Below are 57,284 nucleotides of genomic sequence, written 5' to 3'. Positions count from 1 at the left end.
CCCAGCTCGTCACCTCCGGATGCTGTTTGAGCAGCGCACGACGCTGCCGCTCGGTCATGCCGCCCCACACGCCGAACTCGACACGGTTGTCCAGGGCATCCGCCCCGCACTCCATCAGGACCGGGCAGTGCCGGCAGATGGTGGCCGCTTTGCGCTGTGCTGCGCCACGCACGAACAGCTGGTCGGGATCCACTTCCTTGCATCGGGCCTGGGAAACCCAGGCGATTCTCGCTTCGGCCTGCTCCACGTCCAATCGAGCGATCGGGGTAGTCATGTGCATTTGGTGTGCCCCTTTGCAGTCCGAACACCGGGTCAGCGGCGCTCCAGAATCGCGAGTGCAGCGCGCAGTTACCCAACCCCACTGCGTTCTGCACCACATTCCACTTTGAGTGTTAGCTCTATCACACTGGGTTCTCAATCTAGGTAAAGGTGCATGGCCTGCGCAAGACCGTCCCGAGATTTTCTGGTACGTCCGTCCACGCATTCGTTGCATGGAACCGGACAGTCCGTCTCTTTTAGGACGTATGGACACCCCGGCGGGCGAACACCGAGTGTCCGCGAGGCCAATTAGGCTAGGGCTCGTGCCGATCACACGAACGCTCTGGAGACTGGCAGGCGCGTGCGTCTTGGCCGCGGTGCTGCTCGCCGGACTGCTGTTCCCGCTCGCCGGTGGCTTCGGGTTCATCTCCAACCGCGCCGCCGACGCCGTCGACAACGTCTCCGCCGAACTGGTCGAGGGCACCGTGCCCGCGGTCTCGACCATGGTGGACGCCAATGGGACGCCGTTCGCGTGGCTCTACGAGCAGCGGCGGTTCGAGGTCCCCAGCGAGAAGATCTCCAACGACATGAAGCTGTCGCTGGTCTCGGTGGAGGACAAGCGCTTCGCCGACCACCACGGTGTGGACTGGCAGGGCACCTTCCGCGCCTTCCTGACCAACACCTCGGGCGGCCAGGTGTCGCAGGGTGGTTCGACCATCGACCAGCAGTACGTGAAGAACTACCTGCTGCTGGTGGTCGCCAAGACCGATGCCGAGCGGCGCGCCGCGGTCGAGACCACCCCGGCTCGCAAGATTCGCGAGATCCGCATGGCGCTGACGCTGGACAAGCGGCTCACCAAGGACGAGATCCTCACCCGGTACCTGAACCTGGTGCCCTTCGGCAACGGCTCCTACGGCATCCAGGACGCCGCGCAGACCTACTTCGGAGTGGACGCCAAGGATCTGAACGTGCCGCAGTCGGCCATGCTGGCCGGCATGGTGCAGTCCAGCTCCAAGCTGAACCCCTACACCAACCCCACGGGCGTGCTGGAGCGGCGGAACACGGTGCTGGACACCCTCATCCAGAACGTGCCCAACCGCGCGGACGAGTACCGCAAGGCCAAGGAGACGGCGCTGGGCGTGCTGCCCGAGCCCAAGGGCCTCTCGCGCGGCTGCATCGCCGCCAACGACCGCGGCTTCTTCTGCGACTACGCGCTGCAGTACCTGAACAACGCGGGCATCAGCCGCGATCAGATCGAGAAGGGCGGCTACCTGATTCGCACCACCCTGGACCCGGCGGTCCAGGACCAGGTGCGCGATTCGCTGGCCGCCAACGCCAACCCGAATCTGGACGATATCGCCGAGGTCATGAATATCGTGGCCCCCGGCCAGGATTCGCATCCGCTGCTGGCCATGGGCTCGAGCCGCGTCTACGGCCTGGACTCGGGCGCACATCAGACCGTGCAGCCGCAGCCGTATTCGATGGTCGGTGACGGCGCGGGCTCGATCTTCAAGATCTTCACCACGGCCGCGGCCATGGAGAAGGGCCTGGGCATCAATGCCACGCTGGACGTTCCGGCGACCTTCTCGGCCAAGGGCATGGGTAACTCCGGGACCCCGGGCTGCCCGCCGGAGACCTACTGCGTGAAGAACGCGGGCGCCTACAAGGGCTCGATGTCGGTGACCGAGGCCCTGGCCACATCGCCGAACACCGCGTTCGTCAAGCTGATCCAGGCCGTGGGCGTGTCCCCGACGGTGGACATGGCCGTCCGGCTGGGCATGCGCTCGTACACCCAGCCCGGCACCTCCGGCCACGGCAACCAGAGCCTGGCCGACATGATCAAGGATCAGAACCTGGGCTCGTTCACCCTCGGTCCGGTGGCGATCAACCCGCTCGAGCTGTCGAATGTCGCCGCGACCCTGGCCTCCAGCGGCAAGTGGTGCCCGCCCACCCCCATCAAGGAGGTGGTGGACCGCAACGGCAAATCCGTGCCGCTGACCCAGCAGGCCTGCGAGCAGGTGGTGGATCCGGGTCTGGCCAATACCCTCGCGGTGGCGATGGGGCAGGACGTGGTGAGCGGTACCGGTGCCGCTTCGGCGCACGCGGTGGGCTGGAACATTCCGACCGCGGCCAAGACCGGAACCACCGAAAGCCACCGGTCCTCGGCCTTCCTCGCCTTCACGAACTCCTTTGCCGGAGCGAGCTACGTCTACGGTGACAGCCCGACCCCCGGCGAGATCTGCACCTCCCCGCTGCGCAGCTGCGGCAGCGGCAACCTCTACGGCGGTAACGAGCCCGCCAAGACGTATCTGGGCGCGATGAAGAACGTGCTCGACCGGTTCCCGCCCGCGGCACTGCCGCCGGTGGACGACAAATACGTTCGCGGCGCGAACAATTCGCAGATCCCGGACGTGATCGGCATGCAGCAGGCCGAGGCCACCTCGACGCTGGTGGCGGCGGGCTTCCAGGTGTCGGTGACGACCCAGCCGGGCGCGGCCAAGGGCACGGTCATGAACGTCTCGCCCAACGGGTCGGCGATTCCGGGCTCGGTGATCACGCTGTACGTGAGCGACGGCAGTCAGATACCCGCGCCCGCGCCCAACGCGCCGCCCGCGACGCCGGGGATACCGGCGATCACGATCCCGAACCTGCCGCCGATCCCGATCCCGATACCCATCCCGCGGTAGGCAGTAGACAAGGTAGGCAGTAGACAAGGTAGGCAGTAGACAAAAGGAAAGACCCGGAGCGATTCACTCGCTCCGGGTCTTTCCTTGTTCGCGGTAGCTCAGAGCCGTGCTTTGACCGCCGCCGAGATACGCGTCCCGTCGGCGCGCCCGGCGGCGAGCGCGGTGGCGCGCTTCATGACCTGCCCCATCTGCTTCATGCCCGGCCGCTCGCCGATCTCCTCGGCGACCTCCGCGATGGCGGTGTCGGCGATATCGCCGACCTCGGCCTCGGTCAGCTGGGTCGGCAGGTACTCGTCGATGATCTGTTCCTCGGCGCGCTCGTTGGCGGCCAGCTCGCCACGCCCGGCCTGCTCGTAGACGACGGCGGCCTCGTTGCGCTTCTTCGCCTCCTTCTGCAGGACGGCGATGACCTCGGGGTCGGAAAGCTCGCGCGCGGCGGGTCCGGCGACCTCGGCGTTCTGGATCGCGGACAGCAGCATGCGCAGGGTGCCCAGGCGCAGCGCGTCCTTGCTCTTCATCGCGGTGGTCATATCCGATCGCAGCTTGGTTTTGAGTTCCGACATGAGCGACACGGTACGAGGGACTTCTATCGTGGTCCAGCTCATTTGACTCGATGTTTCTCCGCCGGGTCGCCTATTCTGGGCAAATGCCCGTCTTCTCGACCACCGCCCTCAGCCGTGCCGCACTCGGAGCCGCCGGGGCCGCGGTCGCCGGAATCGGATACGCGACCCTGATCGAGCGCAATGCCTTCACGCTGCGGGAAGCGACGCTACCGGTGCTGGAACCGGGCAAACCCTCGCTACGCGTGCTGCACATCAGCGACCTGCACATGATGCCCGGGCAGCAGTTGAAACAGGCCTGGCTGCGCGAGCTGGACCGGCTGGAGCCGGACCTGGTGGTGAACACCGGGGACAATCTCTCGCATCAGAAGTCGGTGCCGGCGGTGGTGCAGTCGCTGGGCGGCTTGCTCGCGCGGCCCGGCATTTTCGTCTTCGGCTCGAATGACTATTTCGCGCCGGTGCCGAAGAACCCGCTCAAGTACTTCAAGAAGGACCACAAGCGCGTCTTCGGCGATCCGCTGCCGTGGCAGGACCTGCGGGCCGCGTTCACCGAGCGGGGCTGGCTGGATCTGACGCACGTGCGCCGCGATCTCGAGGTCTCCGGGGTGAAGATCTCGACGGCCGGCGTGGACGATCCGCATCTCAAGCGGGATCGCTACGACACCGTGGCGGGCGCGCCGAATCCCTTGGCGGACTTGAGCATCGGACTCACCCACTCCCCCGAGCCGCGGGTGCTGGACCGGTTCGCGGCCGACGGCTACGACCTGGTCATGGCGGGCCACACCCACGGCGGGCAGCTGTGCGTGCCGGGTTTCGGTGCGCTGGTGACCAATTGCGGCATCGACCGGGCCCGAGTGAAGGGCGCGTCGCGTTGGGGCGCGCACACCCGGCTGCACGTGTCGGCGGGCCTGGGCACCTCGCCGTGGGCTCCGTACCGGTTCTGCTGCCGCCCGGAGGCGACGCTGCTGACGCTGGTCGGCGCACCGCCGAAGAAGCCGGCCACCGAGACCGGGCGCGGACGCACCGCGTCATCGGAGGCTGTCGCGCGGTGAACGCCGGCCGCGATATACAACGCGGTATGTAGTCATCAGTCAGGGGGCAACCGTGACCAGTGAAAACGACCGGGGCGAGCAGAACCCGGATTGGTGGCAGGGGCCCGCGCAGCAGCCGGGTTCGCAGCAGCCGGGTTATGGCGCCCAGCAGCCGGGTTACGGTGCCCAACAGCCGGGTTACGGGGCCCCGCAACCGAATCAGCCCGGTTACGGCCAGAACTATCCCTCCGGCCCGTACCAGCCCGCTCAGCCTCAATACCCGCCGACGCAGGCGTTCGGCGGCCCACCGCCCGGCTACGGCGGCCAGCAGCCGCCCTATCCCCCGCCGCCCGGCGGCAAGGGCCGTGTCTGGCTGTTCGTCGGCCTGGGCGCACTGGTGGTCGCGATCATCGCGGCGGTCGTGGTCGTGGCGCTGGTGAACTCGAAATCCGATGAGCCGTCGGCGAAGTCGACCACCACGCCGTCGCTGATCAGCGCGCTCACCTCCACCACGGCGAAGCCGACGCAGTCCGGCCGGCCGAGCACCACCAAGACCACCGGCGCGAAGCCGACCACCACGCCCACCGCGGTGATTCCCGGCTTCCAGGTGGTGACGATCCCGGACAACGGCGCGGCCTACGACATTCCGTCCGGTTGGAAGATCGAGCCCAACGCGGCCGGCACCCTCGGCACCGGCACGGACGCCATCGACGTCGCCGGACTGGCCGACGACGGGGTCAACTACTGCGCGAACAGCGTGCGCACCAATGTCTTCCTGACCCAGTCGGAGGAGACGGATCCGGCCAAGGCGGCCGCCGACATCGGCGCCCGGGTGGGCCGGCTGGGCTGGACCTCCACCGGCTCGACGCCCGGCAGCCCGGAGGCGTTCCAGTCCTCGGACGGCCAGTTGCAGGGCGTCTACCTGGAGACCAAGGGCAATGCCACGGCCCCGGCCGCGGGCTGCGCCTCGACCTACTCCATCTACACCTTCGCGTTCCCCGGCGACAACGGCGCCTTCGTGTTCACCATCGCGGCCGACACGGGCGTAGCGCAGGCGGTGGACGCCACCCTGGCCAAGCAGATCCTCGCCAGTATCCGCCCGATCCAGTAGGGGATTCGGCAAGGGCCACAGCACAACTCGTCCGACAGGGGGTCCGACGATGAGCGATGGAACCGATGACCGGGGCATCGATCCGGAACAGACGACATCCAGCGGAGACTGGTGGCAGGGTCCGCCGAGCCGGCCGGATCCGCCACCGCGTCCATACCCGGCGCCGAGCCCGAATCCCTATGTGTCCGCGCCGAATCCGCGCCCGGCACCCAGCCCGTATCAGTCCGGACCGAACCCGTATCAGCCCTCGCCGTACATGTCGGGACCGAATCCGCTTCCGCCGGTGCAGAATCCCTACACCACCGGCCCGAACATGTTCCCGCCCAACCCACCCGGCGGCGGTCGCGGCCGAATATGGCTGCTGGCCGGAGTAGGCGCGCTCGTCGTGGCCATCGTGGCGGTCGTCGCGATCGTGGTGGTGATGCGCGACTCCGGCACCTCCGCCACGCCCACCAGCTCCGCCAAGCCCACCTCGACCACCCGCCCGACCAGCACCGCCCCGCGTACGACCACCACCGGCCCGGCGTCCACGCTCACACCCCAGATCCCCGGCTATCAGGTCGATGTGCCCAAGGACCTGAAGGCCGCCTGGGACATCCCCAAGGACTGGACCATAGATCAGAGCGCCACCGCCTACGGCCCCGGCAACGACAGCATCCCCGCCGTCGGCGTCGCGCAGGAGGGCGTGGACTACTGCCCGAACAATGTGCGCACCACCATGTTTCTGACCACCTCCGATATCGACGACGCCACCTCCGCCGCGGGCGATGTCGGCAGCCGTGCCGCCCGCATCGGCTACTCCACCAAGACCTCGGTCACCGCGGGCGGCCCCCAGCCCTTCGCCACCACCAGCGGCCCCCTCAACGGCACCTTCGTCGAAACCACCGGCACCTTCACCGCCCCCGCCGGCTGCGCCACCACCTTCTCGGTCTACACCCTCGCCATCGGCGTAGGCACCGGCAAGGGCTCACTGGTCCTCGTACTGCTCGCCGACACGGGCGTGGAACGCTCGGTAACCGCCGATTTCGCCCGTAGACTATTCGCCACTTTCCGCCTGCTTTAGACCACCTGACCAGCCGATTTAACGTCCAGACCACCCGTGCGCTAAGCTACTCCACGTTCGCTTCACGGGGTGTGGCGCAGCTTGGTAGCGCGCTTCGTTCGGGACGAAGAGGTCGCAGGTTCAAATCCTGTCACCCCGACTGTGTGGTTGAGACACAACTCGGCCCCCGGCTCTTTCGAGAGCCGGGGGTTTTGTGTTTTCCGGATCAATTCTTCTGTGGGGAGACTCGGCGGCGGTAGCCGCGGGCGGTCAAAGGTGAGCCGAGACCGTGGAGTACGACGCTGCCCAGCACGGTTATGACCATGGCTGCGAGGGCGAGTTCGGCGTTGTCGCCGCGGAGTTGGTTGAAGGCGAGTAGGCCGAAGACGATCGAGGTGGTGCCGCGGGGGCCCAGCCAGCCGATGAGGAAGTTCTCGACGAGGGTGAGGCGGTAGCCGGTCAGGGAGGCCATGACGGGGATGATGCGGATCACGGTCAGCACCGCTGCGGAGAAGAGGCACAGGCGCCAATCCGCGCCCTCCCACAGCACGAAGACCGCGACTGCGCCGAAGACGAACCACATGATGGCGGTGAGCAGGAAGCCGATGTCGTCGATGAGTTCGAGTTCGCGGGCGTGTTCCTCCGTGTGGCGGACGCGGTGGATCACGAAGCCGCAGACGAAGGCGGCGACGAAGCCGTTGCCGCCGATGCTGACCGACAGCGCGTAGGAACCGATCGGGGCGGCGACCATGATGAGGCGTTTGGACTGCAGGTTCATCAGCCGGGCGGCATCGGCGCGATTGGTCAGGAAGGCCAGTGCCGCACCGCATCCCGCGCCGACCAGGAGTGCCTTCAGTGCCGGGGGTCCCGCGGTGCCGAGCGCTTCCCACGGCGTCCGGTCCCTGCTCGCGCCGCCCGCGACGGTCAGGGCGAAGACGATGATCGGGGACACGATGCCGTCGTTGTAGCCGCTCTCGACATTCAGGATATTGCGCACCCGCACCGGAATTCGCTTGTCGCGCAGGATCGCCGCCGCGGGCGCGAAGTCGATCGGCACCACCACGCATGCGATCACCAGCAGCAGCGCCCATCCGGAACCGGGCAGCAACCACAGTCCGAGACCCACCGCCGCCGCCAAACTCAATGGCAGCGCGATGAACAGAAGCCGCACCGCCGCACCGGGATTACGACCGAACAGCCCGCCGCGCACCTCGGTGGCGTCGATGAACAGGAGCACGGCGAGCACAATTTCGGCCGCGTGCAGTGCCACTTCCGTATCGAGGGTCGCGCCGATGGAATCGCGCACCATCAGCCCGACCACGACGCCCGCGAAGACCGTCACCATGGGCGCGCTGATGCGCCACTGGTCGAATTTGGCGGCCAGCAGGGCCCACACGGTGAGCGAGATGGCAACCGCCAGCATGGTGGCAATCATTCAGCCATCTTGCCAGGGCTACCCCGCGACGGGTCGAAGGCGAGTGCCGCCCAGGCGATTCGCGTGCGAGGTGAGGACGGTGCGCAGGGCCGCCGCGGTCGCCTCGTCGGCGGGCGTGAGCACGGTCAGGCTGTGGTCCGCGCCGTCCGGACTGGTGAGATTGTCGTAGCAGACGGTCAGGTCGCCGACCTCGGGGTGGCGGATGCGTTTGGTGCCGTGGCTGCGGTCCTGCACGGTGTGGTCGTCCCACCAGACGGCGAATTCCGGGCTCTCCGTGCGCAATTCGGCGATCACCTGGCGCAGCCGGGCATCGTCCGGGTGCCGGGCCAGATTGCGGCGCAGGTTGCCGACGGTCTCGCGGGCCACCCGATCCCAGTCCAGCTGGGTGGCGCGGGTGGCCGGATCGAGCAGGGTCAATCGGGCCGTATTGATCCCCGGCCCGAAACTCGGTCCGAACAGCGCCGCCGCGGCGGTATTGCGGGCCAGCACATCCAGGCGGAAATCGCTCAGATAGGCCGGGTGCGAAGGCATGCCGTCGAGGATGGCCCGCAGCGACGCGGGCGGATCGGCGGGTTTCCGGCTCGGCGGCTGGGCACCGCGTGCGATGAGATGCAGATGCGCGCGTTCGGTATCGGTGAGCTGCAGCGCGGCGGCCAGCGCGTCCAGGATCGCCGCACCGGGCGTCCCGACCCGACCCTGTTCCAGCCGGATGTACCAGTCGATGCTGACCGCGGCCAGCTGCGCGACCTCCTGCCGCCGCAGCCCGGGCGTGCGCCGGGTGCCGAGGCTCGGGAGTCCGGCGTCCTCCGGCGTGAGCCGTTCCCGCATGGCACGCAGGAAAGCGCCCAGTTCATTGCCCGATCCCGTACCGTCCACGACACCAGCCTAGGCGGCGCCGCTGGGTGGTATGCCGCATACCAGGCTGCGGACGATCTCCCTGCCCGTCTCGAATTCCGGGATTCTCATCTTGCAATTCGAAACACCGAGGAGGACCGCCATGAACCGCACCGCCGCACGCCGCATCATGATCACGACTTTCGCTGCGACGAGCCTGGTCGGGCTGGTCGCCTGCGGCAACGACAAGGATTCGGCCACCGCCACGACCACCGCGACCACCCCGGCGTCGGCTTCGGTCCAGGTCCGCCCGGTCGTCCCGGCCAACGCCGCACAATTCACGGTGACGACCACCGACGCCACCGACGCCTTTCCCGCCGACTTCTACGCGGGCAGCTTCGGTTGCACCGCGGCCAACAGGGCCCCGCGGCTGGCCTGGTCGGGAGCTCCGGCGGCCGCGAAGAGCTTCGCGGTCACCATGTTCGATCCGGACGCCCCGACGGGCGCGGGTTTCTGGCACTGGATGAACTGGGACATCCCCTCCACCGCAAAGGATTTCACCGCGGGAGCGGCGGGCGTCGCCGGCGCCAACGACGCCGGGGTCTCCGGTTACCTGGGCCCCTGCCCGCCCGCCGGCGACAAGCCCCACCACTACCGGATCTCCGTACTGGCCCTGGACACCCCGAGCCTGGACCTGCCCGCGACCACCACGCCGACCGTCGCGTCGTTCAGCATGGGCGCGCACATCGTCGGTGTGGCGAAGCTGGAACTGACCGCACAGCGCTGAGCGGACGACGAAGGGTCCCGGCCGCACCGGCCGGGACCCTTTGTCGTACAGCACTTCTCAGCCCAGGTGCAGGCGACGCATCAAACGCAGCGTGACCAGCGTCGACTTCAGCTGCTTCTCGTACGGCATGGACGCGCGCGCGGCCATGATCTGCTTCTTCTGCACCCCGACATTGATGGTGTCGGTGTACTTGAGCAGACCGGCCGCGCCGTGCCGGGTGCCGACGCCGGACTGCTTGACGCCGCCCGACGGGGTGCCCTTGGCGGCGTAGCTGGTGACGAAGCCGTCGTTGATATTGATGGCCCCGGCCTCGACGCGCTCGGCCAATGCGACTGCGCGGTCGATGTTTCCGGTCCAGATGCTGGCATTGAGCCCGTAGCTGGTGTCATTGGCCAGCTCGACCGCCTCGTCCACCGAGCCGTACTTGTAGATGCTGACCACGGGCCCGAAGGTCTCCATGGTGGCGTGCGCCATGTCCTTGGTGACGCCGGTGAGCACGGTCGGCTCGAAGAACGCGGGGCCGATGTCGGGCCGCGGGTTGCCGCCGGTGACGACGGTCGCGCCCTTCTCGCGGGCCTCGTCCACGTGGGCGGCGACGCGCTTCATGTGATCCACCGAGACCAGCGACCCCATTTCGGGCTCGAAGTCGTAGCTGGCGCCCATCTTGGCGCCGAGTTCCTCTGCGGCGGCGACGAATCGGCGCAGGTACTCGTCGTAGATGCGCTCGTGCACATAGATGCGCTCGATGTGCATACAGGCCTGGCCGGTATTGCCGAACACCGCGAAGATGGCCGACGGAATGGCCTCGTCGAGGTTGACGTCGTCGAGCACGATCATCGGGTTCTTGCCGCCGAGTTCCAGGCTGCAGCCGATGAGATTGCGCCCGGCCTGCTCGCCGATGGTCCGGCCGGTATTGGTGGAGCCGGTGAACATGACGAAGTCGACATTGTCGATGAGGGTGGGGCCGACATCGGGGCCGCCGCCGCAGACCACTTGGACCAGCCCGCGCGGCAGGCCCGCCTTGTGCAGCAACTCGATGCCGTAGAGGGTGCACAGCGCGGTCTTGTTGTCCGGCTTCATGATCACGCCGTTGCCCGCGATGAGCGCCGGGGTGGAGTCGGACATGGAGATGGCGAAGGGGAAGTTCCACGGCGCGATGACCGCGACCACGCCCTTGGGCCGGTGCTCCTCGGTGGAGGAGGTGATGACCGGCATGGGTCCGCTGCGCTTCTTCGGCTTGAGCGTCTTGGCGGCGGTCTTGAGGTAGTGCGCGATGACCATCGGCGTATCGCACGCCTCCTCGATGGCCATCCGTCGCGCCTTGCCGCAACCGATCTGGATGAGATCGGCGAGCGTCTCGATCTCGGAGAGGATCAGCTCGTGCGCGCGCTCGAAGACCGCGAGCCGGTCGGCGAGCGGCCGGGCGGCCCATTCCTTCTGAGCGGCGCGGGCGATCTCCGCGGCGGCCTTCACATCCTCCGACGAGGACTGCGGCAGGTAGCCGACCACGTCGCCGGTGTAGACCTCGATCATCTCGAAGGGCTCGCGGGCCTCGCCGGCCTTGCCCGCGGTCACCATGGCGGTCAGCCGATTGATGAGGGATTCCGTGACGCGGGGCGGAAGCTTCGCCTTGCTCGTTGTGCTCATGGGACTCTCTCCACTACTTGCCGCCCGTGACGGCGGTCACCATGATCCAAACTAGAACACGTTATTGTTCAGGACAACGGCACGGGGTAGTTTCGTGCCGGAATCAGCCCGGAAAGTGGAAAGAAGGGTCGGCGATGACCGCAGCGACTGCAGAGACAGCCAGCAATACCGAACCGCACGCGCTGGTCGAGAAGCGCGGCGCCACGCTGATCGTCACCATGAACCGGCCGAAGTCCAAGAACGCCCTGACCGGCGAGATGCTGGCCATCATGACCGAGGCGTGGGACACCGTCGACAACGATCCGGAGATCCGCTCCTGCATCCTCACCGGGGCCGGCGGCGCGTTCTGCGCGGGCGCGGATCTCAAGGCCATGAACAAGCGCGGCGCCGCGGAAGGCATGAAGGAGGGCAGCGCGTTCGATCCGTCCCGTATGCCCGGCCTGCTCAAGGGCCGCCGCCTGACCAAGCCGCTGATCGCCGCTGTCGAGGGCCCGGCCATCGCGGGCGGCACCGAGATCCTGCAGGGCACCGACATCCGCATCGCGGGTGAGAGCGCCAAATTCGGTATCTCCGAGGCGAAGTGGAGCCTGTTCCCGATGGGTGGCTCGGCGGTCCGGCTGCCGCGGCAGATCCCGTACACCATTGCCGCCGAGCTGCTGCTGACCGGCCGCCACATCACCGCGACCGAGGCGCTGAACTTCGGGCTCATCGGGCACGTGGTGCCGGACGGCACCGCGCTGGACAAGGCGCTGGAGATCGCCGAGCTGATCAACAACAACGGTCCGCTGGCCGTGCAGGCGATCCTCAAGGTCATTCGTGACACCGAGGGCATGCACGAGGAAGAGGCGTTCCAGATCGACGCCAAGGTCGGCCTGCCGGTCTTCCGCAGCGAAGACGCGAAGGAAGGCCCTCGCGCCTTCGCCGAGAAGCGGAAGCCGAACTTCCAAGGGAAGTAAGGAGGTTGGGGGCGATGCCCCCAACCTCGCGTCAGCGGGCGGAGAGTTCTTCCGCCAGGAACCCGCCCGACTGATGCCGCCACAGTTGCGCGTACGTGCCCTCGGCCCGTAGCAGCTCCTCGTGGCTGCCCTGTTCGACGATCCGCCCGCGATCGAGCACGACCAGCCGGTCCATATCGGCCACCGTGCTCAGCCGGTGCGCGACCACCAGCGCCGTACGCCCTTCCATCAACTCCCAGAGCGCTTGCTGCACAAGGATTTCGCTCTCCGAGTCGAGGGCGCTGGTGGCCTCGTCCAGCAGCAGGATGGGTGCGTCGCGCAGGATGGCCCGGGCCAGCGCGACCCGCTGGCGTTGCCCGCCGGACAGTTTCACGCCGCGCTCGCCGATGAGCGTCTCCATACCCTCGGGCAGCCCGTCGGCGAATTCGGTGACGTGCGCGGCCTTGGCCGCGCGCCGCACTTCCTCGTCGGTGGCGCCAGGCCGCGCGAATCGGATGTTCTCGCTCAGCGTCCGGTGGAACATGGCCGGATCCTGCGGCACATAGGCCAGCATCGAGCGCAGATCGCTCTGCCGCAGCCGCGAGATATCCTGCCCGCCAATGCGAATCGCACCGCCGTCGATGTCCATCATGCGCAGCAGCAGCTGCGTGATCGTGCTCTTGCCGCCGCCCGAGCGCCCGACCAGACCGATCCGCGACCCGCTGGGCACATCCAGTTCCAGCCCGCGGAACAGCGGCGGCGCACCCGCGTGCGCGAAGTCCACCCGCTCGAACCGGATGCCGGAACCATTGGGCCGCAAGGGTTCCGGATCGACCGGATCCAGCACGGTGGGCGATTCCAGCAGCAGTTCGGTGAACTGCGCGGCCTCGGTGGTCGAGCTCTCCAGCCGCCGGTAGATCTGGTTGAACCGGAACATGATGCCGGTGGCGTTCCAGTAGTAGGTGAACGCCACGATGATCACCTCGACCGAGGCGTGCCCGCCGTCGATGCCCAGCGCGATCAGCAGGCCCAGCACGTTCACGATCACCATGAGCGGCATCACCGCGGTGTCGATGAAGAGGTTGTTGTAGTCCCACGACCGCAGCGTCTTGCGCCGCTGCCCGACCACCCGTCGCCGATGCTCGGCCGCCTCCTGCGGTTCGGCCGCGAAGGCCCGCACCGCCTGCATGTTCGACAGCGCGTCGGAGACGTGCCCGGAGACCAGCGCGACGGCGGCCTCCCGCTCGTCGACCAGGTTCTGCCTGCGCTTGATCAAGGGCGTGACCACCACACCGCACAGGGCGATCAGGCCCAGCAGGGTGACGACCAGCAGCGGGTCGTAGCGCCACAGCACCACGCAGGCGAAGCTCATCGGCACCAGCGCGGAGACGATCTCGAAGGCGAGGGTGTCGGCGAACTCCTCGAACCGGGTCGCGAAGCTGAGCGCCCGTTTGGTCAGCGAGCCCGCGAAGTTGTTGTGGAAGAACGCCGCGTCCTTGGCCAGCAGCTCGTCCATGGCGGTGTTGTAGAGGTTCTCGATGCCGTAGGCGTCCAGCCGGTTGAGGAAGTGGATTCCGATGCGCCAGAACACTTCCGACAGCAGCAATACCCCGGCGAAGGCCAGCACGTAGGGCGCCAGCGTGCCGAACGAGGAGTCACCGGTGGCGGCCACCTTGCCGACCAGCACGGCGACCAGCAGCGGCGCGATGTAGAGCTGGCACATATTGCCCAGTGCCGGCCCCAGCATGCCCAGGGCCGTGATCACCTTGCGCCGGGCCAGTTCCCGGCCGTAGTAGCGCAGAACCAGGCGGATGGAGGAGGTTCGCGAACTCATTCCAAGCAGAGTGCCTGGTCGGAGGCCCTGCCGCCACTGATTTATTGCCGGATGGAAGCTGTCTACCCGGCAATATGGATCGAACGGCGGACGATCGCCCGGGCCACACCCGGCAGGAACCGCCGCATGAAATACGCGGGCCGGGCCTGGCCGGGAAACACGAACAGCGGCGTCTTCGGCTTGGCCAGTGCCCGTTCCAACGCGTCGATAATGCTCTCCGGAGTCTCCCCGCCGGCATTGCCGAGCACGCTGGCGTTCTCCTCGCGCACCGCGTCCAGGAACGGCGTCTCCACCATGGGCGGGCACAGCACGAGCAATCGAACACCGCTGTCGTGCAGCTCGTAGGAGAGGCTGTCGGCGAATCCGATCACCGCGTGCTTGGACGCCGTGTATCCGGCCATGCCCGGCGAGGGCAGCCAGCCGGCCAGCGAGGCGAACAGCACCACGGTGCCCGCCCCGGCCTTCTTCATGGCCGGTATGACTGCCTGGCAGAGGTTGACGGTGCCGATGTAGTTGACGTCGATCATCTTCCGGATCTGGGCCACATCGTGGTCCAGCACCGAGGCGTGCACATGGCACATGCCAGCGGCGTGTACGAGCCGGTCGATGGTCCCGAGCTCCGAGCGCACCTTGTCGACGACGGCGCGAACCTGTCCGGAATCGGAGACATCACACGTGTAGGTGTGCATGTTCGGCGACCGCGACGCCGTCGCGGCCAACCCCTCCGCGTTCAAATCCACCGCCGCCACCTTCCATCCCGCCGCCGCGAGACGTTGCGCGACAATGCGGCCCATACCGCTGGCCGCGCCGGTGACGAGTGCTGTCCGGTTCATCGAACCTCCCGGGTTTGCAGGACCGTGGCGGCATCCTCGAAAGTCATGCGGAGCGCGCCGATTCGGCTGGAGAACAACGCGGCCTTGGGCAGTCCCAGGGCTCGCAGCTGGTCGGAGACGGGATGGGTGCCGAGTTCGACCCGGGCGCCGCCGGGCCGCCCGCGCACCGCACCGGGATTCATCACCCACGGTGTGCGGCGCAGGATCCCGTCGCGCCAGGTGTAGGCGTCGATGGACGCGCCACCCGCACCGCCGGGCATGGGGAAGCCGTCCGCGACCCGCAGGGCGATCACGAGCTCCCCGTCGATCCGCACCTCGCACCGGTGCCCGCGGCCGTCGGGAGTGATGTCGATATCGGCCATCAGCTTCGGGAAGCCCCAGATCGACTGTCCGGCTTCACAAGTGAAGCTCTGATTCACCGGCAGCCAGTGAATGTAGGCCCCGGTGCTGTCCTTGCGCCCCGGCTGCCTGGCCATCAGCGAGAACGCGAATTCGTGATACGGCCCGAGATCCCCGTCCACGTATCGCACGAAAGCCAGTGAGAGCACGGCCTTCCCGAGCATGGTGACTGGTTCGAGCCCCGCATCCGCGAGCAGCGTCCGGGCCGCCCCCGTGTCGGCCAGGAACAGCGCCGAGCAGGCGTCGGCGTGGCGGATCTCGACCGGCATGCGGACCTGTTCCCCCAGGACGGAATGCGCTTCCATGTCAGAATTAGAACAGGTTTCAATGGGGTGCGCGGAGGGTTTCATCGAGTTTCCCACTCACCGGGCCTCGTGCTTCGGCGCATGGTCCTGGACATAGGACTTGGCCCAGCGATAGTCGGGTTTACCGCTCGGCGTGCGGGACACGGTCTCGGCCACCCAGATCTGTCGCGGCAGTTTGTAGCCCGCGAGATGCGCACGAATATGCCGCTCCAGCTCGGCGAAGTCGATCTCCCCCGCGGCCGCGGACACCACCGCCGCCACCTGCTGCCCCCACCGCTCGTGCGGCACCCCGATGACGACCGCGTCATAGACGGCCGGATGCGCCTTGACGGTCGCCTCGACCTCCTCGGGAAACACCTTCTCCCCGCCGGTATTGATGACCATGTTCCCGCGCCCGATCAAGGTCACCGTCCCGTCGGCCTCCACCCGCGCGCGATCGTCGGTGATCACCATCCGCACCCCGTCCACGGTCCGGATCAGCTTGTCGGTCTTGACCGGATCCTTGTAGTAGCCGATCGGCACGTTCCCGGTCTTGGCCACCCAGCCCTCGCCGCCCGGCGCGACCGGCCGTCCGTCCTCATCCACCACCAGCGCCCCGCGCCCGGTGGTGACCCGGGGCGCACGCGCGGGATCGTCGTCCTTCTGCGCGAATCCGATACCGCCGAACCCGGTTTCGGAGGATCCGATGGATTCGGTGACCAGCGTGCTCGGAAACAGTTCCAGCAGCGCGTTCTTCACCGGCTGGGTGAGCTGGGCGGCCCCCGATCCGATCGAGACCAGCGACGAGGCGTCCACCGGATTGGCCCGGTAGGAGTCCACCAGCGGACGCGCGATGGCATCACCGGTGACCACCAGCACCTGCGGCTTCTCCCGCGCCACTACCCGCCATACCTCGTCGGGATCGAAACGCGGCTGGAACAGCACCGCATTGCCGGACCAGAGCGCGGTGAAGGTGGGCATCATGGCGGCGGCGTGGATCAGCGGCGGGAGCACGAACCAGGTCATGGGCCAGGCGTTTTCGGCGGCCATGCGGGACTGCTGATACTCGTCGGCGACGGGTTCCCCGGTATAGAAGTCGATGCCGCCGCCCAGCACCCGCCACATGTCCTCCTGCCGCCAGATGACGCCCTTGGGGAGCCCCGTGGTGCCGCCGGTGTACATGATGAAGTGGTCGTCGGCACTGCGCGGACCGAAATCACGGTCAGGGGAGCCGCTTTCGAGCGCTTCCTCATAAGGAACGGAACTGCTGGCCAACCCCGCCCCGCCCTGATCGTCCTCGACGACGAGCGTGTGCCGCAGCTTCGGCAAGTGCGGCCGGATCTCCTCCACCAGCGGCGCATAGCACCGGTGATGCACCGACATCTCGAGATCGGCATTGTCGTAGACGTACCGCAGTTCCTCGGCCCGGTACCGGTAGTTGATATTCACCGGCACCGCGCGAATCTTGTAGCAGCCCACCAGCGTTTCCAGCGCCTCGATGCTGTTGTGCAGGTGGAACCCGATATGCGTGCCCGGGCCCGCGCCCGCCGCGGCCAGGTGGTGGGCCAGCCGGTTGGCGCGGGCGTCGAGTTCGGCGAAGGTCAGCCGCCGGGCGCCCTCGATGACGGCCGTCCGGTCGGGCACGGCGTCGGCGGAGTGTTCGTAGAGGTCGGCGAAATTGCACGCCATGGGCGCTGCTCCTGGTGGTGTCGACTACAGGACGGTGAGCGGAAGCGGTTTGCCCCGGTCGGCGAAGACGAAGCCCGCCCCGGAGCTGAAGTGGGTGATGGCGACCTCGTCGGCGGTGCGGAAAGGCAGGTCCGCGCAACGGATTTCGAGGGTCAGCGCGCAGTCGTCGGCATCCCGGACCCGGCAGTAGAAGCGCGGGTTCACACCACGCACCAGCGCGTCGAGCGGCTCCAGATGCTCGGCGTCGATCAGCGCCGCCCACGCCCCGTCGTCGGCCGCCCCGCAGGCCCGCCCGATCCGCAGCTCGATCGATTGCTCGCCGGCGGTGGTCTCGCTGGATACGTCGAGGTCGACGTAGGCGGCCGGATTGAACGCCGGATGCAGGCGCAACACCTTGGCCAGCGACGCGAAATCATCACCGAGGCCGAGGGCCGCGCGAAGCCGCTCAGCCGTGAGCCCGGCAATTCCCGTGAACTGCTTGCGGAGAATATCCACGGCCACTTCGGGTTTCGTCCGCTCCTCGACCGCCGCCCGATACCCGAGCGTGAGCAAGTGATGCTGCAAACTCACCTCGTCGGCCAGGCGAACCAGTGCCGACCGCGAGAAGTCCCCGAAGCGGAGATCGCTCAACAGCGGTCCCGAATAGTCGGACAGCCCCTCATCTTCCGGATCGATCGGTGACAACACGGTTCCGGCCGCCTCGGACCCGGTCAGGATTTCCGCACCCTCAACCTGCGCGGGCGGTTCATTGGCCGGATCAATGGTGACCGTCCACGCGCACACCGGTTTCCGATCCGCGGGCTCGCGCGGCGGCCGATGCACCGGCCGCACCTGCGCATGCGGATTCGTCGCCAACGCCGTCGCGTCGAACGTCGGATCTTCGATGTCGTGGCACATGGCCACCACGAATTCCGTCCCCATCGGCTCCACATCGGCCAGCGCCCCGCAGTGGTCCAAATGGAACTCCCCGTGATCATGGTCGATCACCCGGAACCGGAAATCCATGAACTGCGGAGGCGCACCGATATCCAGCTGGAATCCCTTGAAGATGGCATCCACGCCATCCCCGGTGATGTTGAGCGCCTTGCGCATTCGCCGCGTGTACACCGGGCTGGCCAGGCGCCATTCGTCTATGGCCACCGCCGTCATGCCCTCCCGGCCGAGCGCGCCCAGCACATGCGCCATTCCCGACCGGTCGATGAGGTGCCCGCACAGCAGCAGTTCCGGAACCAGCAGTGCCAGTTCGGATCTGGTCAGCGATTCGTATCTGCTGGTCACCACAGGGGCACCGGCCCCTTTCCGATCGGGTACCAGCCCGGCAGCGGCTGTCCGGACATGGCTCGCTCCATGCGCTTGCGCATGCCGGACGACAGCGCGTCGGCGGAGATCATCTCGACGAAAAGCGCTGTCACATTGCCGAAGTCGAAGAAGTCGCGCTGCCAGCTCCACTGGAAGTCGCCGGCGTAGCGGAACCAGCTGCCGCCGATCCCCTCCGGGCTGTACGGCCGCCCGTCGGCGCGCTGCTTCTCGTTCACCTGCTTCCAGAAGCCGATGACGCTCCCGCTTCGCTCGTCCACGACGAATTCCTGGTACGGATACGTCCAGCCCTCGAGCCCGAACATCTCCTGCCCGAGCGCGATCTCCCGGATCTCGTCGCGCCCGACCGCCATGAATTCCTGTTGCGGCCCGTAGTTCCAGCCGTAGGTGGCGTCCTCGGTATAGAAGTGGTCCAGGGGTTTCCAATCCCCCTGTGCCTCACACTGTTTGTTCTCGTCCACCCAGCGGCGGATCATCTCGTCGAGTTCATCGCGGGACCAGGCCATGGGGGCCTCCGTTCAGGATTCTTTGAAATCAGACACAGCGTCACCGTCGTCGATCAACGACAGCGCTTGCGTCGGGCAGTAGCGGACGGCGGCGCGGGCCGCCTCCAGATCGGTGCCGGGGTCGGCGCGCAGGATTTCGACCTGCCCCTGCTTCGGCACGCGGAAGAGTTCGGGGGCCTCGTCCTGGCAGACGGCATGGCCCTGGCAGAGATCCAGATCGACAACGAGGCGCATCACGCATCTCCTGCCAGAGGAGCCTCGGGCTGCACCTCGACCAGCACCAGATGCGACCCGCGCGGCGTCGAAACAACCGCCGTCACCGCCGCCGCGAGATCCGCGGGCCGCAGGAAGTTCGCGTGCCGCGCGAACCCCCACTTCACCCAGTTCTCCAGCAGCGGCCCCACCACCTCGGGAGTGGCCTGCATGCCCATCCCGGTCAGCGTCTGCCCCGGCCGCACGATCGACGACCGAACCCCGGTGCCCTCCAACTCCATTCGCAGCTGGGTGGCGAACGCTTCGACTCCGGTCTTGGCCGCGTTGTACGCCCCCGCGCCCGGACGGGCCCGCACGGCGCAATCGGATCCGATGATCACGAAGTCCCCGCGCTGCCGCTCGATCATGCCGGGCAGGACGCGATGCGCGAGCCGCTGCGCGCCGACGAGATGCACGCGAACCTGGGATTCGAACAGGTCGGGATCCATTTCCCAGCCCTTGCCGAATTCCAGATCGCCCGCACCGGACACCAGGATCTCGGTCGGCCCGAGCGCTTCCTCTGCGGCACTGATGAATTCATCGACGGAGGCGGTATCGGCGACATCGAGCCGCCCGGCGAATGCCTCTCCCCCGTCGGCCCGGATCTTCTCGGCGAGGGTCTCGCAGATCTCGACCCGGCGAGCACCGAGCGCGACCGGATGCCCTAGGGCGGCAAGCGCTTCGGCCGTAGCGGCCCCGATCCCCGACGACGCCCCCGCGACAACCGCCGGACGCCGTTCGGGATGTGGTGTGAACCGAGCCATCACCGCACCTCCACGGAAACCGGCAGATGCGCGAACCCGCGCACATTCACCGAATGCACCCGCTGAATCCCGGTCTCCCCGATCCGATACGCCTTGACCCGGGTCGCGAACTCCCGCAACACGATCGACGCCTCCAGCCGGGCCAGATGCGCGCCCAGGCAAAAGTGCACACCCTTCCCGAAGCTGATCAGCCCGCCCTTGTCCGGCCGTTCGATGTCATATCGATCCGGATCATGGAACGCCCCGTCGTCCCGATTCGCGGACCCGATGAGCAGCAACACCTTCGCCCCGGCCGGAATGGTCCGCCCGTAATACTCGAGATCCTCCGCCGCCGTCCGCGCCAGAATCTGACTCGACGCGTCGTATCGCAGCGTCTCCTCCACCCAGTCCTCGACCAGTTCGGGATGCGCCGCTACCTTGGCGTACTGCTCCGGATTGCGGCCCGCCCAATACAGCGCGTTCCCCAGCAGTTTGGTCGTCGTCTCATTGCCCGCGACCACCATGAGGAACATGAATCCGAGGATCTCCTCGTCGGCCAGCCGATCCCCGTCGGCCTCGGCGTCCAGCAGCGCCGAGGTCAGATCCCCGGTGCGCTTGCGCTTCCGCTCCGCGAGCATCTGGTTGTAATAGCCCGCCAGCTGCAGCGCCGCCTCCATCGCCGCGACGGGCACATCGAGCACGCCCTCCTCGCGGTGCACCAATAGATCGGCCAGCCTGCGCAATTCGGCCCGATCGGCCTCGGGCACCCCCAGCAGCTCGGAGATGACATCCATCGGCACCTGCCCGGCCACGGCATCGATCCAGTCGAAATCGCCACTGGCCAGGGCCGGTTCGAGATAGCGCAGCGTGATCTCCCGGATCCGCTCGCTCATCTCGGTGACGCGTCTCGGCGTGAAGCCCTGATACACCAGCTTGCGCAGCCGCACATGCCCCGGATCGTCCATGGCCAGGAAGGACATGGTCCGCCACGCGTGCGGCCCCCATGCGGCCGGATCCAGCGAGACCCCATTGGCGCTGGAGAGCCGCCGATCGTCCCGGAATCCGGCTGCCACGTCCGTATGCCGGGAGAGCGCCCAGAAGTCCAGATCCGGGTGGTGATACACCGGGGCCTCGGTGCGCAACCGCTGGTAGACGGGATAGGGATCCTCGTGCACGCGGTAGTCGTAGGGGTCGAACAGCAGTGGTTCGACGGAGGCTGCGGTCATCGTGTGAGCACCTCGTATTCGATAACGCGTTCATCGGCTCTGACGAACGTTTTCCAGCAACGGAGACACGTAGCTGGACATGTGTCTGTACGGTACTAGCGACGGGATCACCTGACAACGGAATCCCGAATCCCAATCCGCTCGCGACCGAGCAAACTGAAACATGTTCTTGCGCGGTTCCGAGCCACGAACCTATAGTCCGTACACGTGTCCGGACAGCATGGGAGCTACCTATGAGCCCGAGCGATCTCGTCCCCGACGGCGGTTCGCAGTTGCTGATCGGCGGCAAATTGACGCCCGGCGGCGGCGGTGTGTTCACCACCGCCGACCCGGCGACCGGGGCACCCCTCGGCCACGCCGCCAATGCCGACGCCGCCGATATGGACGCGGCCATCGCCGCGGCCCGCACGGCATTCGACACCACAGACTGGTCGCGCGATCCGGGTTTTCGCGCGGCCGGTCTGAGGCAATTGCGAGACGCGCTGAAGAGTCACATCGAGGAACTCCGCGAGATCACCATCGCGGAGGCGGGCGCACCCCGCATGCTGACCAGCGGTCCCCAGCTGGAAGGCCCCATCAACGACCTCGGCTACTTCGCCGACCTGGCCGAAAACTACGCCTGGGAAACCGATCTCGGCATCGCCTCGCCGATGGGGATCAAGAGCTCCCGCAAGCTCCGCCGCGAACCCATCGGCGTGGTCGGCGCGATCACGCCGTGGAACTTCCCGCATCAGATCAACTTCGCCAAGCTGGGTCCGGCGCTGGCGGCGGGCACCACGGTGGTTCTCAAGCCCGCGCCCGATACACCGTGGTGCGCGGCTGCCGTCGGGCGAATCATCGCCGAGGAGACGGACATTCCGGCGGGTGTCGTCAATATCGTCACCTCCGACGACCACGGACTCGGCGCGCAGCTGGTCACCGATCCGCGGGTGGACATGATCTCGTTCACCGGATCGACGGCGACGGGCAAGTCCGTAATGACCGCTGCCGCAGCCTCTTTGAAGAAGGTCTTCCTGGAGCTGGGCGGCAAGTCCGCGTTCATCGTGCTGGACGACGCGGATATCGCGGCCGCGGCGAGTTATGCGGCCTTCGGGGTGTGCGTGCACGCGGGCCAGGGCTGTGCGATCAGCACCCGTCTGCTCGTCCCGAGAGAACACCACGATCAGGCGGTCGAGGCCGCCGCCCGAACCCTGTCCAATATCAAGCCCGGCAATCCGACCAAGCCCGGAACCGTCTGCGGCCCACTGATTTCCGAACGCCAACGCGCCCGCGTCGAACGCTATCTCGACATCGCCCGCGCCGAGGGCGGCACCATCGTCACCGGCGGCAACCGCGTCGACGGCCCCGGCTGGTTCATCGAGCCGACCCTGATCACCGGTCTCCCCAACAGCTCCCCCGTGGCGCAGGAGGAGATCTTCGGCCCCGTCCTCACCGTCATCCCCCACGACGGCGACCTCGACGCCGTCCGCATCGCCAACGACTCCCCCTACGGCCTGTCCGGCTCGGTCTGGGGCCGCGATCCCGAGCGCCTGCGCGCGGTGGTCGAAGGCGTCCGCACCGGCACGCTCAGCGTGAACGGCGGCGTCTGGTATTCGGCCGACGCGCCCTTCGGCGGCTACAAGCAGTCCGGCCTGGGCCGGGAGATGGGCGTCCTCGGCTTCGAGGAATACACCGAGACCAAACTCATCGCGACCGGCTGCTGAGGAGTACCGACATGAGCCGATTCACCGACAGATCCATCATCGTCACCGGCGCCGCCCGCGGCATCGGCGCGGCCTATGCGCGGGCCCTGGCCTCCGAAGGCGCGAAAGTCGTTGTCGCCGACCTCAACAGCGAGCTCGGCGAGGCCGTGGCCAAGGAGATCACCGCCGACGGCGGCCGGGCCGTCTTCGCCCAGGTGGACGTCGCCGATCCCGCCTCCGCCAAGGCCGTAGCCGATTTCACCGTCGCCGAATTCGGCGGCATCCACCATCTGGTCAACAATGCCGCCATCTACGGCGACATGAAGCTCGACATCCTGCTGACCGTCCCGTGGGATTACTACAAGAAGTTCATGGCCGTGAATCTGGACGGCGCGCTGAACATGACCCGCGCGGTGTACAAGCACATCGCGAAGGCTGGCGGCGGCTCGATCGTCAACCAGTCGTCCACGGCGGCCTGGACCTACTCCGGCTTCTACGGCCTGGCCAAGGCCGGAATCAACAGCCTGACACAGCAATTGGCGCACGAGCTCGGACATTCCAAGATCCGGGTCAATGCCATCGCGCCCGGCCCGACCGATACCGAGGCGACTCGCAGCATCGTGCCGGAACAGTTCGTCGATCAGCTGGTGAAGCAGATGGCGCTGAAGCGGCTGGGCACCACCGAGGACATGGTCGGCGCGTGCCTGTACCTGCTGTCCGATGATGCCGCCTGGGTGACCGGTCAGGTCCTGAACGTCGACGGCGGGCAGGTCTTCCGCCCATGAGCGAAACCCAGGAATTCTCGGTAGGTTTCATCGGCCTCGGCAATATGGGCGCGCCGATGGCCCAGCGTCTGGTCGATTGGCCCGGCGGCCTGGTCGTCTGCGATATGCGGCCGGACGCACTGCAACCGTTCACCGATGCGGGGGCTACCGCGGCAGGTTCACCGGCCGAGGTGGCCGAGACCTGCCGCGTCGTCTCGGTCGTCGTTCTCGACGACGAGCAGGTACGCACGGTGGTCGACGGCCTGCTGCAGACCGCCAAGCCCGGCACGGTGATCGCTGTCCACTCCACCATCTCCGACCAGACGGCCATCGAACTGGCCGCCGAATGCGCCTCGCACGGAGTCGAATTCGTCGATGCCCCGATCAGCGGCGGAGCCCCCGCCGCCCAGAAGGGCGCACTGGCGGTCATGGTCGGCGGCACCCCCGCCGCCTTCGAAGCCGTCCGAGAACCCTTCACCCGCTTCGGTTCCCTGGTGATCCACGCCGGTGAAGTCGGCGCAGGCACCCGAATGAAGCTGGCCCGCAACCTACTCCACTTCGTAGCCTTCACCGCCGCCTCCGAGGCCCAACGCCTCGCCGAGGCCGCCGGCCTCGACATCACCAAACTCGGCAAGGTGGTCCGCCACTCCGACTCACACACCGGCGGCCCCGGCGCGATCATGCTCCGCAAGACCACCGCCCCCGTCGAGCCGGACGACTTCTGGTTCCCCATCCTCGGCCACGTACGCGATCTCGGCGAAAAGGATCTCGCCCTGGCCCTCGACCTCGCCACCCGGCTGGAGCTGAATCTGCCGCTGGCCCAACGCGCATTGCACGACCTGGGTGACGGACTCGGTGTGGGTCCCGGCCCGATCGCAAAGGAGCATTCATGACCGACCAGGTTCCCTCCGAGATCAGGCAGCAGGGCCTGAAGACCATGTCGGAGGTCTACGGCTTCGACCTCCCGAACCTGACCGGCGACCCGTTCTACGAGGTCACCGTCGACCACCTCTTCGCCGACATCTGGAACCGCCCCGGCCTGACCATGCGCGACCGTCGGCTGCTGCTGCTCGGAGCCATTGCCGCCCAGGGCAATGCGGAGATCGCCGAAATCCAGGTCGGCGCGGCCCTGCGCAACGGCGAGCTGGACGCGGACCAATTGCGCGAGATCGCGGTGTTCCTGGCCCACTACATCGGCTGGCCCTCCGCCACCAAGCTGGACGGCGCGATCCGCAAGACGCTCGCCAAAGACAAGAAGAAGTAATCCCCACCCGCAGTTAGGAATTCAGAGACATGGCGGAAACCGCAACCGCAACCGTCCGGCCGCTCCGGGCCAGTGAGGTCGAAAACTGGGACTACGAGGCCGATGTCGTCGTAGTCGGCTTCGGTATCGCCGGAGTGTGCGCCTCCATCGAGGCCGCCCGCTCCGGAGCCGACGTCCTCGTCCTGGAACGCACCAGCGGCTGGGGCGGCGCGGCCGCCATGTCCGGCGGATTCATCTACCTGGGCGGCGGCACGGCGCTGCAGAAGAAGCTCGGCTTCGAGGACACGGTCGAGAACATGGAAGCGTTCCTCACCGCCGCCCTCGGTCCGGGCGTCGACAAGGCCAAGATCCACGACTACTGCCAGGGCAGCGTCGACCACTTCGATTGGCTTGTCGCCCAGGGAGTCCCGTTCAAGGAGGAGTTCTGGGGCGAGCCCGGTTACGAGCCACCCGCCGACCAGGGCCTCATGTACTCCGGCGGCGAGAATGCCGCCCCCTTCAAGGACAAGATCCCGCCCGCCCCCCGCGGTCACCTGGCCTGGACCAAGGACAAGAAGCTGGGCGAGAAGGGCGGCGGCTACATGCTGATGGAGCCCCTCGCCCAGAAGGCCGAAGAACTCGGCGTCCGCCACGAATACGACGTCCGCCTGCGCCGCCTCGTCATCGACGACTCCGGCCGCGTCGTCGGCGTGGCCGCCACCCGCTACGGCAAACCGGTTCTCGTCCGCGCCGACCGCGGCGTAGTCCTGGCCACCGGCAGCTTCGCCTACAACCACGAAATGGTGGAACGCTTCGCGCCCAAGATCTCCGGCCGCCCCACCGCCACCGTCGAGGAACACGACGGCATCGGCATCCAGGTCGCCCAGGCTCTGGGCGCGGACCTGGCACACATGGACGCCACCGAGGTCGCGTTGGTGGTCGACCCGCAGCTGGTCGCCCGCGGCATCCTGGTGAACGGCCGCGGCCAGCGCTTCATTACCGAGGACACCTATGCGGGCCGCATGGGCCAGGCGGTGCTGCAGAACCAGGACAACCAGGCCTACCTGGTGATCGACGAACTCGCGCTGGACGAGGCGATGGAAACCCAATCCTCGCTGTCGTTCCTGCGCGTCGCCCCCACCTGGGTCGCCGAGACGGTCGCCGAACTGGAGAGCGACATGGGCCTGCCGGAGCACACCCTGCAGTCCACCATCGACCTCTACAACCACCACGCCGAAAAGGGCGAGGACCCCTTCCTGGGCAAGAAGACCGAATGGGTCAAGCCCATCCGCACCCCTCTCGGCGCGTACGACCTGCGCGGCTACACAGGCGGTTTCACCCTCGGCGGCCTCCGCACCGACCTGGACTCCCGAGTCCTCCACATCACCGGCGCCCCCATCCCCGGCCTCTACGCCGCCGGCCGGGTCACCTCCGGCATCTGCGCCGGTGGCTACGCCTCCGGCTGCTCCCTGGGTGACGGCAGCTTCTACGGCCGCCGCGCCGGTGTCTCCGCCGCCAAGCAGCTCTGAAAGGACCACACCCCCATGCGATTCGGCATCGTCCTCTTCACCAGCGACCGCGGCATCACCCCCGCCGTCGCCGCCAAAGCCGCCGAGGACCGCGGCTTCGATTCCTTCTTCGTCCCCGAACACACCCACATTCCGGTCAAACGCGAAGCGGCACACCCTCAAACGGGCGACGCCAGCCTCCCCGACGACCGCTACATGCGCACTCTCGACCCATGGGTCGCACTCGGCACGGCGGCCGCCGTCACCTCCCGCATCGAACTGTCCACGGCCGTAGCACTTCCCACCGAAAGCGACTGCATTACCCTCGCCAAAACCATAGCCACCCTGGACCACCTCTCGGGCGGCCGCGTCACCCTCGGCGCCGGATTCGGCTGGAACACCGACGAACTCACCGACCACGGCGTCCCCGGCAACAAGCGCCGCACCGTCCTCCGCGAATACATCGAGGCCATGCGCGCCCTCTGGACCGAGGAAGAAGCCTCCTACTCCGGCGATTTCGTCAGCTTCGGCCCGAGCTGGGCCTACCCCAAACCAGTCCAGCCCCACATCCCCCTCCTCATCGGCGCAGGCGGAACCGACAAAACCTTCAAATGGATCGCCCGCTCCGGCGACGGCTGGATCACCACCCCCTACGAATCCGACGTCTCCGCCTCCACCAGCCTCCTCATGAAGCACTGGGAAGAAGCAGGCCGAGAAGGCACCCCGCGAGTAGTAGCCCTCGCCTACAAACCCAACCCCGAACAACTCGAATCCTGGTCCGCCGCAGGCGTAACCGACGTCCTCTACGGCCTCCCCGACAAACCAGAATCAGACGTCCTCGCCTACCTTGATCGCCTCTCCGCAAAGCTCGCACCCCTGGGTCTTTCGACCCCGTAAATCTCTAAAAGGTGATCCGTGCAGTCCGTGGGCCGGAACGCAAGTTCCGGCTCCCAACCCGGCGTCAGCCCAAGTCCGGTAGGGCAGGCGACGCCACCACACTTTTCGTTTATCTTTCCCCGGGTTACCTGACCTCACGCACTCTGAATCACATGTTGCGCCCACGAGTCCGCCAGTACGCCTTGCGCTGAGACGGCGTGCAGTACACGTGCATCATCTCCATGAGTCCATCGATCACTGGCCCCGCATCAATGAACGGGGAAATGGTGTCCGCATCAGGCACACCGGCAGCGGTGACCGGCGGCACGGGCTCCGTCGGGAACAGGAATGGTGTGCCTTCGGGAGTGGTGGTGATCGAATCACCGCTGGGCGTGGTCCATTGCACCTCCCGATCCGGGTGGTGATCGACTTTCCAGCCGTTGCGATTGTTGTCGGCGAGAGTCTTGAGCCGGTGATGGCGACGACACCGCGCACCCAGATTGTGTTCGCTGGTGGGGCCACCATTGTCGGGATTGTCGTGGTCGAAACGGTCTTGGTGGTCGAGGTCGGTGTCGGCGGCGGGCACCTGGCAGCCCGGCGCACGGCAGATCCCGTCGAGAGCACGCACACGGGCGGCGACACGCGCCGTGGGCTGATACACCAGCTCGCGGGCCGCAGCGGCGGGGGCTGCTGCGTCAGTGATGATTTCGAAGCGAGCATGACGCGCCAGCTGCCGGGCGAGATCGGCGTCGATCGCCCCGAAACCAGCCAGCAGCGCCGGGTTGTCCTGCAGCCCCGCAAGCGTTTCCGCCGACACACCCACCTGCACCAACGCCTTACGCGCCACCGGAGCCACCGCGTCGAAGGGGGCACGCGGGCAGTCCTCGCGACCACACTGACAGGTCAGGCGACCGGTGCCATCAGCGAGCGCCACCAAAGCATCAGCGCGGCGCTGGTTCTGGGTACGCGGATCCTCGCTGCATACCTGCGTGCAGGCCATCTCCCGCAGCTTCTCGAACAAGGTGCGTCCCCCGGCGGCAGGCAGGACCGCATCGACCACGGCAGTGCCGTTGTCGGCGGCATTCACACTGACATACCGCTCGGCCTCGGCTTCCTTACGACGCACGGCCTGGCCCTCGGGGTCGGCTTCGGTGATCCAGCGGCGCGCGGTGCGCCGAACCCGCTGCGGGTCCGCGTTTTCCGCATACGCGGCGATCTTCTGCTCCAGCTCGGTGAGCAGGTCCCCGCGCACGTTGGTCAGGGTTTCGCGGATCGCACGGACCTGCGCCAGGTCGATACGCCCGGCAGCGAAGGCTTCGGCGGTGGTCGGGAGGCGATGCTCGAGGTCGAGCCCGATATTGATCAGGTTGTCCGCGGAACGCTGCGACATCTTGAGTGCGACACCGATTTCGGTGGCGGTGCTCTCTCCCGCGTAGAGCTGCCCGACCCCCAGGTCGATCTGCTGGGCACGGCGGATTTCGTAGAGCCGTGTCATCAACGCGGTTTCTTCAGCCTGGAGTTCAGCTATTTGTGAGTGCACCGCGCGGAGCTGCTCGACCACGGCATGGTCGGCATCCCATTCAGCAGTGAAATCACCCATACCTTCGATCATAGTTTCGAATCCCGCGACACAACAGCACGATCAACACGACTCACCGTGTAAATCCCTAGCTACCAACATGATTCAACCGGATCATCATCAAAGTCCCCCGCATAGTCGTCAAACGCCGAAGGCGGGTCCTACGCGCCGACGCCCAGCTCGTCACGGACTGCGGCGACGACGCGGTCCACGCAGTCCTGCGGCCCGGCCGCGAGGCGGTTGTGGGTTACCGCGACGGCGAGGTTGTGGTCGGGGTCGGCGAAGGCGGTACTGCCGCCGGAACCGTTGTGGCCGAATATGGTCGGGCGCGCACCCATGATGGATCCGGAGCCGCCGAGGAAGAAGCCGTGGGCCTTGGGGATGGGTGCACCCAGGATGCGGTCGGGGTCGGTGGTGCGGACGGTGGTGGCAGCGCGCAGGGTGTCGGGGCTCAGGAGTTCGCCGGAGAGGGCAGCGGCGTAGAGGCGGGCCGCACCTCGGGCGGTGACCGTGGCGGAGGCGGGGACGGCCAGGCGGCGGATTTCGGGGCGGTTGGCGAAGTCGGCGACCGGGGCCACGGCGGGCGGTGCGACGCGGTGAAAGGCCGGGGGCATGTGGTTCAACACCGCGGACCAGTTCCCGTCGTAGAGGGCGGCGACCGGGATATCGTCGGGCACAGCGAAATACAGGCCATCAGTGATACCCAGCGGAGCGGCGATCTCGTCGAGCACCGCGTCGATGGGTCGGCCGGTGGCGCGATAGACGATCTCGGCGACCAGGTGCCCGTAGGTCCAGCCGTGGTAACCGGTGGCGGTGCCAGGCTCCCATTCGGGCCGCTGCTCGGCCAGCCAGGCCGTCACCGCCGCGACATCGGTGAACTGCTCGAAGGTGATGTCGGCAGGCAAGTAGGGAAGGCCCGCCGTGTGAGTGAGGACCTGGCCGACAGTTACGGATTCCTTTCCATGTACACCGAATTCGGGCCAGTACTTGGCGACCGGGGCGGCGTAGTCGAGTACGCCGCGCTCCACCAGCGTGGCGACGACCAGGGCAGCGATGCCCTTGCCCGTCGAGAACGAGGGGAACAAGGTGTCCCCGTCGACCGCCCAGCCGGTAGCGGTGTCGGCCACGCCGGCGTACGCGTCTATCGCGAGTTCGCCGTTCACGTAGGCAGCTACCTGAATGCCGGTTTCCTGTCCGGAATCTACGAGTTCGTCGAGCAGGTTCTGAATCATGATGTCTCTCTCGGCTATTGGTTGATCGGGTATCAGAAGTCGCGGACAGGTGCGCCGAACCAGCGGGTCAGCGCCGCGTCGAGGCCGTCGAGATCGCCGTCATCGGCGGCCCAGGCGACGCAGCCGTCCGGCCGGACGAGCATGGCCGAAAGCACCTGTGTCTCAGCGAGCTTCGCCGTGACGACGCCAACGCGATCACCCCATGCGGCAGCGCGCTCACGCAGCGCCGAGGAGTCGTCGAGATCGAACAGCACCGCTTTGCCGCTGCCGAAGTGCTCGGCCACACGGGTGCCGTCGGACAGTTCGAGATCGGGAACCGGCGCGCCGGTGCGAGAATGGCCGCCGCCGAGGTCATACCGGTGCAGGACACCAGAGATCTTCTTGAAGATCGTCGTCGCGCCATCACGGCTGGCCAGGAGTTCCTCGGTAACCGCCCGCATGGCGCGGCTACGCGGGTCGGTGCGCATGATCGCGATCTGCGCACGCGTCCACTCCAGCACCCACTCGCCGATCGGGTGACGTTCGGTGGTGTACGTATCGAGCAGATCCGCCGGTGCCCACCCGGCCACCACGGCGGCCAGCTTCCAGCCGAGATTCACCGCATCACCGATGCCGAGGTTGAGCCCCTGCCCACCGAACGGCGAATGCACATGGGCAGCGTCGCCCGCCAGCAGCACTCGGCCCTTGCGGTAGTCGGTGGCCTGCCTCGTGTTATCGGTGAATCGGGTCGCCGAAATGACCTTGGTGATACGAACATCCGCGCCGGAGACCCGACGCAGGCTGGCTTCCAGTTCCTCAGCGGTGATGGCCGCGGACCGGTCGGCGGGCGGGCCATCGAGCTCGACGGTGAGGAAGCGCCCCGGCACCGGCCCGTACGTGTAGATGCCGGTCGGCGTCGTGTGCCAGCCGGGTTCGAGCCCCTCCGCACCGGTCATCTCCACCAGCGCCTGGCGACCGGTGATCTCGGGATCGACTCCAGGGAAATCGAATTCGGCGAGCTTGCGCACCAGGCTGCGCCCACCATCACAGCCGACCAGCCAGCCCGTACGCACAATGCGATCACCACAATCGACGGTGACCCCGATCCCGTCATCGGCGAAACCGGCCACCTCCACACCACGCCGGATCTCCACACCCAACTCGACGGCCCGGCGCCCCAGAATCGTCTCGATGGCCTGCTGCGAAACCAGGAACGCCTCACCGGCCGGGCCGATCTCGGCGAAGGCGGGATCCTCGAAGTCGATCCGATTCGGGTCGACCATGATGCCCGCGAAATGTCCCACGGCCGGCCGGCGCTCATTCGCGCGGACCGGCATGGACTTGCCCGTGCCACCGAGGAACTGGCGGAATCGCTCCAGAGCGGCCTCCTGAACGGCAAGCAACTCCGGCAGCAGACCGCGCCGATCGAGAGCCTGTGCGGTCGGCACATTGATCGCCCCCGCCTTGACCGTCTGATCGACCTCGCTGAGCCGTTCGACCACCAGCACGTCCACACCCGCCAGCCGCAGCTCGCACGCCAGCATCAACCCGACCGGACCGGCTCCGACCACCACCACATCGCGCATCTCGTTCATGAGAAGCACTGTGCCGGGCCACGATTGCTTGGATCTTGCATCGCCTTGCACGCCCCTTGCGGCAGGCGGCGCGACCTAGTTGCAAGCGGCGATGCGCTGCAGAATCCGGAGACCCTCAGAGGTGGGGAGTTCGCGGAACTTTCCGCTCGCCACCGCCCGCTCATGAAGAGGCTGATTGTCCTGGATCGCCAGGAGACCACCGCCCGCGATCCAATGAACCCAGTCGTCGTAGGCGTGATCAGCCGCCGCGCCGTCCGGGATGGTGATGAGCAGCAGCCGGATCGGGGTTCGCCAAGTGCGGACGATGTCCCGGTAGGTATTCATGTCGGCCGATGAGGTGCCGACCTCCAGCACTACGCCATTACCGACATGCGGCCGCACCGATTTCTCGATTTGCTCCGGGAGTGCCGACAATTCGCGCACAGTGACGACGAGCGAGGGAGACGTCATTCGAAAGCCTTTCTCCCGCCCGCTCATTCATGCGGATTCCCTATACCGCGAGTTGCTCTACGGGCCCGACCATAGTAGCATCCGGACACGTGTCTGATCCCCATTCCGCCCGCTCAGCGGTGAGCATGGAGGCCACGCGTCGGCGCCTCACCGAGAAGCAGGCCGACACGGTGGACAAACTGACGCGTGCGGCGATGGATGTGCTGTCCAAGGAGGGCTTCGCCGGTCTGACGGTGCGCATGGTCGCCGCCCAGGCCGGAGTCGGTACGGCTACCGCCTACACCTATTTCAGCTCGAAGGAACACCTGGTCGCGGAGATGTTCTGGCGGCGGCTGGCCGCGACCGAGGCGCCCCGCGACGACGAGTCGGATTCCACCGCACGGGTCCTGGCCGTGCTGCGCCAGATCGCCATGCTGATGGCCGACGAGCCGACCCTGGCGGGTGCGGTGACCGCCGCGCTGCTCGGCACCGATCCCGATGTGGCGCATCTGCGCTTGCGGATCGGCGGGGAGATTCGGGTCCGTCTCATCGACGCGCTCGGCACCGACTCCGATCCCGAGCTCGTGGAAACCCTTGAAATGATCTACGCGGGCGCACTGGTCCGCGCGGGCATGGGTTATGCGTCCTACGCCGAAATTGCCGAGCGCATGGAAAAGGCCGCACTGCGCATCCTGCGCAGCTGAATTCGGCTCCAGTTTTCTACATTCTCGATAATTCGCGATTTCGCCAGATCCCTTGCCGTGCAATGACTTCCGTAGTACCGTCTGGACAGGTGTCTACCCGGGAGGTCACAGATGACCCTGGTCAAACCGCGCGCGGTATCCGGTGGCGAGCATGAGCACGGCCACCTCGAGGAGTTCCGCACCGATCCCATCGCCCTGATGGCACGGGTGCGCGAGGAATGCGGCGATATCGGCTCGTTCCGATTGGCGGATCGCGATGTCATCCTGCTGACCGGCGCGCAGGCCAACGAGTTCTTCTTCAGAGCCGGTGACGACGAGCTGGATCAGGCCGCGGCGTATCCGTTCATGAAGCCCATCTTCGGCGAGGGCGTGGTCTTCGACGCCCCGCCCGAGCGGCGCAAGGAGATGTTGCACAACACCGCTCTGCGCGCCGAGCAGATGCGCGGCCACGCCACCACCATCGCCCGCGAGGTCGAGCGCATGCTGGCCCGCTGGGGTGACGAGGGCGAGATCGATCTGCTCGAATTCTTCGCCGAGCTCACCATTTACACGTCCTCGGCCTGCCTGATCGGCACCAAGTTCCGCGAGGAGCTCGACGACCGCTTCGCGCACCTGTACCACGAGCTGGAGCGCGGCACCGACGCCTACTGCTACGTCGACCCGTACGCGCCCATCGAGAGCTTCCGCCGCCGCGACGAGGCGCGCTGGGAGCTGGTGAAGCTGGTCCGGCACATCATGGCCGGGCGGCTCGCGAATCCGCCGCAGGGCAAGGACGATCGGGACATGCTCGACGTGCTGGTGTCGGTCAACGACGAGAACGGCAAGCCGCGCTTCTCCGCCAGCGAGATCACCGGAATCTTCATCTCGATGATGTTCGCGGGCCACCACACCACCTCCGGCACCGCGGCGTGGACGATCATCGAATTGCTCAGGCACCCGGAGGTGCTGGCGAACGTCGTCACCGAGCTGGACACCCTCTACGCCGACGGTTCGGACGTGAGTTTCCATGCGCTGCGCCAGATTCCGAATCTGGAGGCGGTGCTGAAGGAGGCGCTGCGCCTGCACCCGCCCCTGATCATCCTCATGCGCGTCGCCCGCGAGGAGTTCGAGGTCTGCGGCCACCGCATCGATCCCGGCGACCTGGTGGCCGCGAGTCCCGCCGTCTCCAACCGGATTCCGGAGGCCTTCCCGAATCCGGAGCACTTCGACCCGGGCCGCTACCTGGACCCCAACCAGGAGGATCTGGCCAACCGCTGGAACTGGATCCCCTTCGGCGCGGGCCGCCACCGGTGCGTCGGCGCGGCCTTCGCGCTGATGCAGCTCAAGGCGATCTTCTCGATCTTGTTGCGGGACTGGGAATTCGAGCTGGCGCAGCCGTCCGACAGCTACCGCAACGACCACTCCAAGATGGTCGTGCAGCTGCAGCAGCCGTGCGCGGTCCGCTACCGGCGGCGCGCACGGCCCGCAGTCGACTAGAGCGCGGCCTCGATCGCGTCGGTCACGGCCGGATCCTTGGGCTCGGTGCGTGGACGGAAACGTCCCAGCACCGAGCCGTCGCGCCCGATCAGGAACTTCTCGAAGTTCCACTGGATGTCTCCGGCCTCACCGGCCACATCGGCGGTGGCGGTCAGCTCCGTGTACAGCGGGATCCGCCCCTCGCCGTTCACGTCCGACTTCTCCAGCAGCGGGAAGTCCACACCGTAAGTGGTGGAACAGAATTCGGCGATCTCCTCGGCCGTCCCCGGCTCCTGCCCCATGAATTGGTTGCACGGCACACCGACGACGGTGAACCCCTTCGGCCCGTAGGTCTGCTGCAGCTCGACCAGGCCCGCGTACTGCGGGGTCAGCCCGCACTTGGAGGCCACATTGACCAGCAGCACGACCTTGTCGCCGGCCAGTTCGGCCAGCGTGGTGGGCTCATCGGTCAGGGTGCGCAGCGAAATCTCGCGAATATTGGTCACAACCACGAATAGTAGAACGGGTTCGACGGGCCTACCGGTTCAGGAGTAGCTCACCCGCCAGTGTTTGATCCCGTTGATCCACCCCGACCGCAGCCGCTGCGGCGGCTCCACCTCGGTGATTTCCGGCATGGCATCGGCAATGGCGTTGAAGATGAGATCGATCTCGAGCCGCGCCAGATTCGCGCCGACGCAGAAGTGGTTTCCGGTCCCACCGAATCCGACATGCGGATTGGGGTCGCGGAAAACGTTGAACGAGAACGGATCCTCGAACACGTCCTCGTCGAAATTGGCGGAGCTGTAGAACAATCCGACGCGCTGCCCCTCGCGAATGGCCTGCCCGCCGATTTCGGTGTCCTGCGTCGCCGTGCGCTGGAATGCCACCACCGGCGTCGCCCACCGCACGATTTCGTCCGGCGCGGTGCGCGGGCGCTGTTCCCGATACAGCTTCCACTGGTCCGGGTTGTCGACAAACGCCTTCATGCCGTGACTGATGGCATTGCGCGTGGTCTCGTTGCCCGCCACCGACAACAGGATGACGAAGAACCCGAATTCGTCGGAACCCAGTGCCTCGCCGTCGAGATCGGCGTTCACCAGCTGGCTGACGATATCGTCGGCCGGGCAGGCGCGCCGCTGTTCGGCCATGTTGTAGGCGTATCCGAGCAGCTCGGCGTTGGCGGTCATATTCTGACCGGCGAATTCCGGATCGTCATAGTTCAGCAGCTGATTCGACCAGGTGAACAGCTTGTGCCGATCGTCCTGCGGCACGCCCAGCAGTTCCGCGATCGCCTGCAGCGGCAGTTCGCACGCCACCTGCTCCACGAAATCGCCGCCGCCGGTCGCCTTCGCCTCCCGCACAATCTTTTCCGCGCGCGCGGTGAGCGCCGCGCGCAGGCCCTCGATGGCGCGCGGGGTGAATCCCTTGGAGACGATCCGCCGAATCTTGGTGTGCTTGGGCGGATCCATATTGACCAGCAGCGCTTCGCGGCCGAGCTCGAGTTGTTCGGGCAGCGAGTCGGCGGGCATTTTGATGATGGAGCCCTTGCGATTCGAGGACCAGAGTTCCGGTCTCCGGGATATCTCCTTGACGTCCTCGTGCCGGGTGATGACCCAGTACCCGTCGTCGTCCATGGGTGCGGCCTGCTCGGGGGTTTGCGCATTCCACCAGATCGGTGCGGTGCGCCGGAGCAGGGCGAACTCCTCGGCGGGACTGTGGTCGGCCCAGAGTGCGGGATCGGTGAAATCGAAGCCGACCGGTAATGACGGAACAGACACTGTTCCTCCTCGGGCAAGGTGCCGCTATGATCACGAAATTGGAACGTGTTTCACACCGATTGAACCATGCCGACCTGCGGCTGGGCAGCGTTTCCAGCCACTCGTCCCAGCCAGTTCCCGCGCGCTCGCGAGACCCTCGCTCCGCAGCCCCGGTTCTGAAACATGTTCAGTGAGGCATAAGTCGATCTTGTGACTGGACATTGCGTCCACCGTGTCGGCAGACTAGAACTTGTTCTACAGTGATGCCAGGCACACTCGAAGATGAGGTAACTGATATGACCGCTTCCCCGGGCTCCACGAACGAGGCCGATTACGTCGTCGTAGGCGCGGGCAGCGCCGGCGCTGTCGTGGCGGGACGTCTCGCCGAGCGCGGCGCGCGGGTCATCCTGTTGGAGGCCGGACGCAAGGACAACACCCGCATGGTCACCATGCCGGGCGCGATCAGCATGGTGCACACCGTTCCGCAGCTGAAGAAGCGCGTGACGTGGAAGCAGTTCTCCATCCCGCAGAAGCACGCCAACGACCGTCAGATTCCGATGACCCGCGGCAAGGTGCTCGGCGGCTCCAGCTCCGTCAACGGCATGCTCTACGTGCGCGGCAACCGCGCCAACTTCGACTCCTGGGCCGCCGAGGGCAATACCGGCTGGAGCTACCAGGACGTGCTGCCCGCCTACAAGCGCCTGGAGAACTGGCAGGACGGCGACAACGACTACCGCGCCACCGGCGGACCCATCGAGGTCACCCGCCAGCAGGACCTCACCCCGATCGCCCACGAGTTCATGACCGCCGCCGCCGACACCCTCGGCGCGCCGATCATCGAGGACTACAACGGCGAATCGCAGGAGGGCATCTCGATCTTCCAGCAGTCCGTGCGAAACGGCCTGCGCTACAGCTCCTCTCGCGGCTTCATCACCGATATGCCGAACGAGAACCTGACCGTGATCACCCACGCGCACGTCACCCGCGTGGTGATCGAGAACGGCCGCGCCACCGGCGTCGAGATCGTGGAGAAGAACGGCACCCGCCGGGTGGTGCGGGCCGGCAAGGAGGTCATCGTCTCCGGCGGTGTCATCGGCTCGCCGCAGATCCTCATGCTCTCGGGCATCGGCCCGGCCGCGCATCTGCGCGAGCACGGCATCGACGTGGTGGCCGACCTGCCCGTCGGGCAGAACCTGCACGACCACCTGTTCGTGCCCATGACCTTCATCTCCAAGAAGGCCATCCACCGGGGCATCCCGACCCACTTCGCCAGCGGCATCCTGCAGGAGCTGCGCCGCCCGGGCAGCTCGTGGATGGGGCGCACGGTGTTCGAGGCGTGCGGCTTCGTGAAGACCAAGTTCGCCGAGGGCGACTACCCGGACATGCAGATCCACACCCTGCCGTGGAGCTACCCGATCCCCAACCAGGACGAGGACAAGCTGCACCTGGTCGATCGCCGCCCCGGCTTCACCATCTTCCCGAGCCTCATCTACCCGAAGAGCCGCGGCGAGATGAAGCTGGCCTCGGCCGATCCGTTCGCCTCGCCGCTGATCGACCCGGGCTACCTGAGCGACCCCCGCGACACCGAATTCCTCGTCGAGGGCATCCGGATGATCCGGGAGATCATGGCGCACAAGAGCATTGCGAGCGACTGGACCGAGGAGCTGGCCCCCGGGCCCGCGCTGATGGACGAGTCGGCACTGCGGGCCGAGCTGCCCAACCGCGTGCACTCGATCTACCACCCGGTCGGCACCTGCCGCATGGGCGTGGACGAGCGGGCGGTCGTGGATCCGACGCTGAAGGTGCTCGGGGTCGAGGGGCTGCGCGTCGCGGATGCCTCGATCATGCCGAGCATCACCGGCGGCAACACCAACGCACCGAGCTACATGATCGGCGAGAAGGCCGCGGAGTTCATCAACTGATCGGTAAGACCTGCGGAGGGGTGCTGCTACTTCCCTGGTAGCTCCGCCGCACGGGTCGGCGGCTCACGACCACCGCCGACCCGGACAGCCCCGGGCCTCGCTACCTCTCGGCCCGGGGCTGTTGCATTTCTCCAGGAGGAGTCATGGCGTCCCTGCCCGTCGATATCTGGCTGAACGCACCGCTGAGCGAATCTGCCTCGCGCGCAGCGCAATTGCGTGAGCTCGGCGTGGACGGGGTGTTCACCTTCGAGGGCGCGCACGATGTGTTCATGCCGCTGACGCTGGCGGCGACCGCCGGGGTCGACATCATGACCAATGTGGCGATGGCGTTCCCGCGCAGCCCGATGCATCTCGCGCATACGGCGTGGGATCTGCAGGCGTTGTCGGGCGGGCGGTTCCGGCTCGGGCTCGGCAGTCAGATCCGGGCGCATATCGAGCGGCGGTACGGCAGCGTCTGGTCGGAGCCGGTGGAGCGGATGCGCGATACCGTGCTCGCGGTGCAGGCGATCCTGCGGGCGTGGCAGGAGGGGGAACGACTGGACTACCGGGGCCGGTTCTGGCAGCACACGTTGATGCCGCCGCAGTTCGTACCGGGGCCGAATCCTTTTGGGGCGCCGCCGGTTCTGGTCGGGGCGCTCGGGCCGCGCATGACCGAGATGGCGGCGCAGGTGGCGGACGGGCTGCTGGTGATGCCGTTCAATACCGAGCGGCACTTCCGGGAGCGGACCCTGGCGGCGGTGGAGAAGGGGCTGGCCGGGTCGGAGCGGCCGTTCGAGATCATCGTGGAAGCCATTGTGGCCATGGGTGATTCGGACGAGGAGTTGGCGACGGCGCGGGCGGCGGTGCGGAATCTGCTGGCCTTCTACGGTTCCACGCCGTCATATCGGCCGGTACTGGATGTGGAGGGGTGGGGTGAGCTGCAGCCGGAGCTGAATCTGCTGTCCAAGCAGGGGCGGTGGCGGGAGATGGCGGGGCTCATCGACGATTCGATGGTCGATGCGCTGACGGTCAGCGGGACGCCTGCCGAGTGCGCCCGGCAGATTCTAACCCGATTCGGCGACAAGGCTTCTCGCGTCTGCTGTTATTTTCCGGGCTACCAGGTCGCCGATACCGCGATCGCCGACCTGGTCGCCTCGCTGCATTCCTGAATCAGCTGACCGTGATCGGATGGTCGAGTTCGAACAGGCTGCGATGGCCGGTCATATCCGTGACCACCAGGCGCGGCAGGTTCGGGCCGCGGTCGTTGTAGACGTGGGACGTGGCGGCGTCGGTGGTGGTCTCGTGCGTGCCGTCGCCGAAATACCAGTCGTACTGCCGGATGGCGGTGCCCGCCTTGGCGGCGTCGAAGGCGACCGGGGTGCCCGGATGCGTGGACGTGCGGGAGGCGGTGAAGCCGGTGCCGGGCGCCTCGCTGCCGCCGAACCAGTCGGCGAGATGCGTGTTCATGAGGAAGGCCTCGGCGTAGGTGCGCGCGCCGTCGAGGTCGGGCAGGGCCGCGGTCGCGGCCGCGACGGTCATGCACTGCGGCAGCTGGCCGGGCTGCGAACACGCCAGCTGGCGCAGCGAGATCGCCTCGTCGCCCAGCGGATTCATGGCCGGGCGGCGATCCCCCGCCTGCACGGCGTCCTGAGTGAACAGGCCGTCGGCGGCGGCCGCGAAGACCTCGCCCGCGGCGGTATTGACGTCGGTGGCGGCCTGCCGGAACGCCTCCGAGGACAGCCGCACGAATTCCGACCAGCGCTGGGTCAGCCCCTGCGGCACCCGGCCCGCGTCGTATCCGTGGAAGTAGTCGCCCACCAGCACCTTCGGCGCACCGGGCAGCTCGTGCGCGGCCTGCATGGCCTCGCGCATGCCGCGCCCGCCGTAACCGAGCTTGGCCCCGCTGAAATATGGCACGGTGGCGGCCGGATTCGCCGATTCCGCTCCCACGCCGCCACATTCACGACGCACCGCGGCGGCCAGGTCCTGGGTGCCGGGGGTGACGCCGACGGGAATGCCGAAGAAGGGATCCAGATCGTTGAGGCAGCCGTCCATCAGGACCAGATCGATGCGGTAGCCGTTCGCGGCGGCGTCGGCCGCGGCCTGTTCGAGCTGACAGAAGACATCGAGGGTGGCATCGTCACCGCCGGGGCAGGATCCGTTCGCGCGGGCGGCCGGGGCATCGAGGGTCGCGCCGGAGACGGTGTAATCGTGCAGGTGCGCGGTGCGGCCGGTGCGGGCGCCCAGCGCCTCGGCGAACAGTCCCGCGAAGGTCCGATCCTGGTCCAGACTCTGCCCCCACAGCACCGAGTCGCCGACCGAAACCACGTGCAGCGGAGCGCATTCCCGATTCACCCGGAAGTTCCAGGGCTTGCCGTACTCGCCGATGTCCCCGCCGGGAACCCGGGCGCGGGCGTCCACGCGGAGCAGGCCGTCGGGCGGTAGCTCGTCGCGGAGGATGTCGAACCCGACGGTCATCACCTCGTTCTGCACCACCGTGATGCCGCTGCGAATCGGCTGGCCGCCACCCAGGATTCGCCATTCCACCTCGGCGTGCTCGGGCACGCCCGGCGGTAGGTAGACGGCGGTGGTGCCGTGTAGCGCGCCGGTGCAGGGACCGTCGTGCGGGGTGCTGACGTCGAGGATCAGGGGTAGGTCCGCTATCCGGGGTAGGTCGCCTAGTGGGTCGGCCTGGGCTTGCGCCACCGTTCCGGCCACCGCGATCGCACCCGCCAGGGTCGGCAGCAAGGCCGCACGACACTGCCGGGATCGCCACAACTTCACATGCTCCTCCTGGGGTTCCGCAATCTGACAGCAGACATGGTGCGGACGGGTTGCCGAAGGGGCGCGCCGGGCGCGCCGAAATGGCCGAATTTAGTCCGTTCTACCTGCATATCTGCTAGACAAAGGGGATGAACGCGAGAAATCTGACACTCGCAACACTGGCCTTCGCCCTCACCTTCTGGGCGTGGAATCTCATTGGTCCGCTATCCAGCAGCTACACCAAGGATCTGGGGCTGTCGCCCGGCCAGCAATCCCTGTTGGTCGCCACTCCGGTCCTGGTCGGGTCGCTGGGCCGGATTCCGGTCGGTGTGCTCACCGACAAGCTCGGCGGGCGGCTCATGTTCACCATCATCGCGTTCGTCTCGATCATCCCGACCCTGCTGGTGGGGTGGTCGAATTCCTTTGTGGCACTGATCATCTGGGGATTCTTCCTGGGCATCCCCGGCACCTCGTTCGCCGTCGGCGTCCCGTTCGTGAACTCCTGGTTCGAACCGGCCCGGCGCGGCTTCGCCACCGGCATGTTCGGCCTGGGCATGGGCGGTACCGCGCTCTCGGCACTGCTCACCCCGCGCTTGGTCGACCACCTCGGCCGCGCGCAGACCCACGTGCTGATGGCCGTCGCGCTGGCGATCCTGGGCGCGGTCATGTGGCTGTTCGCCCGCAACGCCCCGCAATGGACACCGGCCACCGAACCCGCCCTGCCGCGCATCAAGGAGGCGTTGAAGCTCAAGGCCACCTGGGAAGGCTCGATCCTCTACGCGCTGGCGTTCGGCGGCTTCGTCGCGTTTTCCACCTATCTGCCGACCGTGCTCAAGAACGTCTACGAGTTCTCCCAGTCCGATGCCGGACTGCGCACCGCCGGTTTCTCCATCGCGGGCGTGCTGGCCCGGCCGCTGGGCGGCACGCTGTCGGACAAGATCGGGCCGATCAAGGTGCTGGTCCTCTCGTTCGCGGGCGCGGCCGTCATGGCCGTCGTGCTGGCGTTCAAACCCGCGCCCGAATTCCCGGCCGGGGCCAGCCTGGTGCTCATGGCCTTCTTCCTGGGTCTGGGCACCGGCGGCGTGTTCGCTCTCATCGCCAAGCTGGTGGAACCGGCGCGGGTCGGCACGGTCACCGGCCTGGTCGGCGCGGCCGGTGGACTCGGCGGCTACTTCCCGCCGCTCGTGATGGGCGTGGTCTACAGCGCCACCGACGAATACACCGTCGGCTACATCCTGCTCGCCCTCACCGCGGTCGCGGTGCTGCTCTACACCCTGAAAATCGGTCGCGAGCTTCGCAATTGACCTCTCCGGAAGGAGAAGTATGCGCACCGCCCTCTTCGTCACCTGCATCAATGACGTGCTGTACCCCGGAACCGGGCAGGCCGCGGTGAAACTGCTGCGGCGCCTGGGCGTCGAGGTGGAATTCCCGATGGCGCAGAGCTGCTGCGGGCAGATGCACTGCAATACCGGGTACCGCGCCGACACCGCCAAGCTGGCAAGGCATTTCGTGAAGGTACTCGGCGACTACGACCGGATCATCATGCCGTCGGCATCGTGCGGGCAGGCGCCGCGCGAGTTCTACATGAAGGCCGCGGAGGCGACCGGGGATTCGAAGCTCGCCCTGGACACCCAGCGGATCCTGCCCAAGATCCGCGAGATCACCGAGTTCATCACCGACGATCTCGGAATCCATGACACCGGTGCGTATTTCCCGCATCGGGTCACCTATCACCCGACCTGCCATTCGCTGCGGATCCTGCACATCGGGGATCGGCCGCTGATGCTGCTGCGGGCGGTGCGGGGAATCGATCTGGTGGAACTGCCGAATGCCACGGAGTGCTGCGGATTCGGCGGGACCTTCTCGGTGAAGAACGGCGCGGTGTCGGGCGCGATGAACGGGGACAAGGCCCGGCACGTGCGCGAGTCCGGCGCGGATGTGCTTACCGCCGTGGACAATTCGTGCCTGATGAATATCGGCGGGCGGCTCGCCAAGGACAAGACCGCGGTGCGGAGCATGCACCTGATCGAGATCCTGGCGCGGACGCAGGCCGACGGGCTGATGCCCAGCATACCGGTGATCGCGGCGGGAGTCGCGTCATGAGCAGGAGTTTCGTCGGGTGGCCGCCGTTTCCGAAGGCCGCCGAGAAGTCGACCAAGGATCCCCAGCTGCGCGCCAATGTGCACCGGGCGACCCACACGATTCGGCAGAAGCGCGACGCTCTGGTCGAGGAACGGCCCGACTGGCAGCAGCTGCGCGACAGCGCCGCGGCCATCAAAGACACTGTGCTGCACCATCTCGACTCGTATCTGATCCAGCTGGAGTCCACGGTCGAGGCCGCGGGCGGCGTGGTGCACTGGGCGCGCGACGCCGCCGAGGCCTGCCTGATCGTCACCGAACTGGTGCGGCGCACCGGGGAACAGCAGATCGTCAAGGCCAAATCCATGCTCACCGAGGAGATCGGGCTCGACGACGCCCTGCGCGCCGCCGGCATCGACGCCCGCGAAACCGATCTCGCCGAGATCATCCTGCAGCTCGGCGACGATCTGCCCTCGCACATCGTGGTGCCCTCGATGCACTTGAACCGCGGGCAGATTCGCGACATCTTCACGCGCGAGATGGGCAAGCACGGGCGGCCCGCCCCCGCCGGGCTCACCGACGACCCCAACGAGCTGGCCGATGCCGCGCGGCTGCACCTGCGCGAGAAGTTCCTGGCCGCCAAGGTCGGGATCACCGGCGGGAACTTCCTGGTCGCCGAGACCGGGACCGTGGTCATGGTGGAATCCGAGGGCAACGGACGCATGTGCCTGACGCTGCCGGAGACGCTCATCTCGGTGGTGGGCATCGAGAAGGTGGTGCCGACCTGGCGCGACCTGGAGGTGTTCCTGCAACTGCTGGCGCGCAGTTCGACCGGGGAACGGATGTCGCCGTACGTGTCGAGCTGGACGGGGGTCACCGATCAGGACGGGCCGCGCGAATTCCATCTGGTGCTGGTCGACAACGGCCGGACGCGGGCATTGGGCGATCAGCTCGGGCGACAAGCGTTGCGCTGCATTCGATGTGGCGCGTGCATGAACATCTGCCCGGTGTACGAGCGCACCGGCGGGCAGACCTACGGATCGGTGTATCCGGGCCCGATCGGCGCGATTCTGAACCCGCTGCTCAAGGGGGCCGACGATCCGCAGACCGCGTCGCTGCCGTACGCGTCGTCGCTGTGCGGGGCATGCAACGAGGTGTGCCCGGTGCGGATCGACATCGTCGGGAATCTGCTGGAGCTGCGGCACGACGTGGCCGAGGGACCGGCCAAGGTGAAGCATCGAGGGGAACGGGTGGCGCTGGATGCGGTGGAGAGCGTCATGTACCACCCGCACGCCTGGGCGGCGGCGGTGAAGGCCGCGGGGATGGCGGGGGTGGTCGCGCCGAAAAAGCATCTGCTGCCGCCGCTTTCGGGGTGGACGGAGAGTCGGTTCGTTCCTGCGGTGCCCAAGGAATCGTTCCGGAGCTGGTGGGCGCGGACCGATGGAGGGACCCGATGAGCGCACGGGAAACTGTGCTGACGCGCATTCGTGAGGCGCTTTCGGACCTGCCCGCCGAGCAGCGGACCACGACGGTGCCGCGCGAATATCTGCGGCAGGCACCGGGAATCGACGCGCGGGATCCGGCGGCGGTTACCTCGCTGTTCGTCGAGCGGTTGAAACACTATGGGGCGCAGTCGCATCGGATTCACGGAGAGGATCTGCCGGGGACCATCGCGGCGGCTTTGCGTGATCATGGTGCGCACAGCGTGGTCGCTCCCGCCGGTCTGCCGTCGGCCTGGCTGGCCGACTGGGCCGCCGAGTCCGGAAATCGCGTGGTTTCCGACGATCCACAGTTATCCCCAACCGAGCTCGATGCTGTGGATGCCGTGGTGACCAATTGCGCTGCCGCCATTGCCGATTCGGGGACGGTGGTACTCGACGGCGGTCCCGGCCAGGGCCGCCGCGCGCCGACGCTGGTGCCCGACTGCCACGTCTGCGTGGTGCGGGCCGAGCAGATCGCCTCGTCGCTGCCGGAGGTGATCGGCGTGCTGGATCCGCACCGGCCGCTCACCTGGTTCAGCGGGCCGTCGGCGACGGTGGATATCGAGATGATCCGGGTGCAGGGCGTGCACGGGCCGCGGCAATTGGTGGTGGTCGTCGTCGAGTGAGACAGGCCCGCTCAGTTGCTCTTGAAAATGCCGCGCTGCCTGGACTTTTCATGATTACAAGATCTTGTTAAGGCCGAGCCAAGCGCGGCTGGGCATCGTTTGTGTCAACGCCGGAACAGTCCGGCGGACCCAACGAGCCACCATCCGGGGGTGGGGACGCTGGGGCCGACCCGTCTACGAGGGGTGGCGGGTCGGCCACAGCAAACCAACCAGAAGGTACTCACATTGGGATCCGGCCTGCCGCGAAGGGGGTGGCAGGCCGGTCCCAAGCTAACGATCAGCGATCTTGTTCGTCCGATTTGTGGCCTCCGCCGCCCACCGCACGGCATCATGGAAGGCAAGAGCGCCAAGAAGATTGGGATCGACGATGGAAACAGTGGTCGTCTTCGTACTGGCCTGCCTGATCTATTGGTGGGGCCTACTCTGACGTGGGAGTTTGCGCGACCGCGTAGAGGGCGTCGGCGATCCGGCGGCTGAAGTGGTCGGCATCCTCCGTACCGTGAGTGAGGGCGCGCATCAGGGTCGCGCCGCGCAGGAATTCGAAGATCGCCTCGACATCGCAATCGAGGGCCGCCCGGCCGGACTCGGCCGCGGCCGTGAGCAGCTCGCGCAGCGCCGCGATGGTGGGCCGTTCACCGCCGTCGAGCAGGCGGCGGTAGCACTCCCGATCGTCGTGATATTCCGAGAGCAGGCCGGGAATGGCCGAACGGGCCGCGGGATGCGCGGCCGCATCGAGGAACAGGCGCGTCCAGGCCAGCAGGTCGGCATGCAGATCGCCCGTGGGCACCGGATGGTTCCCGGTGTCGAGGATGAAGACGGCCTCCTCGACCAGGGCGCGCCTGCCTGGCCAGCGGCGGTAGATCGAGGTGGTGACCACGCCCGCGCGCCGGGCCACGGCGGCGATGGTGGTGGCCTGATAGCCGTCGCGGACCAGGAGTTCCTGGGCCGCCCTGAGCACCTGGGCGTCGAGTTGCGGGTCGCGGGTGGTCCCTGCTGCGGTCACGGGTCCCTCTCATCGGATCGCAGTGAATTCTGAAACAGGTTAAGGGCGGACAGCCGAAATCCGCCCCGGCAAAGGCGCCGGAGCGGATTTCGTATTCGGTTGTGCTGATATTCGGTTGCGCTACTGAGCCTCGACCAGTTCGGCCTCGGCGCCCGGCATCTCCGGAGCCGCCGCCTTCGCGCCCTTCATGAGGAAGAAGGCGATGACGGTGGCGACCAGGACCGCCGCACCGCTGGCCAGGAAGGTGGTCGACATGGCGTGGCTGAAGGCCTCGCGGGCCGCGGTCACCAGGGCCTCGTTGCCGCTCGCGACGGCTCCCGCGATGGAGTCGCGGGCCGCGGCCGGAGCGTCGGAAGGCATTCCGTCGGTGTAGGTTCCGGCCAGCACCGCACCCAGGACGGCCACACCCAGCGCGCCACCGGTCTGCTGGATGGTGTCGTTCAGCGCCGAGCCGACACCGGCCTGCTCCGGCGGGATGGCGCCCATCAGCGCGCCGATCGCGGCGGGCATGGCCAGACCGGCACCGGCGCCCACCAGCGCCATGGCCAGGGCCGCGGCCCAGAACCCGGAGTCGGTATCCAGGGCGGCCAGGGCACCCGAACCGCCGGCCAGCACCAGCATGCCGGCCAGGGTGATCGGACGGACGCCGAACTTCTGCACCAGCCCGGCGCCGACACCCTGGGCAGCCAGCGCCGCGAACGCCAGCGGGGTGAAGGCCAGCGCGGTCTTCATGGCCGAGTAGCCGAGCACGAACTGCAGGTACTGGGTGAGCAGCAGGAGCAGACCGGCATTGGCGAAGGTCACCAGCACCAGCGAGAAGCTGGATCCGGTGAAGACCCGGTTGCGGAACAGGGGCAGCGGAACCATCGGGTGCTCGGCCTTCAGCTCACGAACCATGAAGGCCGCCAGGAAGACCGCGGCGAGGATCAGCGAAATCCAGGTTCCGGCAAGGCCCTTGGTCGGGAATTCGATAATGCTCCACACCAGCGACACGGTGCCCACGATGGACAGCGCCATTCCCGGAAGATCGGTCGGGCGGGCGGGGCCCTTGGACTCCGGCATGAGGGCCAGCGCGGCCAGGATGGCAAGACCCGCGATCGGGACGTTCAGCAGGAAAACCGAACCCCACCACAGGTGTTCGAGCATCACACCGCCCAGCACCGGGCCGCCGACCAGGCCGAGCATGGCGACGCTGCTCCACGCCGCGATCGCCTTGGGCCGCTCGTCCTCGTCGAACACGGTGATCAGGATGGACAGTGTGCTCGGCATGATGAGCGCGCCGCCGATGCCCATGATCACGCGGCCCGTGATCAGCATCCCCGCGCTGGTGGCGTACGCGGCCAGCAGTGACGCCGCGCCGAAGAGCACCAGGCCCAACAACATCACCAGCCTGCGGCCGAAGCGGTCGGAGAGACTGCCGGTGGTGAGCAGCAGGCCCGCGAAAACGAGGATGTAGCAGTCGATCACCCACTGCAGCGCCTGCGGGCCGGCGTGCAGGTCGATCGCGATCTCCGGCAGGGCGACGGTGAGGACCATGTTGTCGATCACCAGCACCAGCGAGGCCAGGCACAGCACGACCAGGATCAGCCAGCGCTTCGGATTGCGCTGGGACACGGGCGATGTCAGCGCCTCGGTCACATCTTTGGCAGTCATTTCGGTTCCCCTTCGAGAAGCTGTTCCGCACACTGTGCGGTGTTGTCGAACACTGTACGGTCTCCGTACACTGTTCGCAAGAGGGAACGGTGTACGGCGAATCGAACGGCGTTCTAGCTGGGGTTATGCTGTTCCACAGACGAAGGAGGAAGAGCCATGGCGGCCAAGACGCAGGAGTTCTCGTCGGTATGGACCCGCCCGGAACGACAGCGGCGGGAACAACCCGCGCTGAGCCGGGAACAGATCGTGGCCGAGGCGCTCGCTCTGCTCGACACCGAGGGCTACGACGCGCTCAGCATGCGCAAACTCGGCACCCGGCTCAATGCCGGCGCCACCTCGCTCTACACCCACGTCACCAACAAGGACGAGATCCTCGAGCTGGTGATCGACGAGGCGTTCGGCGAGGTCCACGTCCCCGACACCATCGAGCCGGCGAACTGGCGTGGCGATCTGCTCGCGCTGGGCCGCAACGTGCGCAACACCGTCCTGCGGCACCCGTGGATCAACTCCGCCATGACCGGAGCCGGTCTGGCCTATCTGGGCCCCAATCTGATGCGCATGTCGAATGCCATGCTCGCCATTCTCGAGGCGGCAGGCTTCGACGACCACGCCGCCGACCGGGCCTCGAATGCGTTCTGGGCCTTTGTGCTGGGTTCGACCGGCACCGAAACGGCCATGCTTACGACCATCGCCCACAGCGGCATGGGCGAGCAGGAATGGTTCGACAAGTACATGGCCGTGGCCGAGCAGGCGTCACGGGCCTACCCGCACATCGCCAAACGCTATGACGTCTACCGGAATCTCGACGCGACCCAGGCGCGGACGGACTTCTTCGACGACGAACTCAGCCTCATTCTCGACGGACTGGAGTTTCGACGCGCCGCCGCTGAGCGGGAGTCTCCACGATCACCGAACCGATGACCAGCACCGCCAGCGCGGTCAGCAGTCCGGCCACCGGGATGCGCGTGGCGATCGGCAGCAGGGTGGCCACCAGCGCGGCGGTGACCAGCCGGATCACCACGACGCGCTCGCGAATTCCGGTGAAGGCGGCCCGGACCAGCGATACCGAGACCAGATAGACGATTACGCCACCGACGACGCAATCCGCGGCGGTGGCGTTGAGATGTGAGCCGCCTCCGGTCACCGCCATACCCATCGACGCGCCCGTCAAAGCCAGCGCGAGCAACATCGGCAGATGTCCGAAGGTGTAGACGTGCAACAGCTTTCCGGGGCGTGCGAGCTCCCGGTGCCCGCCCTGGCGCATACCGCTGCCATTGAAGTACGACCACCACAGGCCCACGGTGAGCGCGAAGGCGGCGGCCGCGGTCACGGCCGCCCAGCCCGCCGTGCGCGCGGCCGCCAGGCCATTGGTGAAGCCGAGCACCGATTCGCCGAGGATCACGATCGTGAAGAGCCCGAAGCGTTCTCGCAGATGCTCGGTCTCCTGGGTGACGCCGTCCAGGCGGCGGCCGACCACCAGCGGTAACGCCAGTTCCAGGAGCATGGCGATCACCCAGCAGCCGTAGCGGATCGGACCCGATTCGAAGCCCAGGCCGCCGAGCCAGAAGACCATCCCGGCAATGGAACCCACCGAGAATGCGCGGAACACGCTGCGCAAGGCCGGATTCCGGCGGGAATCCCAGCCGTAGAGGGCCGCCACACCGGCTCTCGCCACCAGATAGCCGAGCACGAATCCGGCGTCGAGGCTGCGGCCGTGCCCGACCCCGCCCGCGAAGACCGCCATGCCGACAATGCCGGTCAGCCCGAAAGCGGTCAGCAGCCGGTGCGAGGTCGTGTCCCGATCGACCCGATTGGCATGCACCGCATAGAGCACCCACGCCCACCACAGCGGCACGAACAATCCGGCCGCCGCGGCCACCGATCCGGCATCGGGGTGCGCGCCCACCCGATGCGTGATCTGCCCGACGGCCGCGGTGAACACCAGGTCACCGAACAGCTCGAACCAGGTGGCGCGGCGCGGTGTGGTGGATTCCGGTGCGGGGGCGGGGCTTTCGAGCATGCCCACCAAACTACTTGCTGGTCAGCGACCGGTCGCCAGGCTGGTGCCGCCATTGGCGTCGAGCACCACGCCGGTGATGAAGCCGTTGGTGGCCAGCATGTGGATGGCCCGGGCGATGTCCTCCGGGCGGCCGACCCGGCCGACCGGGGTGGTGGCGACCAGGCCGTCGAACAGGGCCAGGCGCTGCGCCTCGGGAACCCGCTCCCACCACGGGGTGTCGATGACGCCCGGGGAGACGGCATTGATGCGCAGCGGGGCGAGTTCGACCGCCAGCGGCGGGACCATGGCGTCGAGGGCGCCGTTGATGGCGGCCAGGCCCGCGGTGCCTGGGAAGGCGGAGCGGGACGAGCCCGCGGTCACCAGGGTTACCGAACCGCTCGGATCCAGGTGCGGCAGTGCGGCTTTCAGGATGCGGACCTGCGGCCAGAACTTGCCGTCGAAACCGGCGGCCAGCTGATCCAGGTCGAGGTCGGCGAAGGGGCCGCTGCCGGCCGAGCCGCTGACCGAGACGACCAGGTGGTCGATGGTCCCGGCCTGGGCGAAGAACGCGTCGATATCGGCCTGGCTGGTGGCGTCCAGCGCGTAACCGGTGGTCTTGCCGCCGATGCGGGCGATGGCCGCGTCGATCTTGTCGCGGTTGCGGCCGGTGATGACGACCTCGGCGCCGTCGGCCGCGAAGGCGGTGGCGGTGGCCTCGCCGATGCCGGAGCTGCCACCCATGACTACGACGCGCGGTGTTGTGGTCGGCGATGTTGTGGTCATTGCTGAAACCCTCTCTGTCGCTGTCCGTTTATTCTTACGGAACTGACAGTCTCGACAACGCCGTAGACGAGACTTTTAGTCTCGACAAAGGAGTGATGTGCATCACGAGCGACCCCACACCGGGCGGCGGCGCAACGAGGCCAGCCGCCAAGCCATCCTGGACGCCTCGCTACGACTGCTCGGCGGATCCGCGGGCGCGCCGGTCACCATCGACGCCATCGCCAAGGAAGCCGGGGTCGGGAAGCAGACGGTGTATCGCTGGTGGCCGTCCAAGGGAGCGGTGCTGCTGGACGCGCTGACCGAGCGATCGGCACTACAGGTCCCGACGCCGGACAGCGGCTCGGTTCGGGCCGATCTGCTCGCCGTTGTCGAGTCGACTTTCCGTGGCGCGCAGAGCGATTCGACGGCGCCCGCGCTGCGGACCCTGGTACGCGAGGCCGCGCACGATCCGCATCTGGCCGAATTGCTGCGGACCTTCACCGCGCAGCGACGGGAAGCGGTGCGGGCCGTGCTCGCGCGCGGACAGCAGCGCGGCGAACTGCGCGCGGACGCCGACCTCGAGTTGCTGGTCGACCAGTTCTACGGGGTGTTCTGGTATCGCTTCATACTGGGCCACGCACCGCTGGACGATCGCGTCGCCGAGCGCCTCACGGATTCGATCCTGGCTGGAAGTTGAAGAATTCGGCGGAGCGCTCGGTCTGGGCGAGATGCCGCAGCGCGCTGATCAGCTCGTCTCCGAGCACGTTTCCGACGACGACGGTCTCGGCCATGCCGTCGATATCGGCGCCCTGGGCGGCCACCGCGGCCAGATCCAATTCGGCGACCGGTTCCAGGGCGCGGGCGTAGTCGTCGAGGCGGTCCACGATGTCGTCGTGGCCCAATTGCCGTAGCGCGCCGACCACTTCGGCGGCGGCCAGCACCGCAGGATTGTCCCGTCCGACGCGCCAGCCCAGGCGGTCCACCATCGCCCGCACCTCCGCGAGCCCGGCGGTTCGCGACTCCTCGTCACAGAAGGCGATGCTGCGGGTGGCGGTCTTCTGTGCCACGCCGAGGATCTTGTGGGTGCCGAGGTTCGGATCGTCCAGGGCCGCAATGACATCGCGGGCCGCGGCGATGGAGAGGCCGCCGACCTCGACGAGCGCGCGGATCAGGCGGAGGCGGCGGAGGTGGGTTTCGCCGTACTGGGCCTGGTTGTGGCCGGTCGCTTCGCCCTTGGGCAGCAGGCCTTCCCGCAGGTAGTACTTGATCGTCGGGGTGGTGACACCACTGGCCTTGCTCAGCTCCCCGATTCGCATCGGACCTCCTTGTCGGCGCGGACCACTCATCATAGATAGCTGCGCTATCGGCTTTGGACACGGCGAAGGCCCGCACCGCTGACGCGGTGCGGGCCTTCGACTTATCGCTCTTGGTTCCTACTTGCCCAGCTGCTCGCGGACGCCCACCTCGATGCGCTTGCCGAGATCGGCGTCGACGCTCTTCCAGTAGTCGAACACGCGGCTCAGGATCGGCTCGCGGACGCCACCGAGGATGTGGCCGACCACATTGCCCACCAGGCGATCCCGCTGCGCGTCGTCCATGACCTCGCGAACCAGGGTGCCGGCCTGCGCGAAGTCGTTGTCCTCGCGGTGGGTGACGTAACCGGCCCGGACCATGGTCGGGTCGAAGGCCCACGCACCGTCGTCGATGGCGCGCTCGGCATCGGCGTGCGGGCCGCCGAAGGAGTTGGGCGCGTACACGGGGACGCTGGAGGCGTTGTGCGAGAACCGCATCGCGCCGTCCTGCGAGTAGGAGTTCACCTGCGCGGCCTTGGGCCGGTTCGGCGGCAGCTGCGCGTAGTTGGCGCCGATCCGGTAGCGGTGCGCGTCGGCGTAGGCGAACACGCGGCCCAGCAGCATCTTGTCGGGCGAGAAGGCAACGCCGGGAACGGTGTTCGAGGGCTCGAAGGCGGCCTGCTCGATGTCCACGAAGTAGTTCGCGGGGTTGCGGTTCAGGGTCCAGCGGCCGACCTCGATGAGCGGGTAGTCCTGCTGCGACCAGACCTTGGTCAGGTCGAACGGGTTGAAGCGGTAGTTCTCCGCCTCGGCGACCGGCATGATCTGGACCTTCAGGGTCCAGGACGGGTGGTCGCCGCGCTCGATGGCCTCGTACAGATCGCGACGGTGGAAGTCGGCGTCCTTACCGGCGATCTCGTCGGCCTCGGCCTGGGTCAGGCACTTGATGCCCTGATCGGTCTTGAAGTGGTACTTCACCCAGAAGCGCTCGCCCGCCGCGTTGATCCACTGGTAGGTGTGCGAACCGAAGCCGTCCATGTGGCGCAGGGTGGCCGGGATGCCGCGGTCGCCCATCAGCCAGGTGACCTGGTGGGCGGTCTCCGGACGCAGGGTCCAGAAGTCCCACTGCATGTTGGCGTCGCGCAGACCGCTGCCCGGCAGGCGCTTCTGCGAGTGGATGAAGTCGGGGAACTTGATCGGGTCCTTGATGAAGAACACCGGGGTGTTGTTGCCGACGATGTCGAGGTTGCCCTCGGTGGTGTAGAACTTCACCGCGAAACCGCGCGGGTCGCGCCAGGTGTCGGGGCTGCCCTGCTCACCGGCGACGGTGGAGAAACGCACCAGCGACTCGGTGCGCGTGCCCGGCTGGAACACCGCGGCCTTGGTGTAGCGGCTCACATCACCGGTAACCACCAGTTCGCCAAAAGCGCCCGCGCCCTTGGCGTGCACCACACGCTCCGGCACCCGCTCCCGGTTGAACTGAGCCAGCTTCTCGATCAGGTAGTGGTCGTGGAGCAGGATCGGGCCCTGGGTACCCGCGGTGAGCGACTCGTTGTCGCTGGGCACGGGGGCGCCGGAATTGGTGGTGGTCGCCTTGGTCATGGATCCGAGCCTGCCCAGTTTTCTGGAACTAGTCAAGAAAACTGGGCAGGGCCCTCGGTAAACAAAGGTGTATACAGTCTCGGCGGCTCCGACCAGCTGCTATCGGGCGATGGGTCAGGGCGGCCCGGGCACTTGGACGGTTGGTTGGGGGAACTGCGAACGCCAGTCCGGGGGCAGGGTCGGCCTCGGGAGGAACGTTGGCGGGTGCAGGTACTCCGACGGGAGGTAGGGCTGCGTCGGGTGCCGATTGTCGTGGGCGGGGCTCGGGGAGTCATTCGAGCAAGCCGAGACCAGACCACGGATCAGCATGATGGCCACGAAGAACGCGGCAAAGCGACCGAAACGACCGACACGGAAGCCACTCGTTAGCTGATTGCCTTGGAAGGCAGCGGCTTCCCGGGCGGTCCGCTGGGCGGCCAGGCTATTGGCCAGTTTGGTGACACGCTCCAGCTGCTCGCGCACATTGTCGCCGTACTCGGGGTCGAGCTCGGCCACCCGGCGCAATTGCTGTCTGGCCCTTCGGATATCGCCGCGTTCCACGGTGATCAGTGCCAGCTCGTAGAGCGCCTGGGAGTGCTCGGGTTGCAGGCGCAGTGCCTCGCGGAAGGCCGCCTCGGCCCGGTCCAACGCGTCGGGAGCCCGCAGCTGCCAGCGAAAGATCAAGCCGCGCAGCATATGTGAGCGGACATTGTCGGGATCCAGTTCCAGGGCCCGGTCCAGGACCCGCAGCGCCGCCGCCGGGTCGGTGTCCCACTGGACGATCGCCTGGACCCGGAGGCTTTCCACCTCATCGGGGCTCAGTTCGACGGCCCGGCGCGCCGCCGCCAACGCCCGCGATCGGTGCCCCGCGGCCGGGGCGCCTTTCGTGGCCAGGTTCAGCCGATACTCCGACAGTGCCCGTATTCGCCAGGCATAGTCGGCATTCGGCGCCACCCGCAGGGCAGCCGCCGAAAACTCCAGCGCCCATTCGTATTCCCCCAGCTGGCGGCACAGGTCGGCCATGCGCGCCAGCGCGGTCGCGTTGTCCGGCTCAGCGGCGAGCACCTCCGCCAGCAGCTCCCGCGCCGCTTCGAACCGCCCGAGTTCGCTGAGGATCAGCGCCTTCTCGATCTTCTCGCTCATCCCTGCCTCGGACTACTTGCCGACGGTGGTATCTCGGGCAGATGGGGCGGCTCGTAAGGCTGGTACATCGGCGCGCCGGTGGTCGGCGACGGGACCGACCGGTGATCGTCGGCGTGAGAGGCGCAGGCATAGAGGGCCAGCCGCGCGAGGAGGAGCGCCGGGATCAGAACCAGCCACCGGATTTTCCGCCGAACGCGCACGGCGGCAGCGAGATCCACGCCGGATGCCGACGAGCCGAGCCCACGGCGAACCTTGGCCCGCTCCCGCCGCTCGCGACGCGCGATCGCCTGCTCCGCGGCGTGTTCGACATCGTTCTCGAGCTGCCGCTCATGCTGCTGTCGAGTCTGCTTCTCGCGCCGCGCCGCCCGCGCCTCGATGGCCCGCTCGTCCTCGGCCTCGAGGGTCGCGATGTGCGCCTCGACCTGCCCCATCCGCGCCGGATCCAGTCGGGCGACCTTGCGCAGCCGGTTGATCGCGGCGCGGCGGCGACCGCACAACCAATCGGCGAGCGCGGATTCATAAAGGATGTCGGCGTTTTCAGGCTGTTCCTGCCGCAGCTCCGCCAATCGCGCCGTGGCCTGCTCGACATCGGCGGGCTCGATACTGCGCCATCGATCGGCATCGCAGCGCCGCAGTTCCGCCAGCAGTTCCGGATCGTCGACCAGGATATTCGGTGAAACTCGGTGCGGCCGGGCAGGTTCGATCGGCGGTGGTTCCGATGCCGCCTCGGACAGTCGCCGCTGCTCAGCCAGCACCCAACCGAGCTCACGGCGAACCTCATCGGCTCCGGCCGGGTCCAGCTGTCCTGCCTGCCGCAAGCGTGCGGCCGCCTCGTCCAGATCTCCACGTTCCCTGGCCACTCCGGCCAGTTTGTGGACGGCCTTGGCGTTGGCCGGGTCGAGGCGCAGCACTTCCCGTAAAGACTCCTCGGCCCGATCCGGCTCCCCGGCCACTCGATATATGGTCGAACGCAGCTGAAATGCCTCGAGGTTCTCCGGGTCCAGTTCGAGTGCTCGGTCGAGCGCGGCCAGCCCCACGGCCCGATCGATCGGCGAGAGCAGGAACCCGTAAACGACGAGATTCTCCGGCTTCGCGGGATCGAGTTCCACCGCGCGCCGCGCGGCGGACACCGCGATGCGATACCACTCCACGCGATCCGGAGATCCGGGGTCCGCTCCCGAGGAGAGGTTGTAGGCGGCCCGGGCCCGGATCGTCCAGAGCGCGTCACCCTCGGGTGCGATGGCCAACGCTGATGTCGCGCAGTCGAAGGCGCACTGGTTCTCGGCGCACAGGAGCGACAGGGATGCGAGCACGTACAGCGCCCGCACATCGTTCGGGTTGGCGGCCACCACCTCGGTCGCCAGCTCGCACCCCGCCTCCGGTCGGCCCAGCTCGGCCAGCGTGAGAGCCTGTTCGAGCTTGGGGTTCATCGGTTCTTCCGGGTGCGCATGTAGGTGGCCAGGTCGTCGTAGCTGCCGTCGTTGTTGGCGAATTCGACGACGTTGCGGGCGGATTCGAACCAGGCGCCGGTGCTGGGGCGGGTTTGGGTGAGGGCGGTGGCGATGTCGTCCATGCGGACCGGGCGGACGGTGCCGGTGCGGATGGAGTCGGCCATGGCGAGCTGGGTTGCGGCCTTGCAGATCTGGGCCAGGTCGGCGCCGGAGTAGTTGTCGGTGCGGGTGGCGATGGCGTTGAGGTCGATGCCTTCGATAGGGCGATCCTTCAGGTGGTGGCGCAGGATCGAGACTCGGGCCGCGTGGTCGGGCAGGGTCACCAGGACCATGCGGTCGAAGCGGCCGGGGCGGCGCAGCGCCACGTCGACGTCCCACGGGTGGTTGGTCGCGCCGATGACATAGACGCCCTCGTTGTCGCTGGTCATCGAATCCATCTCGGTGAGCAGCTGATTGACGGTGGAGCGCAGGGAATTGGAACCGGACAGGTGACTGCGCTTGTGACCGAGGGCGTCGATCTCGTCGAAGAACAGCACGCAGGGCGCCTTGCGGCGGGCGGTGCGGAAGACCTGCTTGAGGTTGTATTCGCTGCGGCCGGTGTACCAGTTGAGGACGTCGGCGATCTCGATGGCGTAGAAGTTCGCGCCGAGCTCGCCCGCGATGGCCGACGCCACGAAGGTCTTGCCGCAGCCGGGCGGGCCGTAGAGCAGCAGGCCGCCGCGGGCGCTGGTGCCGAAGGCCTTGGCCAGCTCCGGGTTTCGCACCGGACCCAGCAGCGAGAGTTCCAGCTGCCGCTTGACGTGCTCCATGCCGCCGACATCGGCGAGGGTGAGCTTGGGCCGTTCGAAGAGACCGACATCGCCCTCGACGTAGACCTCGGGTTTGTCGTTCACGAAGGCCGGTTCGATGATGTCGCCGACCTGCTGTTCGGCGGCATCCCAGTCGTAGCCGGTGGCATCTGCTTCCCGCCCGGCGGCATCGGGTTCCGGCGACTGCGCGGAAGACGCTACCGCTCCCCCGGCCAGCGCCGCCGTACTGCGTTGCAACAGCGCGTGAATCTGCGCGTTCGCCGGATCCTGCGCCAGGGCCGTGGCGCAGTGGCCGAGCGCCTCGGCATGCCGGCCCTTGGCCGCCAGCAGCTCGATCACGCTGATCCGAACCGGCAGCAGCTCGGGATTGGTGTCGAGCACGGTCAGCAAATTGGTGATCACCGGATCGTCGGTCAAAGCTCCCCCAGAAAAGTGCGATAACTGCACCGAATGCTAAACGCAACGGGTGACACGGGACACCGCACGAACGGGGTTGCCCGGATCACAACCCGCGGCGCGGAATAGATC

The 57,284-nt window shown here is 67.3% G+C and carries 52 protein-coding genes and 1 tRNA gene (1 of these 53 only partly in view); 23 read left to right on the top strand and 30 right to left on the bottom strand.

Annotated features, from left to right (window positions below):
• Positions 1 to 280: the 5' portion of a WhiB family transcriptional regulator gene (locus ON43_RS01715; RefSeq protein ID WP_033089817.1), read on the bottom strand. It extends 44 nt beyond the left edge of the window; only the first 280 of its 324 coding nucleotides appear in the window; the start codon lies at positions 278 to 280; its stop codon lies beyond the left edge, outside the window.
• Positions 281 to 581: 301 nt separating this feature from the next.
• Here ON43_RS01715 and ON43_RS01710 point away from each other — a divergent pair, with 301 nt between their 5' ends.
• Positions 582 to 2,945, top strand: a complete 2,364-nt coding sequence (locus tag ON43_RS01710) for a penicillin-binding protein (RefSeq protein ID WP_040802687.1) — start codon at positions 582 to 584, stop codon at positions 2,943 to 2,945.
• A gap of 98 nt (positions 2,946 to 3,043) precedes the next feature.
• Here the strand turns inward: ON43_RS01710 and ON43_RS01705 are convergent, their stop codons facing one another.
• Positions 3,044 to 3,508, bottom strand: coding sequence for a GatB/YqeY domain-containing protein (locus ON43_RS01705; protein ID WP_040802685.1), 465 nt, complete (start codon positions 3,506 to 3,508; stop codon positions 3,044 to 3,046).
• An 83-nt stretch (positions 3,509 to 3,591) separates the two neighbouring features.
• Here ON43_RS01705 and ON43_RS01700 point away from each other — a divergent pair, with 83 nt between their 5' ends.
• The 4 genes from ON43_RS01700 to ON43_RS01685 all read left to right on the top strand — a co-directional run bounded on the left by ON43_RS01700 (position 3,592) and on the right by ON43_RS01685 (position 6,849).
• Positions 3,592 to 4,557, top strand: a complete 966-nt coding sequence (locus tag ON43_RS01700) for a metallophosphoesterase (RefSeq protein ID WP_040802684.1) — start codon at positions 3,592 to 3,594, stop codon at positions 4,555 to 4,557.
• A gap of 52 nt (positions 4,558 to 4,609) precedes the next feature.
• Positions 4,610 to 5,647 (top strand): DUF8017 domain-containing protein, encoded by a 1,038-nt coding sequence (locus tag ON43_RS42080; RefSeq protein ID WP_051177763.1) that lies wholly within the window; start codon positions 4,610 to 4,612, stop codon positions 5,645 to 5,647.
• A 283-nt stretch (positions 5,648 to 5,930) separates the two neighbouring features.
• Positions 5,931 to 6,710, top strand: coding sequence for a DUF8017 domain-containing protein (locus ON43_RS01690; protein ID WP_157513867.1), 780 nt, complete (start codon positions 5,931 to 5,933; stop codon positions 6,708 to 6,710).
• A gap of 65 nt (positions 6,711 to 6,775) precedes the next feature.
• Positions 6,776 to 6,849: transfer RNA gene (locus ON43_RS01685), tRNA-Pro, on the top strand.
• A 66-nt stretch (positions 6,850 to 6,915) separates the two neighbouring features.
• Here ON43_RS01685 and ON43_RS01680 read toward each other — a convergent pair.
• Positions 6,916 to 8,124: a cation:proton antiporter gene (locus ON43_RS01680; RefSeq protein ID WP_040802680.1), complete on the bottom strand. Its 1,209-nt coding sequence runs from the start codon at positions 8,122 to 8,124 to the stop codon at positions 6,916 to 6,918.
• An 18-nt stretch (positions 8,125 to 8,142) separates the two neighbouring features.
• Positions 8,143 to 9,000 (bottom strand): helix-turn-helix transcriptional regulator, encoded by an 858-nt coding sequence (locus tag ON43_RS01675; protein WP_245568432.1) that lies wholly within the window; start codon positions 8,998 to 9,000, stop codon positions 8,143 to 8,145.
• A 121-nt stretch (positions 9,001 to 9,121) separates the two neighbouring features.
• Between ON43_RS01675 and ON43_RS01670 the strand changes: the two genes are divergently transcribed.
• On the top strand, positions 9,122 to 9,745 hold the full coding sequence (locus tag ON43_RS01670) for a YbhB/YbcL family Raf kinase inhibitor-like protein (RefSeq protein ID WP_245568431.1): 624 nt from the start codon (positions 9,122 to 9,124) through the stop codon (positions 9,743 to 9,745).
• Between the two features lie 57 nt (positions 9,746 to 9,802).
• Here the strand turns inward: ON43_RS01670 and ON43_RS01665 are convergent, their stop codons facing one another.
• Positions 9,803 to 11,392 (bottom strand): succinic semialdehyde dehydrogenase, encoded by a 1,590-nt coding sequence (locus ON43_RS01665; RefSeq protein ID WP_040802679.1) that lies wholly within the window; start codon positions 11,390 to 11,392, stop codon positions 9,803 to 9,805.
• 134 nt (positions 11,393 to 11,526) lie between these two features.
• Between ON43_RS01665 and ON43_RS01660 the strand changes: the two genes are divergently transcribed.
• Positions 11,527 to 12,348, top strand: a complete 822-nt coding sequence (locus tag ON43_RS01660) for a crotonase/enoyl-CoA hydratase family protein (protein WP_040802677.1) — start codon at positions 11,527 to 11,529, stop codon at positions 12,346 to 12,348.
• A 31-nt stretch (positions 12,349 to 12,379) separates the two neighbouring features.
• On the opposite strand, the gene ON43_RS01655 is transcribed toward ON43_RS01660, so the two are convergent.
• The 9 genes from ON43_RS01655 to ON43_RS01615 form a co-directional block, all read right to left on the bottom strand.
• Positions 12,380 to 14,161: an ABC transporter ATP-binding protein gene (locus tag ON43_RS01655; protein WP_083913081.1), complete on the bottom strand. Its 1,782-nt coding sequence runs from the start codon at positions 14,159 to 14,161 to the stop codon at positions 12,380 to 12,382.
• A 62-nt stretch (positions 14,162 to 14,223) separates the two neighbouring features.
• Positions 14,224 to 14,994 carry an SDR family NAD(P)-dependent oxidoreductase gene (locus tag ON43_RS01650; RefSeq protein ID WP_040802675.1) on the bottom strand — a complete coding sequence of 257 codons (771 nt, stop codon included), beginning with the start codon at positions 14,992 to 14,994 and terminating at the stop codon, positions 14,224 to 14,226.
• Entirely contained in the window at positions 14,991 to 15,698 is a 708-nt protein-coding gene (locus ON43_RS01645; RefSeq protein WP_040802673.1) for an acetoacetate decarboxylase family protein, read from the bottom strand. Before ON43_RS01645 ends, ON43_RS01650 begins: the two co-directional genes overlap by 4 nt.
• Positions 15,699 to 15,755: 57 nt before the next feature.
• Positions 15,756 to 17,366, bottom strand: a complete 1,611-nt coding sequence (locus ON43_RS01640) for an acyl-CoA synthetase (protein WP_040802671.1) — start codon at positions 17,364 to 17,366, stop codon at positions 15,756 to 15,758.
• 24 nt (positions 17,367 to 17,390) lie between these two features.
• Positions 17,391 to 18,644: a hypothetical protein gene (locus ON43_RS01635; protein WP_444543733.1), complete on the bottom strand. Its 1,254-nt coding sequence runs from the start codon at positions 18,642 to 18,644 to the stop codon at positions 17,391 to 17,393.
• Complete coding sequence (locus tag ON43_RS01630; RefSeq protein WP_040802667.1) at positions 18,641 to 19,189, bottom strand: nuclear transport factor 2-like protein; 549 nt, start codon at positions 19,187 to 19,189, stop codon at positions 18,641 to 18,643. Before ON43_RS01630 ends, ON43_RS01635 begins: the two co-directional genes overlap by 4 nt.
• Before the next feature lie 12 nt (positions 19,190 to 19,201).
• Complete coding sequence (locus tag ON43_RS01625; protein WP_040802730.1) at positions 19,202 to 19,423, bottom strand: ferredoxin; 222 nt, start codon at positions 19,421 to 19,423, stop codon at positions 19,202 to 19,204.
• Entirely contained in the window at positions 19,423 to 20,205 is a 783-nt protein-coding gene (locus tag ON43_RS01620; protein WP_040802665.1) for an SDR family oxidoreductase, read from the bottom strand. The genes ON43_RS01625 and ON43_RS01620 overlap by 1 nt, the downstream gene beginning before the upstream one ends.
• Positions 20,205 to 21,410, bottom strand: coding sequence for a cytochrome P450 (locus tag ON43_RS01615; protein WP_040802663.1), 1,206 nt, complete (start codon positions 21,408 to 21,410; stop codon positions 20,205 to 20,207). Before ON43_RS01615 ends, ON43_RS01620 begins: the two co-directional genes overlap by 1 nt.
• A gap of 233 nt (positions 21,411 to 21,643) precedes the next feature.
• Here ON43_RS01615 and ON43_RS01610 point away from each other — a divergent pair, with 233 nt between their 5' ends.
• The 6 genes from ON43_RS01610 to ON43_RS01585 are packed head-to-tail and all read left to right on the top strand — an operon-like array spanning position 21,644 to position 27,504.
• Positions 21,644 to 23,113, top strand: coding sequence for an aldehyde dehydrogenase (locus ON43_RS01610; protein WP_040802661.1), 1,470 nt, complete (start codon positions 21,644 to 21,646; stop codon positions 23,111 to 23,113).
• Between the two features lie 11 nt (positions 23,114 to 23,124).
• The gene (locus tag ON43_RS01605) at positions 23,125 to 23,877 is read left to right on the top strand and encodes an SDR family oxidoreductase (protein WP_040802660.1); all 753 of its coding nucleotides are present in this window, start codon (positions 23,125 to 23,127) and stop codon (positions 23,875 to 23,877) included.
• Positions 23,874 to 24,749: an NAD(P)-dependent oxidoreductase gene (locus ON43_RS01600; protein WP_040802658.1), complete on the top strand. Its 876-nt coding sequence runs from the start codon at positions 23,874 to 23,876 to the stop codon at positions 24,747 to 24,749. Before ON43_RS01605 ends, ON43_RS01600 begins: the two co-directional genes overlap by 4 nt.
• Positions 24,746 to 25,120 (top strand): carboxymuconolactone decarboxylase family protein, encoded by a 375-nt coding sequence (locus ON43_RS01595; RefSeq protein WP_040802656.1) that lies wholly within the window; start codon positions 24,746 to 24,748, stop codon positions 25,118 to 25,120. The genes ON43_RS01600 and ON43_RS01595 overlap by 4 nt, the downstream gene beginning before the upstream one ends.
• 29 nt (positions 25,121 to 25,149) lie before the next feature.
• Entirely contained in the window at positions 25,150 to 26,628 is a 1,479-nt protein-coding gene (locus ON43_RS01590) for an FAD-dependent oxidoreductase (protein WP_040802654.1), read from the top strand.
• A gap of 15 nt (positions 26,629 to 26,643) precedes the next feature.
• Positions 26,644 to 27,504, top strand: coding sequence for an LLM class F420-dependent oxidoreductase (locus ON43_RS01585; RefSeq protein ID WP_040802652.1), 861 nt, complete (start codon positions 26,644 to 26,646; stop codon positions 27,502 to 27,504).
• Between the two features lie 148 nt (positions 27,505 to 27,652).
• Here ON43_RS01585 and ON43_RS01580 read toward each other — a convergent pair whose 3' ends face one another.
• The 4 genes from ON43_RS01580 to ON43_RS42075 all read right to left on the bottom strand — a co-directional run bounded on the left by ON43_RS01580 (position 27,653) and on the right by ON43_RS42075 (position 32,345).
• Positions 27,653 to 29,044: an HNH endonuclease signature motif containing protein gene (locus ON43_RS01580; RefSeq protein ID WP_157513866.1), complete on the bottom strand. Its 1,392-nt coding sequence runs from the start codon at positions 29,042 to 29,044 to the stop codon at positions 27,653 to 27,655.
• 179 nt (positions 29,045 to 29,223) lie between these two features.
• The gene (locus ON43_RS01575) at positions 29,224 to 30,294 is read right to left on the bottom strand and encodes a serine hydrolase domain-containing protein (protein WP_051177758.1); all 1,071 of its coding nucleotides are present in this window, start codon (positions 30,292 to 30,294) and stop codon (positions 29,224 to 29,226) included.
• 32 nt (positions 30,295 to 30,326) lie between these two features.
• Complete coding sequence (locus tag ON43_RS01570) at positions 30,327 to 31,868, bottom strand: FAD-dependent oxidoreductase (RefSeq protein ID WP_086007867.1); 1,542 nt, start codon at positions 31,866 to 31,868, stop codon at positions 30,327 to 30,329.
• 75 nt (positions 31,869 to 31,943) lie between these two features.
• Positions 31,944 to 32,345, bottom strand: a complete 402-nt coding sequence (locus tag ON43_RS42075) for a hypothetical protein (protein WP_157513865.1) — start codon at positions 32,343 to 32,345, stop codon at positions 31,944 to 31,946.
• Positions 32,346 to 32,437: 92 nt separating this feature from the next.
• On the opposite strand from ON43_RS42075, the gene ON43_RS01560 reads away from it, so the two are divergent.
• Together ON43_RS01560 and cyp51 are read left to right on the top strand one after the other, a co-directional pair.
• Entirely contained in the window at positions 32,438 to 33,001 is a 564-nt protein-coding gene (locus ON43_RS01560) for a TetR/AcrR family transcriptional regulator (RefSeq protein ID WP_040802647.1), read from the top strand.
• A 111-nt stretch (positions 33,002 to 33,112) separates the two neighbouring features.
• Entirely contained in the window at positions 33,113 to 34,477 is a 1,365-nt protein-coding gene (gene cyp51, locus ON43_RS01555) for a lanosterol 14-alpha demethylase (protein ID WP_040802645.1), read from the top strand.
• Here cyp51 and ON43_RS01550 read toward each other — a convergent pair.
• Both ON43_RS01550 and ON43_RS01545 read right to left on the bottom strand, forming a co-directional pair.
• Positions 34,474 to 34,938, bottom strand: a complete 465-nt coding sequence (locus tag ON43_RS01550; protein ID WP_083913086.1) for a glutathione peroxidase — start codon at positions 34,936 to 34,938, stop codon at positions 34,474 to 34,476. The two genes, cyp51 and ON43_RS01550, sit on opposite strands and share 4 nt — an antisense overlap.
• A 63-nt stretch (positions 34,939 to 35,001) precedes the next feature.
• A complete protein-coding gene (locus ON43_RS01545) occupies positions 35,002 to 36,234 on the bottom strand; it encodes a cytochrome P450 (RefSeq protein WP_040802642.1) in 1,233 nt (410 codons plus the stop codon).
• A gap of 275 nt (positions 36,235 to 36,509) precedes the next feature.
• Between ON43_RS01545 and ON43_RS01540 the strand changes: the two genes are divergently transcribed.
• Together ON43_RS01540 and ON43_RS01535 are read left to right on the top strand one after the other, a co-directional pair.
• Positions 36,510 to 38,135 (top strand): GMC family oxidoreductase, encoded by a 1,626-nt coding sequence (locus ON43_RS01540; RefSeq protein WP_040802640.1) that lies wholly within the window; start codon positions 36,510 to 36,512, stop codon positions 38,133 to 38,135.
• Between the two features lie 152 nt (positions 38,136 to 38,287).
• Positions 38,288 to 39,283 (top strand): TIGR03617 family F420-dependent LLM class oxidoreductase, encoded by a 996-nt coding sequence (locus ON43_RS01535; RefSeq protein ID WP_040802724.1) that lies wholly within the window; start codon positions 38,288 to 38,290, stop codon positions 39,281 to 39,283.
• A 1-nt stretch (position 39,284) separates the two neighbouring features.
• On the opposite strand, the gene ON43_RS01530 is transcribed toward ON43_RS01535, so the two are convergent.
• Complete coding sequence (locus ON43_RS01530) at positions 39,285 to 40,898, bottom strand: PKD domain-containing protein (protein WP_157513864.1); 1,614 nt, start codon at positions 40,896 to 40,898, stop codon at positions 39,285 to 39,287.
• 128 nt (positions 40,899 to 41,026) lie between these two features.
• On the opposite strand from ON43_RS01530, the gene ON43_RS01525 reads away from it, so the two are divergent.
• The 4 genes from ON43_RS01525 to ON43_RS01510 are packed head-to-tail and all read left to right on the top strand — an operon-like array spanning position 41,027 to position 45,063.
• Positions 41,027 to 42,181 (top strand): MFS transporter, encoded by a 1,155-nt coding sequence (locus ON43_RS01525; protein WP_040802639.1) that lies wholly within the window; start codon positions 41,027 to 41,029, stop codon positions 42,179 to 42,181.
• A gap of 19 nt (positions 42,182 to 42,200) precedes the next feature.
• Complete coding sequence (locus tag ON43_RS01520; RefSeq protein ID WP_040802638.1) at positions 42,201 to 42,980, top strand: (Fe-S)-binding protein; 780 nt, start codon at positions 42,201 to 42,203, stop codon at positions 42,978 to 42,980.
• A complete protein-coding gene (locus ON43_RS01515; protein WP_040802636.1) occupies positions 42,977 to 44,413 on the top strand; it encodes a LutB/LldF family L-lactate oxidation iron-sulfur protein in 1,437 nt (478 codons plus the stop codon). Before ON43_RS01520 ends, ON43_RS01515 begins: the two co-directional genes overlap by 4 nt.
• Positions 44,410 to 45,063, top strand: a complete 654-nt coding sequence (locus ON43_RS01510) for a LutC/YkgG family protein (protein WP_040802635.1) — start codon at positions 44,410 to 44,412, stop codon at positions 45,061 to 45,063. The genes ON43_RS01515 and ON43_RS01510 overlap by 4 nt, the downstream gene beginning before the upstream one ends.
• Before the next feature lie 418 nt (positions 45,064 to 45,481).
• Here the strand turns inward: ON43_RS01510 and ON43_RS01505 are convergent, their stop codons facing one another.
• A complete protein-coding gene (locus ON43_RS01505) occupies positions 45,482 to 46,066 on the bottom strand; it encodes a TetR/AcrR family transcriptional regulator (protein ID WP_040802634.1) in 585 nt (194 codons plus the stop codon).
• Positions 46,067 to 46,186: 120 nt separating this feature from the next.
• Positions 46,187 to 47,719 (bottom strand): MFS transporter, encoded by a 1,533-nt coding sequence (locus ON43_RS01500; RefSeq protein ID WP_051177752.1) that lies wholly within the window; start codon positions 47,717 to 47,719, stop codon positions 46,187 to 46,189.
• Between the two features lie 156 nt (positions 47,720 to 47,875).
• Between ON43_RS01500 and ON43_RS01495 the strand changes: the two genes are divergently transcribed.
• A complete protein-coding gene (locus tag ON43_RS01495; RefSeq protein WP_040802633.1) occupies positions 47,876 to 48,640 on the top strand; it encodes a TetR/AcrR family transcriptional regulator in 765 nt (254 codons plus the stop codon).
• Here ON43_RS01495 and ON43_RS01490 read toward each other — a convergent pair.
• Positions 48,570 to 49,739, bottom strand: coding sequence for a low temperature requirement protein A (locus tag ON43_RS01490; RefSeq protein WP_040802632.1), 1,170 nt, complete (start codon positions 49,737 to 49,739; stop codon positions 48,570 to 48,572). The genes ON43_RS01495 and ON43_RS01490 overlap by 71 nt on opposite strands.
• A gap of 21 nt (positions 49,740 to 49,760) precedes the next feature.
• On the bottom strand, positions 49,761 to 50,501 hold the full coding sequence (locus ON43_RS01485) for an SDR family oxidoreductase (protein ID WP_040802631.1): 741 nt from the start codon (positions 50,499 to 50,501) through the stop codon (positions 49,761 to 49,763).
• 97 nt (positions 50,502 to 50,598) lie between these two features.
• Between ON43_RS01485 and ON43_RS01480 the strand changes: the two genes are divergently transcribed.
• The gene (locus ON43_RS01480; protein ID WP_040802630.1) at positions 50,599 to 51,177 is read left to right on the top strand and encodes a TetR/AcrR family transcriptional regulator; all 579 of its coding nucleotides are present in this window, start codon (positions 50,599 to 50,601) and stop codon (positions 51,175 to 51,177) included.
• On the opposite strand, the gene ON43_RS01475 is transcribed toward ON43_RS01480, so the two are convergent.
• The 5 genes from ON43_RS01475 to ON43_RS01455 all read right to left on the bottom strand — a co-directional run bounded on the left by ON43_RS01475 (position 51,149) and on the right by ON43_RS01455 (position 57,173).
• Positions 51,149 to 51,796: a MerR family transcriptional regulator gene (locus tag ON43_RS01475; RefSeq protein WP_040802628.1), complete on the bottom strand. Its 648-nt coding sequence runs from the start codon at positions 51,794 to 51,796 to the stop codon at positions 51,149 to 51,151. The genes ON43_RS01480 and ON43_RS01475 overlap by 29 nt on opposite strands.
• Positions 51,797 to 51,913: 117 nt before the next feature.
• Entirely contained in the window at positions 51,914 to 53,374 is a 1,461-nt protein-coding gene (locus ON43_RS01470; protein WP_040802626.1) for a catalase, read from the bottom strand.
• Positions 53,375 to 53,488: 114 nt separating this feature from the next.
• Positions 53,489 to 54,496, bottom strand: coding sequence for a tetratricopeptide repeat protein (locus tag ON43_RS46710; RefSeq protein ID WP_040802624.1), 1,008 nt, complete (start codon positions 54,494 to 54,496; stop codon positions 53,489 to 53,491).
• Entirely contained in the window at positions 54,493 to 55,926 is a 1,434-nt protein-coding gene (locus ON43_RS01460; RefSeq protein ID WP_040802622.1) for a tetratricopeptide repeat protein, read from the bottom strand. The genes ON43_RS46710 and ON43_RS01460 overlap by 4 nt, the downstream gene beginning before the upstream one ends.
• The gene (locus ON43_RS01455; RefSeq protein WP_040802619.1) at positions 55,923 to 57,173 is read right to left on the bottom strand and encodes an ATP-binding protein; all 1,251 of its coding nucleotides are present in this window, start codon (positions 57,171 to 57,173) and stop codon (positions 55,923 to 55,925) included. The genes ON43_RS01460 and ON43_RS01455 overlap by 4 nt, the downstream gene beginning before the upstream one ends.
• Positions 57,174 to 57,284 lie beyond the last annotated feature (111 nt).

This window comes from Nocardia concava NBRC 100430 (assembly GCF_000308815.1).
GTDB classification, from domain to species: Bacteria; Actinomycetota; Actinomycetes; order Mycobacteriales; family Mycobacteriaceae; genus Nocardia; species Nocardia concava.
This window is presented reverse-complemented; position numbering and strand designations above follow the sequence as displayed.

Excerpts from the sequence above, each read along its gene's own strand:
- ON43_RS01625 (WP_040802730.1), bottom strand. The coding sequence starts at position 19,423 with ATGCGCCTCGTTGTCGATCTGGATCTCTGCCAGGGCCATGCCGTCTGC.
- ON43_RS01595 (WP_040802656.1), top strand. The coding sequence starts at position 24,746 with ATGACCGACCAGGTTCCCTCCGAGATCAGGCAGCAGGGCCTGAAGACC.
- ON43_RS01570 (WP_086007867.1), bottom strand. The coding sequence starts at position 31,868 with ATGAACGAGATGCGCGATGTGGTGGTGGTCGGAGCCGGTCCGGTCGGG.
- ON43_RS01490 (WP_040802632.1), bottom strand. The coding sequence starts at position 49,739 with ATGCTCGAAAGCCCCGCCCCCGCACCGGAATCCACCACACCGCGCCGC.
- ON43_RS01655 (WP_083913081.1), bottom strand. The coding sequence starts at position 14,161 with ATGAGTTCGCGAACCTCCTCCATCCGCCTGGTTCTGCGCTACTACGGC.
- ON43_RS01660 (WP_040802677.1), top strand. The coding sequence starts at position 11,527 with ATGACCGCAGCGACTGCAGAGACAGCCAGCAATACCGAACCGCACGCG.
- ON43_RS01645 (WP_040802673.1), bottom strand. The coding sequence starts at position 15,698 with ATGGAAGCGCATTCCGTCCTGGGGGAACAGGTCCGCATGCCGGTCGAG.
- ON43_RS01650 (WP_040802675.1), bottom strand. The coding sequence starts at position 14,994 with ATGAACCGGACAGCACTCGTCACCGGCGCGGCCAGCGGTATGGGCCGC.
- ON43_RS01705 (WP_040802685.1), bottom strand. The coding sequence starts at position 3,508 with ATGTCGGAACTCAAAACCAAGCTGCGATCGGATATGACCACCGCGATG.
- ON43_RS01700 (WP_040802684.1), top strand. The coding sequence starts at position 3,592 with ATGCCCGTCTTCTCGACCACCGCCCTCAGCCGTGCCGCACTCGGAGCC.
- ON43_RS01515 (WP_040802636.1), top strand. The coding sequence starts at position 42,977 with ATGAGCAGGAGTTTCGTCGGGTGGCCGCCGTTTCCGAAGGCCGCCGAG.
- ON43_RS42075 (WP_157513865.1), bottom strand. The coding sequence starts at position 32,345 with ATGAGCGGGCGGGAGAAAGGCTTTCGAATGACGTCTCCCTCGCTCGTC.
- ON43_RS01470 (WP_040802626.1), bottom strand. The coding sequence starts at position 53,374 with ATGACCAAGGCGACCACCACCAATTCCGGCGCCCCCGTGCCCAGCGAC.
- ON43_RS01665 (WP_040802679.1), bottom strand. The coding sequence starts at position 11,392 with ATGAGCACAACGAGCAAGGCGAAGCTTCCGCCCCGCGTCACGGAATCC.
- ON43_RS01615 (WP_040802663.1), bottom strand. The coding sequence starts at position 21,410 with ATGACCGCAGCCTCCGTCGAACCACTGCTGTTCGACCCCTACGACTAC.
- ON43_RS01525 (WP_040802639.1), top strand. The coding sequence starts at position 41,027 with ATGAACGCGAGAAATCTGACACTCGCAACACTGGCCTTCGCCCTCACC.
- ON43_RS01520 (WP_040802638.1), top strand. The coding sequence starts at position 42,201 with ATGCGCACCGCCCTCTTCGTCACCTGCATCAATGACGTGCTGTACCCC.
- ON43_RS01680 (WP_040802680.1), bottom strand. The coding sequence starts at position 8,124 with ATGATTGCCACCATGCTGGCGGTTGCCATCTCGCTCACCGTGTGGGCC.
- ON43_RS01605 (WP_040802660.1), top strand. The coding sequence starts at position 23,125 with ATGAGCCGATTCACCGACAGATCCATCATCGTCACCGGCGCCGCCCGC.
- ON43_RS01590 (WP_040802654.1), top strand. The coding sequence starts at position 25,150 with ATGGCGGAAACCGCAACCGCAACCGTCCGGCCGCTCCGGGCCAGTGAG.
- ON43_RS46710 (WP_040802624.1), bottom strand. The coding sequence starts at position 54,496 with ATGAGCGAGAAGATCGAGAAGGCGCTGATCCTCAGCGAACTCGGGCGG.
- ON43_RS01540 (WP_040802640.1), top strand. The coding sequence starts at position 36,510 with ATGACCGCTTCCCCGGGCTCCACGAACGAGGCCGATTACGTCGTCGTA.
- ON43_RS01585 (WP_040802652.1), top strand. The coding sequence starts at position 26,644 with ATGCGATTCGGCATCGTCCTCTTCACCAGCGACCGCGGCATCACCCCC.
- ON43_RS01640 (WP_040802671.1), bottom strand. The coding sequence starts at position 17,366 with ATGGCGTGCAATTTCGCCGACCTCTACGAACACTCCGCCGACGCCGTG.
- ON43_RS01670 (WP_245568431.1), top strand. The coding sequence starts at position 9,122 with ATGAACCGCACCGCCGCACGCCGCATCATGATCACGACTTTCGCTGCG.
- ON43_RS01610 (WP_040802661.1), top strand. The coding sequence starts at position 21,644 with ATGAGCCCGAGCGATCTCGTCCCCGACGGCGGTTCGCAGTTGCTGATC.
- ON43_RS01460 (WP_040802622.1), bottom strand. The coding sequence starts at position 55,926 with ATGAACCCCAAGCTCGAACAGGCTCTCACGCTGGCCGAGCTGGGCCGA.
- ON43_RS01475 (WP_040802628.1), bottom strand. The coding sequence starts at position 51,796 with ATGCGAATCGGGGAGCTGAGCAAGGCCAGTGGTGTCACCACCCCGACG.
- ON43_RS01510 (WP_040802635.1), top strand. The coding sequence starts at position 44,410 with ATGAGCGCACGGGAAACTGTGCTGACGCGCATTCGTGAGGCGCTTTCG.
- ON43_RS01495 (WP_040802633.1), top strand. The coding sequence starts at position 47,876 with ATGGCGGCCAAGACGCAGGAGTTCTCGTCGGTATGGACCCGCCCGGAA.
- ON43_RS01485 (WP_040802631.1), bottom strand. The coding sequence starts at position 50,501 with ATGACCACAACATCGCCGACCACAACACCGCGCGTCGTAGTCATGGGT.
- ON43_RS01600 (WP_040802658.1), top strand. The coding sequence starts at position 23,874 with ATGAGCGAAACCCAGGAATTCTCGGTAGGTTTCATCGGCCTCGGCAAT.
- ON43_RS01575 (WP_051177758.1), bottom strand. The coding sequence starts at position 30,294 with ATGATTCAGAACCTGCTCGACGAACTCGTAGATTCCGGACAGGAAACC.
- ON43_RS01630 (WP_040802667.1), bottom strand. The coding sequence starts at position 19,189 with ATGGCCTGGTCCCGCGATGAACTCGACGAGATGATCCGCCGCTGGGTG.
- cyp51 (WP_040802645.1), top strand. The coding sequence starts at position 33,113 with ATGACCCTGGTCAAACCGCGCGCGGTATCCGGTGGCGAGCATGAGCAC.
- ON43_RS01620 (WP_040802665.1), bottom strand. The coding sequence starts at position 20,205 with ATGGCTCGGTTCACACCACATCCCGAACGGCGTCCGGCGGTTGTCGCG.
- ON43_RS01500 (WP_051177752.1), bottom strand. The coding sequence starts at position 47,719 with ATGACTGCCAAAGATGTGACCGAGGCGCTGACATCGCCCGTGTCCCAG.